The organism is Mycobacterium gallinarum (genome assembly GCF_010726765.1).
GTDB classification, from domain to species: Bacteria; Actinomycetota; Actinomycetes; order Mycobacteriales; family Mycobacteriaceae; genus Mycobacterium; species Mycobacterium gallinarum.
In genome coordinates this window covers 4491650-4547176 of record NZ_AP022601.1, presented here as the reverse complement: position 1 = coordinate 4547176, position 55527 = coordinate 4491650, and the positions used below count along the sequence as shown (strand labels likewise).

The window sequence follows — 55527 nt, the reverse complement described above, 5'->3', positions numbered from 1 at the left end:
GGAAACCATTCGAACTCGGTCAACGGAACCAGGTGAGCCCCGACCATGCCGCGCAAGGCCGCCTCGGTGAAGGTCCCTTCGGGTCCGAGATACGCGATACGGGTCACGGTCCAACCCTATCGGTTCCCCTCGGTAATCCCGTTCCGCTGCACGTAAGCCTTGCGCGACCAGGCGAGGCTTAGTTAAGTTAGGCTCACCTTATCTACGAGAGGTTGGCCATGACAGAGCTGGAGACCAAAGCCACACCGACGACGGCCGAGCGCATCCGCAGCGCGTTCGCACGGGCCGGCGGGGCGATGCTGGCGGTCGAAGGGCTGGAACCCGCCGAATCTCCGGTGCACCACCTGCTCGACGACGGTTCGTTCGCCATCACCGTTCCGGTCGACGGCGCCGTCGCTCACATGGTGGTTTCGGCGGGTGCGGCCGGTGTTCAGGCGGTGCTGGAGATGACCGACTACGCCCCGCTACCGCTACGCGAACCGGTGCGGTCGCTGGTGTGGATCCGCGGCCGCCTGCACGACGTCCCCTCCGACGAGGTCTCCGCGCTGCTCGACCTCATCGCCGCCGAGGATCCGAATCCCGCCTTGCTCCAGGTGAACTCGGGAACCGCCGACTCCGAGAAGGACACCCGCTACGCGTTGATGAGGCTCGAGATCGACTCCGTTGTCGTCGCCGACTCCACCGGGGCCGAATCCGTCGGGTTGAGCGCGCTGCTGGGTGCACGTCCCGACCCGTTCTGCGCGATGGAGTCGTGCTGGCTGCAGCACATGGAGTCCGCGCACCGCGAGGTGGTCGACCGGTTGGCCAGCCGACTGCCCAGCTCGCTGCGCCGCGGACGCGTCCGTCCCCTCGGCCTGGATCGCTACGGTGTCCAGCTGCGCATCGAGGGCGATGACGGCGACCACGACGTTCGGCTGCCCTTCGCGAAGCCGGTCGACGACGTCAGCGGTCTGTCCCAGGCGCTCCGCGTTCTGATGGGCTGCCCGTTCCTCAACGGCTTGCGCGCGCGCCGGCTCTGAGCCGCAGCCGGGCCGCTAGCCTGACCCGGTGACCGCCGGCGCCCCCGACGACCTGACAGACCCGCAGCGCCGTGGGTTGCGCATCGAGATCGTCGTCGTATTGGCGGTCACCTTCGGACTGTCGGCGTACACCGCCCTGCTCAACCTGATCGAGGCGGTCCTGCTCGGGCTGTCCGGACAGGTCGTGGCGCTCAATCCGCGCCGGTCGCCTTTCGACCTGATCGACCTGGGACTGAACCTCTCGTGGGTTTTCCAGTTGCTGGCGTGGGGCGCTCTGGGCCTATACCTGTTGTGGCGCAGCGGTATTGGTCCTGCCCAGATCGGGCTGGGCAGAATCCAGTGGCGTCCCGACCTCCTTGGCGGCATCGGCCTGGCACTGCTGATCGGGCTGCCCGGACTGGGGTTCTACTTGCTGTCACGAGTGCTGGGCATGAACGCCTCGGTGGAACCCGCGGAGCTGTACGACACCTGGTGGCGCATCCCCGTGCTACTGCTCGTCGCGTTCGCGAACGGCTGGGCCGAGGAAGTGATCGTCGTCGGGTTCCTGCTCACCCGACTGCGCCAGCTGCAAATCAGCCCGCTGGCCGCGGTGATCATCACGAGCCTGTTGCGCGGTCTGTACCACCTGTATCAGGGTTTCGGCGCCGGGCTCGGCAACGTGGCGATGGGCCTGGTGTTCGGCTACGTGTACCTGCGCACCGGACGGTTGTGGCCGCTGATCGTCGCGCACGCGCTGATCGACGCGGTCGCATTCGTCGGATACGCATTGGCGGCAGGCCATCTGAACTGGCTGCAGTAGGGTTCGGCCGACGTACATTTCTTGCTGTGGACGACAACCGGCAGCAGCCCCCGGGTTTCGACCCGTACCAATACCGGGAGCCGCCGCAGGTGATCCGGCGCGATCCCAACTACCGGCCGCCGCCGCCACCGAAGCCACCGACCCCGCCGGACCCTCGACATCGACGCCCGCCGCCACCGCCGCCTCCTCTGCAACGGAGGCCTCCGCCGCACCGGCCGCCACCACCACCACCGCCACGGGCGCGTCGGCCGGCACCGCAGGCCCGCCCACCTGCGCCGCCGTCGCCGCCGGCACCGAAAAAGCCTCGGCGCAAACGTCATTGGGGCCGGATGCTGCTTGTTCTTCTGCTGCTGTTCGTCGTCGCGGTCGTGGGCGGTGGGGTCTGGATCGACTCGTCGCTGCACCGCACCCCGGCACTGGCCGACTACCCGGACCGACCCACGGCGGGATCAGGTACGACATGGCTACTCGTGGGGTCGGACAGTCGACAGGCGCTGACACCCGAACAACAGGCAGAGTTGGCCACCGGCGGCGATCTCGGCGGCGGCCGCACCGACACGATTCTGCTGGTCCACATCCCCGGTCTCGGATCGAGCACGCCGACCACGATGGTTTCGATCCCGCGCGACTCGTACGTGGACATCCCCGGCTACGGCAGCGACAAGATCAACGCGGCATTCCTGGAAGGCGGGGCGCCCCTGCTGGCGCAGACCGTGGAACAGGCCACCGGGCTCCGCTTGGACCACTACGCCGAGATCGGTTTCGACGGGTTCGCCGTCATGGTCGACGCGGTGGGCGGGGTGACCATGTGTCCCGCCGAGCCGATCGACGATCCGCTGGCGGGGATCAACCTGCCCGCGGGCTGTCAGGAGCTCGACGGCCGCACCGCGCTCGGCTATGTCCGTACGCGCGCCACGCCGCGCGCAGATCTGGACCGCATGGTGAATCAGCGCGAGTTCATGTCCGCCCTGCTGCACCGCGCCGCCAGTCCCGCGGTGTGGCTGAACCCGCTGCGCTGGTATCCGATGGCCCACGCCGCATCGGGGGCGGTCACCGTCGGCCAGGAGGACCACATCTGGGACCTGGCGCGGCTCGGTTGGGCGCTGCGGGGGGACGTCACCACGACGACGGTGCCGATCGGCGAGTTCACCGAGGGCGATTCGGGATCGATCGTGGTGTGGAACAGCGAGGTCGCCGATCAATTGTTCGCCGCGCTGAAAACCGACGCGCCGGTACCACCGGAGGTCATCGACGCGCAGCCCTGACGGGCGGCCTTCTTGGCGGTTGTAACGTCATGGCGCGATTCAGGCTGATTCCTCGCCGTGCGGTTACGCGCGACAACGCCCACGCGGCGCGCTCTAGTCGCTCTGCACCCCGGTCAGTCCGTTCTGCAGCCAGTCCTTGGTGCGACCCGGGTGGTTCGTCGCCACCCACGCGACGCCGACGTCTCGGCAGTAGCGCACGTCCTCGTAGTGGTCGACGGTCCAGCAGTACAACGCTCGGCCCTGTGCGGCGGCGCGATCCACCAGTTCGGGGTGCTCACGCAGCGTCGATATCGACGGGCCCACCGCGGTCGCGCCGACGGTCGTCGCGGCGCTGCCGCCGAGAAAACGCGACGTATCGCCGAGTAGTACGGTCGGCAGCATCGGCGCCGCGCGCCGGATGCGCCACACCGCTGCCGCCGAGAACGACATCACCACGGCGCGGGACAGATCGGCCGAGGCCGGCGCTGCGACGCCGTAGCGATGCAGCAGTGCGAGGACCTTGCTTTCGACCAACGCGCCGTAGCGCACGGGATGTTTGGTCTCGATGAAGAGCTTCACCGGGCGGTTCCAGTCCAGCACAAGCTTGACGAGGTCGTCGAGCGTCAGCAGTCCCGTGTCACCGGTCGCACCGTCGTCTTCCCGACTGGGATGCCAAGCGCCGTAATCCAATTCGCGCAGCTGAGCCAGCGTCATCTCGCTGACCAGTCCGCTTCCGTTGGACGTCCGGTCCACCCTGCGGTCGTGCACGCAGACCAGGTGACCGTCGCGGGTCAGCCGCACATCGCATTCGACGCCGTCGGCCCCTTCCTTCAGCGCCAACTCGTAGGCAGCCAGGGTGTGCTCGGGGAGTTCACCGGACGCACCGCGGTGCGCCACGACGAACGGATGGCCGGCGAGCGTGCCGTCGCCCGAGTTCATAGGTACCTATGCTGCCGGGTTTTGGCCTTCGGACTCAACCGCAGCGGCATTCTCGCGTTCGGTGTCGCGTCGCACCTCGGTGTTCACGGCGGCGTCGGGCACGATCACCCAGCGCTTGGACGGCTTCTCGACGGGTTGGCGCTCGAACCCGTCGAACACTTTCATGGCGAGCAAAACGGCCGCCAGGGCCAGCAGATACGCCACGGTGGTCGTCACCGTGTTGTTGGCGATGGCCTGGGCCTCGGTGGCGAAGCTCGTCGCGATGGAGAACACCGACACCGTGGTGCTGGCGACCCACACCAGCCACCACACCGCGATGGGTCTGCGCAGCCAGGTGAACCGCTCCTCGACGCCCGCCAGCTCGATGACGAACACCGGCGCCCAGGCCAGGTTGACGACGGGCACCAAGCAACCCGCACGGAGCGACCACAGCGACCGCGGGTCCGGCTGCCCCCGGTAGGCGTAGGCGGCGGCTCTGCGGCCGATGAGCCAATTCGTCAGCACTACCGCGCTGGCGACCACCATGAACATCGCGATGACACTGAGCACGACGCCGATCCACGTCACGCCACCCGCCACCCACGGGTTCAGCAACCTGCTGCGGTTGACGATGAGCAATGCGTAGCGCACCAGATGCGCGAGCGCCGCCGCACCGAGCACGGCCATGGTCACGACCAGAGTGGTTCGCACCATCCCGGCGGAGGGGCCCGGGCGCTGCGGGGCCTGCTGCTGGTCGATCGAATCGAAACGGTCGACGAGGCCCCAACGCGGGATGAACGCGTAGCGCGGCGTCGGACCGAGGGGGCGACGAGTCCGGCGCGGTGGGGGCGCCGATCCTGGACGGACCGCGATCCAGCGATAGCCCTGCGGCAGTCTCCTAGCTGACGGCGGGGTACCGAGGCCGGCAGTCGGCCCCCACCCCCTACCTGCCGGTGGGGTCGTCCCCAGCGCAGCGGAGTCTGGACCCGTCGGCGCGAGCAGCGTGCCGTTGCAGCGCGGGCACCAGTCCCGTCGGCGGTCACGCACGTTCCAGCGCGTTCCGCACGTGGAACAGACCTGGATCATCCGACCAGCCTAGCCAGCGATTGTCGACGGCTGCTCAGACGGCGCCCGCACCACCGTCGTCGGTGACCACCGGTCGTCCGGCGTCGGCCCAAGCGTGCATGCCACCGCTGACATTGATGGGCGCGTACCCGTTCTGCGCCAGGTATTCGGCGACCCGCTGCGAGCGGCCCCCGACCCCACACACGACGTACAACGTGGCCGAGGGGTCGATCTCGGCGACGCGGGCCGGAATCTGCCCCATCGGGATGTGCCGGGCGCCTGGCGCGTGGCCGCGCTGCCATTCGTCGTCTTCGCGAACGTCGAGCAAGATCACCGATTCGTCGAAGGTCGCCGGAACGGTGGCGATGTCGGCCTGCGGGACCGCGTCGGAGTCCATCCGCCAATGCTCGCATACGACGGCGGGTCCACCCAGGCCAGCAATTCCCGGCTATCCACAGTTTCCACAGGTTCATCCACAGGCCCAAGATCAGGGCAATAGGAGTCTGAGCCGGTGAATCTGTGCGGTTGCTCAAGATCAGTGTGGATAAACTGGGATGTGATCAAGACGACAATCAACAGCCGGAGCGGGCCTGAGCGAAATACCTCGCCAGACTAACCATTCGCTTCTTGACGGCTGTCGATTATTTTGTACCCCCCACCTGCAGTTCTAAACGCCTCTCCGCGCCGATTTCTTCCGAGGAACAGCAGGGGTTATGATCGCGGTCACAACATGGGTATTGTGACCGATCTCACCGGGGAGGGTATCGATCGTGCAGGTCAGGAGCTGTTAATGACGTCGTCGCATCCGATGGGTCCGGGGTCCGCGGTACCGCCTTCTGAGTGGCATTCCTCGGCGAACACGTACACCCGCGGCCAGTTGATGGCCTGCATGCGGGCCGGTGTGATCGCGCTGGTCCTGTTGGGCGTGCTCGCCCTGATCGTCCTGTACTGATCGACGTCTCCCGGGACGCAACTCACTAGGCACGAAAAAACGGGCCTGCTCGCGATGAGCAGGCCCGTCCTCGTGTCCATTTACTAGGCGGGCGGGTAGACGCCCATCTGCTTGCCCTTGTCGGTCTGCCAGAAGATGTCGGCGATCTCGTCGATCGTCTTGAGCAGCTTCTCGGCGACGGCGGCGTCGAGAGACTTCTTGACGTCACCAGCGCCGTGCACGCCGTCCCAGAACAGCTGGTGCAGGTTGGGGAACTGCTCGAAGTGGTCCTTGGTGAAGAAGTCGGCCCACAGCACCATCAGGTGATGCTTGACCTCTTCGGCCTGGCGCTCCTTGATGATGATCGCGCGGGCCTTGAAATGGTCATCGTCCGAGTCGTGGTACTTCTGGATCGTCTTCAGGCACGAAAGCGCCTCGATCCTGGCCTGGGCCGGATCGTAAACACCGCAGTACAGGTCGCAGTGGGCGTGGGCAGGGGTGGCGTTGTTCATGAGTCGATGCAGCATGGCCCTAACCTACCCTTCGAGGGTGCCGCGAAACCATCCTCCACCCCGTTGGCCATTGCGTTTGTTCAGGGTGGTCGAGGACTCGATGCGCCCGGCATTGCGACCGGGCGACGGTTTGGTGGCATGGCGCGGCGGCGTACCCCGCGCCGGCCAGCTGCGCTTGTTCCGCGACCCTCGCCGGTCCACCCGTTGGCTCGTCAAACGAGTCGGCGAGGTGTACGGCACCGGCCCGAACGCGATATTCCAAGCCCGGTCGGACAATCCCACAGCGCCGGGCGCCGTCGACTCCCACGAACTGGGATGGGTGTCCGCGGCAGGCACCTATCGCGTCGTCTACACGGTCCGGGGATCAGGCCGCCGCGACCAATGATGCGTGTCCGCTTGCGCGCCAGTGAGAACCTGCGCATTCTGGTCTGATCGACCCACAGTCGTGTCGGGCTTTACCGAACAACGATGGTGCGGAGGCGAGATGGAGATGGAATCCGGTCGGGCGATAGAGATCGCCCCGTTTCATTCGCGCGGATCACTCAAGGGCTTCGTGATCTCGGGCCGCTGGCCGGATTCCACCAAGGAGTGGGCACAGCTACTCATGGTCGCTGTCCGCGTGGCATCGCTTCCTGGATTACTCTCCACCACAACGATTTTCGGTGCACGCGAAGAGCTACCCGATGAACCGGAGCCCAACACCGTCGGCCTCGTTGTCGCCGAGGGTACGGTCGTCGGCGAATCGGCGGTTCCGCCAGGGTATTTCGCAGAGCATCAGCCACCGGCCCTGTTGATGCTGCATCCACCGTCCGAGACCATGCCGTCGCTGCCGGAGTGCTCGGGTGCGGCATCGGGCTGCGTACTGCTGCCCGGTCTTCCCCATCTGGGTCTCGAACATCGCGCGGCCTGGGTCGAGGCGGAAGCCGACGGCACCGTCACGTCGATGGTGAGCAGGGTCGGTGTCGACCCGATCAGCCACCCCGACACCGCGATCCTTGCCATGCTCCTTGCCGCGTAAGGGTTTTCGAAGGCAGCCGAACCCGCAAACCTGAACGGTCGATTCGGCTACCCGAAATCATTGCGCGGACTGGCGTGCCGCCACAACCGTCGCTACAGTCGAATCATCAGCGAAGGGGAGTAGCCCCCAATCGTCGTGTCGACATACTGGCGAAAGCCCGGCCGACGAACCGCACCTCAGCACGAGGGGTGGTGGGCGAGACCTTCGACCGTTTTTTGGTCGAAAGGTCTCACCCAACCCATGGTTACCGCAATTCTCATCAGCCTCGCGGTCGTGTTCGTGGCCGAACTCGGCGACAAGTCGCAGCTGATCACCATGACCTACGCACTGCGCCATCGATGGTGGGTGGTGTTGTCGGGCGTCGCGGTCGCCGCCACGCTCGTGCACGGACTGTCGGTGGCGATCGGCCATTTTCTCGGCCTGACACTTCCCGAACGACCGATCGCCTTCGCCGGGGCCATCGCGTTCCTGTTGTTCGCGATCTGGACGTGGCGCGAGGGCCGCACCGGTGACGACGACGATGAGGTCCGCATCGCCGAGCCACGTTTTGTCATCTTCGCCATCGTCTCCTCATTCGTCCTCGCCGAGCTCGGCGACAAGACGATGCTGGCCACCGTCACCCTCGCCAGCGATCACAACTGGCTGGGCGTCTGGATCGGGGCCACCGTCGGAATGGTGCTCGCCGACGGCGTCGCGATCGCGGCGGGCGTCCTGCTGCACAAGCGCCTGCCCGAGGGCTTCCTGCACCGGCTCGCCAGCGTGCTGTTCCTGGTTTTCGGCCTCTGGCTGCTGTTCGACGGCGCGCTCGGGCTGCGCTGGGTCGCGGTGGCGGTCACCGGGTCGGTGGTCGTCGTCGTCGGCACCGTGGCGCTCATTCGCTTCGCCCGGAGGCAGGATTCGGCACCAGCGGCCGCATCGACGGCGACGTCCTCACGCAATTCCCCCTAGCGCAGGTTCGCGCCGCCGGCAACTATTGCCCGTACGGATGCGAACCCGCTATTTGCATACAAACAGCAAATCTTCGATCCACCATTGCGAGTGGCTGTGGACGTTGCCGGTGGTGAAGATCGGGATTACTGTGGCAATCGGGGCAATACCCCGAGTGCGGCAATTCAGACGATGTCGAACTTATTTGCCCGACCGCACCATGTGGGCGCCGTTCTTGCGTACTCTGACAATGTCGCCACTGGTGAGAGAGCCCTGAGATCGCGGAAGGTGGGTTAACTTTCCTAGTTTGCACTTGGGTTTGGGCACAACACTCGCTACGATGATCAGCAAATACGCCGCCAAATAGTCCGCTCGTCTACGCATGTGGAGGTCAATACCGATGAGCAAGACGTTCGCCGCCCGTCTAAACAGACTTTTCGACACGGTCTACCCGCCCGGGCGCGGTCCGCATACTTCCGCCGAGGTGATCGCTGCGCTCAAGTCCGAGGGCGTGACGATGTCGGCTCCATACCTGTCCCAGCTGCGCTCTGGCAACCGAACCAACCCCTCTGCAGCGACCATGGCTGCCCTTGCCAACTTCTTCCGTATCAAGCCGGCATACTTCACCGACGACGAGTACTACGAGAAGCTCGACAAGGAGCTCACCTGGCTGGCGAACATGCGGGATGAAGGTGTCCGTCGCATTGCGGCGCGCACTGTCGGCCTGTCGGTTGAGGCCCAGCAGGACATCGTCCAAAAGGTCGATGAGCTGCGTCGCCAGGAGCATCTGGACGATTAGCCCGCCATCACCGGCATTGCGGTCGCCGGCGAAGTCATTACGTAGCGGTCTTCTCTGACCTCACGAGCGTGCGGTACTGCGTGGCAATCTCGAGGATCCACTCGCGATCCGAGTAGACGCTGGGCTGCCGCAACCATCTCAGACCGGGGAACTTCAGGTCCCCGTTCTTCCGTGCACCCTCGCGGCCGGCGTAGATCCACAGCGCGACGGCGTGCGCCTGCTCTTCTGGTGGCACGGGTGGCGGCTCCATCTCGGCGTCCTCCCCGTCGATGTCGCCGTCGCCCTCCTCGGCGTCACGATCGACGAGCGCACCGGTCGCGCCGACCCGCTTTCGCGTGACATCCGCAGCCGTCGCCTCCAGAAACAACGCATCCGAGATCAACGACATCCGTTCAGCCACCCGGAACGCGAGCGGACCGCGGGGACGCACGCCGATACCGACGTCCGGATGCCGGCGTCCCAGCTCGTCCAGCAGCGGCTGGATCGCCCGGAGTTCGCGGCGCGCACCGAACCAGTCCTCGATGCTCGGCAGCAGCGAGCCCGCGGCGACCACCAACATCGCGCATCCGAGCAGGGTCGCCGCGGCGCCCACCCCCACGGGTCCGGTCCGGTGCACGGCCCGGAAGAAGAAGAAGCCCGACGCGAAGACGATCAGCACGATGCCGATCGTGAACACGAACAACGCCCTGCCGCGACGGCTGCGGTTCGAGTATCGCAGTCCGGCCCACGACACCAGCGTCAGCGCCAGCAGTACGTACAGCAGCGGCAACAGCCAGGGCAGCGAGTTGCCGTCCGCGGCCAGGGTCCGCTGCAGGTACTCCTCGGGCGCCATCTCCGGCTGCTGCCCCGCCGAGAAGAACGCCACCAGGCTCACCACCGCGATGACGACCGCGACGCCGTACTGCGCGATCGCGATCCTGCGGATCGTGGCCGGCTTACGCCCGGACGCCACCGTGGTGATCATCACGCAGCTGCCCGCCGCGCACATCACGAGCGCCACCTGCGACAGACCCATCGAGATGTTCGGCCACCGCAGCACGGTGTCGACGAGGAGCGTCAGGGGCTGCCAGTTCAGCGCGGCGACCAACCCGAGGCTTCCCAGCGCGAGGATCATCGCGGTGCTCACCAGTGATTGCTTGTTGACCAGCGCCCATCCGATACGTAAACCGGTGGCCAATCCGAGCAGACCGGCGATCACCCAGACGATCAACCAAACGCCTCTCCGAGCCGGACCTGGACGATGGAAGCGCGATCGGAGGGCAACCGCCCCAACCGATACAGCAGCAGCGCCGCGAAGTCCTCGGCTTCCTGCTCCGCGTCCTCGCCATTGGGTCCCATACATCCGGTGCGCTGGTTCAGCATGTAGCCGATCAACTCCGAGCTGGCAATTTCAGTGTTCTCCAGGGCGGCCTCGACGACCGGCATGCCGTCGTGCCCGAGGACCAGGTGGCCGAGCTCATGTGCGAGGGTGCGGTCCCACGCCGGCAGACCCTTTTGAATCAGAAACACGTCGCGATCGGCGTATTGACGCCATTGCCCGCACACACCCGGCGGCAAATCGGCTGTTTTCAGCTCGATCGGACGCCCCCTGTCCTTGCTGACCGCATCGACTAGTCGGGTGAGCGACACCTCCCCGTGGCGCGGAGCGAGGTCCAGAACCGCACTCACTGCGCGGGTGACGTTGCGGCTGGCAGGCATACGTTCCCCCTTTCGACGAATCCACTATGCGCTGTTCGGGTCGCCGAAGCAGCGGTTCCCCGTCAGTTCAGTCCACAAATCTTGCGGCGCCTCCGGCGCGTACCGCGTGCCCCGCCTTTGCCTGTCGGTAACCGACGAGGCCACCGACACCGGTGAGAAGCACCATGCCGACGAGACCGGGTGCCGCCACGAGGGCAACCTGTGAAATCCCTGCATTGCGTAGGTACTCGGTGTACCCGGCTCGGTATGACGCGGGTGGGGCTGCGACGTTGCTGGCCGTCTCGGCCGGCGGCGCCTGCCGCCCGGCGGGCGGCTCGGCCGCGGGTCCGCGCGGCGAGGCCGGGACCGGCTCCGTAGGTAACCCGCGCGGAGCTGCGCCACGAGGGATTCCCATCGGGGGCGCCACGACGATCGGCAGGGCGATCGGCGCGACCGGAAGTTGCGGCACGGCAATGCCGATGCCGGGTTCGGCGTCGACCACGCCCGGCTGCGACGGCGTGTGCTCGGGCAGCAGATGCGGCGGCAGTTGCATCGGCGGCGCATGCGGCCGGCCCGCCGGCGGCCGGATGGGTGGGCCCGCGCCGCCACCGTCAACGGGGGGCTGCGGGTCGGGTGGCCAGGGCCAGCAGTCGTCTGGATCTTCCTCGCCCGGCGGTTCTTCCCAGGGGGGCTCTTTGGGTGGCGTTTCGACGCCTCCGCCGTCCTCGCCGTCGACGGGTTCGCCTTCGTTTCGCTTTTCGTCGTCCTCGGTCTGCGGCGTCTGATGGGGCACGCGTCCGCTGCCGAATCTGCGTTCACGCGGCTTACGACCGTCTGGCTCGTCGCCGCGAGATCCGGTGCCCGGCGACGCGTGGTCTCGGCGGCCCGGCCGCACCGCCGACGGCGCTCCCCCGTGTTGCCCGGATTCGGTCCTGGCGCCATCTCCGTCGTCGGCCGCGACCGAGCCGGGCGCCGGGGTCGCATTCGCGGGAGTATTGCCGGCACCGACGACCAACAGCCCGTAAGCCACGAGGAAGCCGGCCGCGGCGATGCCCACACGCGAACCCACTTCTGCACCACCCATCACACGCATCGCCGCTGCGGATTTGCTGTCAAGCGATTGTCGCACAGGTACGTTGGCCGGTTTGCCCTCGACCGAATCGGCATTCCCTCGGGCCAGGGCCACGGGTGACACGCACCGGGAGATAGTGTTGTGCGGCATCGACAACGCGACCGGGAGACTGCTGGGATGAGCCTGTTCAAGCGCAAAACCCGCGCCACCCGAAAGGCCGAGGCCCGCGCCATCAAGGCGAAGGCGAAACTCGAGGCCAGACTGGCGGCCAAGAACGAAGCTCGCCGCATCAAGGCCGAGCACCGGTCGGAAACGCGCGCCCTCAAGGCTCAGCTCAGGGCCCAGCGCGACACCGACCGGGCCGCGCTCAAGGTCGCGGACATGCAGCTGAAGGCCGCGCGCGAAGGTAAGTTGTTCTCGCCCACCAGAATTCGCCGCTTCCTCACGATCACCCGGCTGCTCGCACCGGTGGCGGTTCCATTGGTGTACCGGGCCTCTATCGCTGCGCGTGGTTACGCCGACGAGCGTCGCGCTGCCCGCCTAGGTGTTCCGCTGAGCCAGCTCGGTCAGTTCTCCGGCCACGGCGGTGAACTCTCGGCGCGGATCGCCGGCGCCGAGCAGTCGCTGCGGATGGTCGCCGAGAAGAAGCCCAAGGACGCCGAAACGAAACAGTTCGTCGCGGCGATCACCGATCGCCTCGGTGATCTGTCGGCCGCCGTCGCTGCGGCGGAGAACATGCCACTCGCGCAGCGGCGTTCAGCCCATGCCGCCATCGCCAAGCAACTCGACGGCATCGACGCCGACTTGATGGCCCGGCTCGGCCTGGTCTGACATGCGCGCTGCCAAGCAGCTTGCCGCCGTCATAGTTCTCGTACTCGGCTTGGCGGCGGGAACACTGGGCAGTGCCGGTGTCGCTGCCGCGCACGCCGCCCGAATCGCGTCCGACCCCGTCGAAAATGCCTCACTGCCACACGCACCGGCCCGGGTCAGCGCGACATTCAACGAGGAGATGCAACCCCGGTTCGCGGCGATGACGGTGGTCGGTCCCGACGGCAACGTGTGGTCCACCGGCGAGCCGGCGGTCGACGGCACCGTCATCAGCGTCGGGGTCCGTCCGCTCGGCCCCTCGGGCAGATACACGGTGAACTATCGCGCCACATCGGCCGATGGCCATGTCGTGTCGGGCTCGTGGTCGTTTCAGCTGACCGCGGCGGGTAGCGGTGTCGCCGGACCGCCTGCCGGTGCCGCGCCACCGGCCGCTGATTTGTCCGGTACATCCGAGGACGACGGCGGAGTTCCGGTGTGGCCCTTCTACGTCGGCGCCGTACTGATCGTCGGTGCCGGTGTTCTGTGGGCGGCGCGGCGCCGGACGTGAGACGTTCCGCGGCGCTCGCGGGCGGGACACTGGTGGTGGTCGCCGCGTCGGTGGTGGCATGGGCGTTGGCGTACCCGCAGACCTCACTGCCGGTGACGCTCGTGCGTGCGGTTGCCGACTGCGCGGTGGTCGTCTGTCTCGGACTCGCGGTCGTGCCGACAGTCGACGACGAGCGCCACCGCCGCGAACTCGTCGGTCGCGCCACCGTGCCGTTGTCCGCCGCGGGCGCGGTGTGGCTGGTGGCCGAACTCGGCCTGCTGATCGCCGCGGCCGCCCAAGCCACCGCGGTCCCGGTCTGGCGACTGGGCGCACCGACGACGGTCAGCTTCGCGGTGGACACCGCGGCGGGGCGCGCAGGGACGCTCGCTGTTGCGGCCGCCGCAGCGCTGTGCGTGGCAACCGTCGCGGCGCCGCGTACCGCGGCGGTCAATGCCGTGGTGGCCGGTCTTTCCGCGGTCGGCCTGACGAGCCGCCTGATCACCGGTCACTTCTTCGAAAGCGCGCTCGGCGGGCTGGCGCTGACCGTTCACACGCTGGCGGCCGCGCTGTGGTGCGGTTTGCTGGCGGGCCTGGTGCTGACGGTCGACCATCGAGGTCAGTGGGCACGTGTCCTGCCGCGGTTCTCCCAGTTGTCCCTGTGGTGTGTGCTAGCGCTGCTGCTCGGCGGCGCGGTGGCGGCGGTCGACCGGCTCGGGTCGCCCGCCGAGGTGTACTCCACCGGCTACGGCCGGCTGCTGACGGCCAAGGTGGCGGTGGCGGCGGTGCTGATGCTGATGGGCTGGCGTAACCGCACGATCTGGGTGCCCGCGGCACGGACGCACCGAAGCACCGCCGTCCTGTCGCGATCCCGCGCGCTGGTCGAATTGGCGGTGATGGCCGTGGCGCTCGCTCTCGCGGCCGGTCTGGCCGCCACCGGTTAGCGCTATAGCCGACCTGGCATGATGGGGGCCACTGCCGGTACCCGCGCTGACGCCGGACGTGCGCAGACAAGACACTGCAAAGGAGCAGCCGATGGCCGACGAGCAGGACCGACCAGACGAAGGGGCCCAGTCCACGCCGCCTGCGGCCACACCGCCACCCGCAGCGCAGCCACCCGCAGCACCGCCCCCACCGGCAACACCGGCGCCGGCCAAAAAGGCTCCCGCCAAGGCCGCGAAGAAGGCACCTGCCAAGAAGGCCCCGGCGAAGGCTGCGAAGAAAGCCGCCCCGGCGAAGAAGGCTGTCCCGGCCAAGAAAGCCGCGAAGAAGGCCCCGGACACGAAGGCTCCCGCTACGCCGGTGCCACCGAAGCTGGCGGATACCAACGGCGACCTCACCGCGGCCGCGCGTGAAGCCGCGGCCAAGGCCAAGGCCACTGTCGCCACCGCGAGCAACCCGGTGGCCGGACCCGCGCCGGTGCCGTTCATCGGACCCGAGCCCTCCCGGCTGCCGATCGCTGCGGCCATCGCTGCCGGTGTGCTGGCCATCCTCGTGGTGCTGATCGTGCGTCGCGGCTCTGACGAGGGCTGAACCGAATTCACTTGACCCTCACGCGACGTCAGGGCCGATAGTGGCGTCATGGACGCGAAGACCGTTGGAGCGGTAGCCGCACTCACCGGCGTCTCGGTACGCACCCTGCACCATTACGACCACATCGGTCTGGTGGTGCCGAGCGTCCGCACCCCGGCGGGGTACCGCGGTTACACCAATGCCGATATCGAACGGCTGCACCTGGTGTTGGTGTACCGCTCCGTCGGGCTGCAACTCGAGGACATCCGCACACTCCTGCTGGACGACGGCGATGCCGATGTGCTCGAACACCTCCGGCGGCAGCACCGGCTGCTGCTGGAACAGGCCGACCGGCTGCAACACACGATCAAGGCAGTGGAGGAACTGATGGACGCGCACCGCAGCGGTATTCAGCTGACCGCGGAGGAACAGATCGAGATCTTCGGCACCACCGCGTTCGGGGAGGAGTACGCCGTCGAGGCTGAACAGCGTTGGCGGCAGACCGACGCGTGGAAACAGTCGCAGCAGCGGGCCGCGGCGTTCACCAAGCAGGACTGGATCGACATCAAGGCAGAAGGTGACGCGTTGTTGCAGGCGCTGGCCGAGGCCAAGCGCGACGGCGTCCAACCGGGGTCCCCGGTGGCCCACGAACTGGTCGCCCGGCATCGTGCCGCGATCGAGAGGTTCTACGACTTCGGCGGCGAGATGCACCGCAACCTTGTCGAGATGTATGTGGCCGACGAACGGTTCACCCGCTACTACGACGACGTCGAGCCGGGTTTGGCGCAATTCGTCCGCGACATCGTGATCGCTAGCATCGACGAGTGAGCATCGATTTCCGTCCCACCGCAGACCTCGTCGACGATATCGGCCCGGATGTCCGCAGCTGTGATCTGCAGTTCCGCCAGTTCGGCGGACGATCCGAGTTCGCCGGACCGATCACCACGGTGCAGTGCTTCGAGGACAACGCCTTGTTGAAATCCGTACTGTCCCAACCGGGTAACGGCGGTGTGCTCGTCATCGACGGCGGGGGTTCGCTGCACGCCGCGCTCGTCGGTGACGTCATCGCCGGCCTGGCCCTCGACAACGGCTGGGCCGGAATCATCATCAACGGTTCGGTCCGCGATGCCGCGACGCTGCGCACGCTCGACATCGGCGTCAAGGCACTGGGTACCAACCCTCGCAAGAGCAGCAAGGACGGCGCCGGTCAGCGCGATGTCACCGTTGAGTTCGGTGGCGTGGCGTTCACCCCGGGCCACATCGTCTACAGCGACGACGACGGGATCGTCGTCGTCGCCGGCTAGCGCTGGATGACTAGGCCGAGGCCGTCACCCGCGCACGGTGTTTGGAGAACTTCAGCGCCTCGTCGTCGACCTTGCCGCGACGGATCAGCCGCAGATCCAGCAAGTAGTTCTGCTTGAGACGCCACGGCGCGATGTGTCCGGACTTGGGCAGGTAATCCAACGCGCGCAACACGTAGCCGGGAGTGAAGTCCATCAGCGGAGCCTCGTCGACACGGTCTCCGGGATGCTGAGGTTCGACGGTGTCAAAACCCTTGGCATCCATGTAATTGATGACCCGGCAGAAGAACTCGGACACCAGGTCGGCCTTCAATGTCCATGACGCGTTCGTGTAGCCGATGGTGAACGCCATGTTGGGCATGTGCGTCAACATCGTGCCCTTGTAGGCCATGGTCTCGTTCAGCTCGATCGGCACCCCGTTGCGACTGATCTCTGCGCCTCCGAAGAGCTGCAGGTTCAAACCCGTTGCGGTGACGATGATGTCGGCTTCCAGCTCGTCCCCCGACGTCAGCCTGATGCCGGTCTTGGTGAAACGCTCGATCGTGTCGGTGACGACGTCGGCCTTGCCCTTCTTGATCGTCTTGAACAGATCGCCGTTGGGCGCCAGGCACAGTCGCTCGTCCCACGGGTTGTACCGCGGACCGAAGTGCTTCTGGACGTCGTAACCCTCGGGGAGTCGCCGCTGCGCCATCGTCATCAGTTGCTTGCGCATGAAGTTCGGGAATCGCCTGCTGATTCGGTACTGCGCGAACTGGAACAGAATGCTCTTCCAACGATTGAGGACGTACGCCACCTTGGTCGGCAGCATCTTGTTCGTCTGGACGGTGAACGGATCCACGTCGGGCAGCGCACCGATGTATGTCGGCGAGCGCTGCAGCATCGTGACATGCCCTGCGCCTGAATTGGCAAGGGCCGGAATCAGAGTCACCGCGGTCGCGCCACTGCCGATGACGACGATCTTCTTGCCCGTGTAGTCGAGGTCCTCGGGCCAGTGCTGCGGGTGGATGATCGTGCCCTCGAAGTCGTCGCCCCCCGCGAACTCCGGCGAGTAACCCTGGTCGTAGTTGTAATAGCCACTGGCCGCGAACAGGAAGGAGGCGGTGATCTCACGCTCCTGGCCGTCGGTCTCGACGCGGACGGTCCAGCAGTTGTCGGCGTCCGACCAGTCCGCGCCGAGGACCCGGTGGCCGTAACGGATGTGCTTGTCGATGCCGTACTCGGCGACCGTCTCCTTCAGATACGACATGATCGACGGCCCGTCGGCGATGGCCTTGTCCGACGTCCACGGCTTGAACCGGAAGCCGAGGGTGAACATGTCGGAGTCCGAGCGGATGCCGGGGTACTTGAACAGGTCCCAGGTGCCGCCGAGGTTGTCGCGACGCTCCAGGATCGCGTAGCTCTTGGTCGGGCAGCGGTCCTGCAGGTGCCAGGCGGCGCTGATGCCGGAGATGCCGGCTCCCACGATGACGACGTCGAGGTGTTCGCTCATGGTACCGGAGCGTATCAACGGTGTGTCGAGATAGTCAACAGTGTGTTGAGAATATCGACACTGTGTAGACTCAGGCCTTGTGACCACCGCCAGCCGACCGCGCGCCACACGCGCCCGTCGTTCGACCCGACCGTCCGGGGACGACCGTGAGCTGGCGATTCTTACAACACTGGAGAGTCTGCTCGAGGATCGCCCGTTGGCCGACATCTCGGTCGACGACCTCGCCAAGGGAGCGGGTCTGTCCCGGCCGACGTTCTACTTCTACTTCCCGTCCAAGGACGCGGTACTGCTGACGCTGTTCGAAAGGATTCTCGCCGAGGCCGACGCCACCTTCGAGGGTCGGGCCGACGACTACGCCGGCAACCCGGCGCGCGCTTGGCACGACAGCATTTACGCCTTCTTCGAGCCTCTGCGCACTCACCTGGCCGTGGTGCTCGCCGGCGTCGGGGCCACCGCGACCAATGCGGAATTGCGCGAACTCTGGTCGACCTTCATGCAGAAATGGGTCGACCGCACCGCTGCTGTCATCAACGCCGAACGTGCCCGCGGCGCAGCCCCGGACACCGTGCCTGCCCAGGACCTCGCCGCCGCCCTCAACTTGATGAACGAGCGGACCATGTTCGCCTCGTACACGGGCCAACGCCCGTCGATCGCCGAAGACTCCGCGCTCGACACCGTTGTCCACGTCTGGATCACCAGCATCTACGGCAAGACCCCCCAATAGTCGTACCGCGATGCGAACATATGTTCGTGTCCCGAGTCGGATCGACGGCTCAGCCGTCGGCGACGATCCTGCACGCTGATCTCGACTCCTTCTACGCATCGGTCGAGCAGCGTGACGACCCCGCGCTGCGCGGCAGGCCGGTGATCGTCGGTGGCGGCGTTGTGCTCGCCGCCAGCTACGAGGCCAAGGCCTACGGAGTTCGCACTGCGATGGGCGGGCGGCAGGCGCGCGGCCTGTGCCCGCACGCGATCGTCGTGCCGCCGCGGATGTCGGCGTATTCCGAAGCCAGTCACGCGGTATTCGAGGTGTTCCACGACACCTCGCCCATCGTCGAGCCGCTGAGTGTGGACGAGGCGTTCCTCGATGTCTCCGGCCTACTTCGGGTCTCCGGCACCCCGGTGGAGATCGGCGCGCAACTACGCACGGCGGTGCGCGAGCGGGTGGGGCTGCCGATCACCGTCGGCATCGCCCGCACCAAGTTCCTGGCCAAGGTCGCCAGCCAGGAGGCCAAACCCGACGGCCTGCTACTCGTTCCGCCGGACCGTGAGCTCGCCTTCCTGCATCCGCTGCCGGTGCGACGGCTCTGGGGGGTCGGCGCCAAGACCGCTGAAAAGTTGCACGCACACGGCATCGAGACCGTCGCTGACGTCGCCGAGTTGTCGGAGTCGACGCTGTCGTCGTTGTTGGGCGGGGCGATGGGCTATCGGCTGTTCGCGTTGTCCCGCAACATCGACCGCCGGCGGGTCGTGACGGGTGTGCGACGCCGTTCGGTGGGTGCGCAGCGCGCCCTGGGCAGGCGTGGCAACACGATGTCGGACGCGGAGGTCGATGCCGTCGTCGTCAACCTCGTCGACCGGATCACCCGCCGCATGCGCAAGGCCGGCCGCACCGGACGAACTGTGGTGCTGCGCCTGCGTTTCGACGACTTCAGTCGCGCGACCCGGTCCCACACCATGCCGCGGGCAACCGCGTCGACCGACATGATTCTCGACGCCGCACGCACGCTCGTCACGTCGGCCGCCCCGCTGATCGCCGAACGCGGCCTGACCCTCGTGGGTTTCGCCGTGTCCAACATCGACCGCGACGGCGCACAGCAACTGGAGCTGCCGTTCCCGCCCGCACCCGCCCACGACGTCATCGCGTTGGACGACGCCGTCGACCAGGTGCGGAAGCGCTACGGCAACGCCGCCGTGATGCGCGGCGTCCTGCTCGGGCGCGATCCGGGGCTCGAGATGCCGCACCTGCCGGACTGACCGGGACTTACGAATTGAGTAATCTCACTCAGCCGCCGGTGCCGCCGTCACGCCAGGCTGAAACCCATGAACACTTTGAATGCTCCGTCGAATAACACCGCCGCGTTCTTTCTGCAGGCCGCCATCGCGTTCGGCGTCAGCCTCCTTGGCGTACTCGGCGGGATCGTCTTCCTGCCCCTGGACATGTGGCAACGGATGTTCCTCGCCATGACGGTCCTGTTCCTGGTCACCAGCGCGTTCACCCTGGCGAAGGTCATTCGAGATCAGGAAGAAGCCGCCACCATTCGAGTTCGGCTGGACGAGGCGCGAATGGAAAAGCTACTGGCAGAACACAATCCGTTCACCACGTCCACCTGAGGAAGGCCTACGAGCTGGTCCAGTCCAACAGCTTGTCGGCCGGCCACGTATTGACGATCCGCTCGGCCGGCACCCCCGCGTCCAGCGCACGCTGTGCACCGTAGCCCAGAAACTCAAGCTGTCCCGGCGCGTGCGAGTCGGTGTCGATGGAGAAGACGCAGCCGATCTCGAGCGCGAGGTTCAGCAGGCGGGTCGGCGGATCCCGACGCTCGGGCCGCGAGTTGATCTCGACGGCCGTGCCGTTGTCGTAACACGCGGTGAAGACCTTCTCGGCGTCGAACTTCGATTCGGGCCGCACACCTCGACCGCCGGTCACCAACCGTCCGGTGCAGTGGCCCAGAACATCGGTATGCGGATTGGCCACGGCCTTGAGCATGCGACGGGTCATCGCGGTCGAATCCATGGACAGCTTGGAATGCACGCTGGCCACCACGACGTCGAGGCGCTCGAGCAGTTCGTCCTCCTGGTCGAGCGACCCGTCGTCGAGGATGTCGACCTCGATTCCGGTCAGAATGCGCATCGGCGCGACCAACTCGCGGATCTCGTCGATCACGTCCAGTTGTTCGCGTAGTCGCTCGGGTGAGAGCCCGTTGGCCACGCGCAGCCGCGGCGAGTGATCGGTCAGCGCGCAGTACTCATGGCCCAATTCCATTGCCGCCAGCATCATCTCCTCGATCGGCGCCGAACCGTCGGACCAGTTCGAGTGCACATGCAGATCGCCGCGCAGGGCGGTGCGGAGATCGCCGCCCCCGAGATCGACTGCGTTCGAGCGTAATTCGACAAGCACGTCGGGTTCGCCGCCAGCCCAGGCCTGCGCGATGACCTTCGCGGTCTTGGGCCCGATGCCCGACAGCGACTGCCAGCTGTTGGCCGCGCCGTGACGATCACGCTCGGCATCCGTCAACGCCTCGACGATGTCGGCGGCGTTCCGGTAGGCCATCACCCGGCGGGGGTCCTCCCGCGCCCGGTCCTTGTAGTAGGCAATCTGGCGCAGGGCGATGACCGGATCCATGGTTTCAGTGTGCCCGGTCAGGGCCGGCGTCGAACCCGCGGTTTGCGTCCACGGCGTGGACCTCGATACCATCGATTGCGAATTCGTTCAATCCATCAATTGGCTAGGTTGTAGGAATGCCGCATCCCTTCTCAAGTGGTCCCGAGCTACCGCTCTACGAAATCAAGGCCAACTTGTTCAAGGCGCTCGCCCATCCGGCGCGCATTCGGGTGCTCGAGATCTTGTCGGCCAGCGACCGAGCCACGTCGGTCGGTGAGATCCTCGCCGACACCGAGCTGGAACCGACCCTGTTGTCCCAGCACCTCGCCGTACTCAAGCGGCACCACGTTGTCACCGCGCAGCGCGTCGGCAACGCGGTGTACTACGAGCTCGCGCATCCCAAGATCTCCGAACTGCTCGTCATCGCGAGGAGTTTCCTCACCGATGTCCTCGGTGCGCACCGCGACCAGTGGGAAGCGCTGCAGAGACTCCCGCCCCTTGGTCGTGACCAGTGATCGCCGCAGTCGGCGATCTCGCCCGCCTGTTGCCTAACCGACGCGACTATGCGGAACTGGGGTCGTCGTGGCGCCGTGACATCCTGGCCGGCGTCACCGTCGGTGTCGTCGCGCTGCCGCTGGCGCTGGCATTCGGCATCAGCTCCGGAGTCGGCGCGGCCGCCGGGTTGATCACGGCGGTGGTGGCCGGCCTGGTCGCCGCAGTCTTCGGCGGTTCGCACGTGCAGGTTTCGGGGCCGACGGGTGCGATGGCTGTGGTCTTGGCACCCGTCGTCGCCCAATTTGGCCTGGCCAGCGTCGCGCTGGTGACGGTGCTCGCCGGCATACTCGTCCTCGCCGCCGGCCTGACCGGCCTCGGCCGGGCGGTCACCTTCATCCCGTGGCCCGTCATCGAGGGATTCACGCTCGGCATCGCGGCGATCATTTTCCTGCAACAGATACCCGCCGCGCTCGGGCAAGGCATTCCGGCCGGTAGCCGCACACTGAGCGCCGCGTGGGCCGCCGTCAGTCACATCGAATGGGCATCCGCGGCGAAAACCCTTGGTGTCGTTGGGGTTGTCGCCGTTTCGATGGTGATACTGCCCCGCCTGCACCGCGGTATTCCGGAATCGCTCACAGCCGTGGTTGTCGTGACGTTGGCCGTCGCGGCGTTCGGCATCTCGGTGGCCAGCATCGGCGAACTGCCTTCGCGCCTGCCCACACCCGTACTGCCACATGCTGACGGGGCCGCCATGCGCACGCTGGTGGGTGCCGCATTGGCGATCGCTGCGCTGGCGGCAATCGAATCACTCTTGTCCGCACGGGTCGCCGCGACCATGGCACCCACGGGTCCCTACGATCCCGACCGCGAGTTGGTCGGCCAGGGCTTGGCTTCGGTCGCCTCGGGTGCGTTCGGCGGTATGCCCGCGACCGGTGCCATCGCGCGTACCGCCGTCAACGTCCGCTCCGGCGCGCGCACGCGAGTCTCGGCGATCGTGCATTCGCTCGTATTGCTCGCTGTCGTATATCTCGCGACGGGACCGGTGTCGGCAATCCCGTTGTCCGCGTTGGCAGGTGTACTCATGGTGACCTCGTTCCGGATGATCTCGGCGGGCACTGTCCGCAAGATCCTGCGATCCACCCGGTCGGACGCATTGACGTTCATCCTCACCGCCGCAATCACGGTGTGCTTCGATCTGGTGGAGGCCGTCGAGATCGGCATCGTCGTCGCGGCATTCTTCGCGTTACGTGCCGTGGCGCGGCGCAGCAGCGTCGTCCGCGAGGACCTTCCGGATGTCTACCGCCCCGGCGATGAACAGATCGCTCTTCTGCGACTTGATGGCGCAATGTTTTTCGGCGTGGCTGAACGTATCTCGAGCGCGATCGTCGACGCCGATCATCCCCATACATCCGTGGTGATCATCCGGATGTCTCAGCTGGGCATGCTGGATGCCACCGGCGCGCACACGCTCGCGCAGATCTGCACCGAGCTGGAAGCTCGCGGCATCACGGTGATCATCAAGGGCGTTCGGGACGAGCACATGGACTTGCTGACCAACGTCGGTGTCTTCGAGACCCTTCGTCACGAGAACCATCTGCTGGACTCGCTCGATGAAGCGATCCGCCACGCTCGCACCCATGTGGCCCGTCAGCCGCACTGACACCGAGCGTGCTCAGCGCCCACTCCACGCAGGGTCACGACCCGTCAGCCCGACGATCCGGTCCAGCACCGGAGCATCGTCGGGAACGGCCACTGCACGGTCGAACAGCCCCTCGACGGGCTCTTCCGCCGCGAACTGTGCGACGTGCGGCACCACCGCGTCGGCCGTGGCGGCGTCGATGTCATATGGCTGACCGGTGGCCTTGGCCAGATCCCAACCGTGTACCACCACCTCCGTCAGAGCGACCATCCCCGCCACGTCACCGGGAAAGTCGACGCCGCCGGCCCGGCTCATGCCCTGCCAGGCATCGGGTTCACCGAATGCCGTGGCCAGCTCCGACAGGCGCTGTGGGTATACGGTGCGCCAGTCATCCTCGAGCGCTCCGTCGAAGGTCGGCGGTGTGTCGGTCAGTGGTCCGAAGTCCTTGCGCGCGGCCGCGGTGAACGCCAGCGCCAGGCCCCCGATGTGCGCGACCAGTTCCTCGACGGGCAGCTTCTCGCACGGGGTGGATGCGCCCAGCTGATCGTCGGTCACGTTCGCCAACACCTGGGCTGTGCGTCGGCAGGCTGAAGTCATATCGATCATGTCCGTACAGACCGCCGGCACGGCCGGAACTCATCGCCCGCCGCGCCGCTCCGTTGCGCCCTGGACCAACGCGGACACCTGATTCTGGGCGCCGCCCGCGAAGAACAGCATCTCGTCACCGGCCTCGAGCACGTCGTCCGGCTTCGGGAACACGATCCCGCTCTCCCGGATCACGATCGCCAGCGCGGCGTTCTCCAGCAGCGGCAGATCGCGCATCCGCTGACCGACCAGTGGATCGCCGTCGGGCAGCGTCAGTTTCGCCAGGCTCACCTGTCCCTGGCGCAGTTCCATCAGCCGCACGACATGGCCGATGTCGATGGCGCCCTCGATCGCGGCGACCAGGGCCGCGGGTGCCGAGACGGCGACGTCCACACCCCATGACTCGGTGAACAGCCACGCATTACGCATGTCGTTGACGCGCGCCACCACTCGGTCGACACCGAACTCGGTCTTGGCCAGCAGCGAGGCCGTCAGGTTCACCTTGTCGTCGCCGGTCGCGGCGATCACCACGTCGCAGGTCTGGATCCCCGCGTCCTCGAGTGAGGTCAGCTCGCACGCGTCGGCCAGCAGCCAGTCCGCGTCCGGCACAGTGTGCGGTTCGTAGTGGCGAACGTTGTGCTCGATCAGCAACACCTTGTGGCCGTAGCCGAGCAGTTCCTGGGCGACGGAGCGACCGATCGCCCCGGCACCCGCGATGCCGATGCGCATCTTCGGTCGTTCATCGACGCGGCCCGACTCCTCGGATTTTCGCCGCGTCAATCGGAACATCGGTTCATCGTCGCACCTGACCACGGCGCTTCGCGGCCGTGGTAGGTGTTTACTGCACGTCAAAGCTCATTGGCACCTTTCCGAAAGCGATTCGAATGACCTTGGAGCAGCTGTATCTGATGCTGCTCGCCGGTGGGCTGGTGCTGTTGGCCAGCATCGTCGCCACCCGGGCGGCGAGCCGGGTCGGGCTGCCCAGCCTGCTGCTGTTCCTCGGCGTCGGGGTGATCGTCGGCGAGGACGGGCTCGGTCTGCAGTTCGACAACTACCTGCTCGCCGACCACCTCGGCACCGTCGCGCTGGCGATCATCCTCGTCGAAGGCGGTCTCACGACCCGGTTCTCCGACGTGCGCAAGGTGTTGGCGCCCGCCGGCGCATTGGCGACCGTCGGCGTCGGCGTCAGTATGGCGGTCACCGCCGCGGGAGCCCATCTGCTGCTCGGCATCGACTGGCAGTTGGCCCTGCTGCTGGGCGCCGTCGTGTCGGTCACCGACGCGGCCGCCGTGTTCTCGGTGTTGCGGGTAGTCCCGCTGCCCCGCCGCGTGGCGGGGCTCCTCGAGGCCGAGTCCGGTTTCAACGACGCCCCGGCCGTCATTCTCGTCCTGATGTTCAGCGTGACGCCGCTGGAACTGTCCGCCGGGCACGCGCTGATTGACATCGTCTACGAGTTGGTGGCGGGTGCGGCGATTGGGTTGGGCTGCGGATTTCTGGGCTCAATCGCGCTGCGCCACATCGCACTTCCCGCATCCGGGCTGTATCCGTTGGCGACCTTCGGTTTCGGCATGGTCGCGTTCGCCGCCGCCGGAAGCGCCCATGCCAGCGGATTCCTGGCCGCGTATCTGGCGGCTGTCGTGCTTGCCAACACCGGGCTGCCCCACCGCGCGGCTACGCGGTCGTTCGCCGAAGGGCTCGGCTGGCTGGCGCAGATCGGCCTGTTCGTCCTGCTCGGACTGCTCGTCGATCCCAGCGATCTGGGTGCCGAGTTGGCGGCGGGGATCGTCATCGGTCTCGTCCTGCTCCTGATCGCCAGGCCCGTGTCGGTGTTTGTCTCTTTGATCTGGTTCCGGATTCCGTGGCGCGAGCAGGTGTTCATCTCGTGGGCGGGTCTGCGCGGTGCGGTGCCGATCGTGCTCGCGACGTTCCCGATCGTCGGAGGCGTGCCGGACAGCATCCGCATCCTCAACATCGTGTTCATCCTGGTGGTGGTCTACACCCTGGTGCAGGGGCCGAGCCTGCACTTCCTCGCGCACCGTTTGGGTCTCATCCCGAAGGAAGCCACCCGTGAGCTCCAGGTCGAGGCGGCACCGCTGGATGTGCTCGACGCGGAGCTGCTGACGATGACCGTGCAGGATCCGTCCCGGCTGCACAACGTGACGGTCCTGGAGCTGCGGTTGCCCGACCCGAGCGTGATCACCTTGATCATCCGCGACGGCCACACGTTCGTCCCGCAGCCCGATACCCGCATCGCGATCGGCGACGAACTGCTGATCGTCACCACCACCAAGACCAGGGCCGCGGCCGAACGCCGGCTGCGCGCGGTGAGCCGACGGGGCAAGCTGGCGCACTGGTTCGGCGAATTCGGTGAAACCGAATAGACGGCCGATTCGGCGAAGTCGAATAAAAGGCCGGAGCCGGCGAAGTCGAATAAAAGGCCGGAGCCGGCGAATCGGACTGACGGTTGACCCCCAGGAATCCGGACTACGCTGGGTCTACGTGAGATTCGCATTCAAGACTTCCCCGCAGAACACCACGTGGTCCGACATGCTTGCCGTCTGGAAGGCCGCCGACGACATCGAGGTCTACGAGTCCGGCTGGACCTTCGACCACTTCTATCCGATCTTCTCCGACTCGACGGGGCCGTGCCTGGAGGGCTGGGTCACGTTGACCGCGCTGGCCCAGGCAACACAGCGGCTGCGCGTGGGTGTGCTCGTCACCGGCATCCACTACCGTCACCCCGCCGTGCTCGCGAATATGGCTGCGGCACTGGACATCGTCTCCGACGGCCGCCTGGAACTCGGCATCGGCGCCGGGTGGAACGAAGAGGAGTCCGGGGCCTACGGGATCGAACTCGGCTCGATCAAGGAACGCTTCGATCGGTTCGAGGAGGCGTGCGAGGTGCTGACGAGCCTGCTGTCCAAGGAGACGACGACGTTCGACGGAACGTTCTATCAGCTCAAGGATGCTCGCAACGAGCCCAAGGGCCCCCAGCAACCGCACCCGCCGATCTGCATCGGCGGCAGCGGCGAGAAGCGCACCCTGAAGATCACCGCCCGCTACGCGCAGCACTGGAACTTCGTCGGCGGTCCGCCGCAGGAATTCGCCCGCAAGCGCGATGTGCTCGCCGGGCACTGCGCGGATATCGGCCGGGATCCCACGGAGATCATGCTGTCGGCTCATGTCCGATTGGGCGAGGACCGTGATTACGGCAGGGTCGTCGAGGAAGCCGCGGCGCTGGGCGCGGAGGGTCTGGACTTGGCGATCATCTACCTACCACCGCCGTATGACCCCGCCGTTCTCGAGCCGCTCGCCAACGAGATCAGGGCGTCGGGACTGCTGAGTAGCAAAGATTAGCGGCGATAACGGAAAGATAACGATTCGGCAAAGGGTGAATCACGACACCGGGGGCGCGGCCGCCGGGCGGTAACGGAATTCGCTAGACGCCGAAGCGGACCAGTTCGTCGGCGGTGATCAGGCGCTCGGCCTTGGCCGGGAACTCGCGGCTCTTCAGGGGATGACGGAACAGTGACCAGGCGATTCGATTCACCCGTGACCGAGATAGCGGGTTGAGGTACACAGTCATAACTCCTGCGTCGATACCGATAGCTGCTCGGGGCCTTACCCTAGCGCAATGCCCTCATGAAGTCATTAGATACCGGCGAGTTGGCAAACGGTGCGAGGCGCGCCGAAAAATCATCTGATGTTTCTGATGTGGCTGATGTTGTTTTTGTGACTCGATTTCTAGGCCTAAACGGACCGCAGAAAGACGTCATCGAGGGTCACCGTACGAAGCCTTCGCGCACGGATGATGTCGACGAGTTGGCCGTAGACATTCGTCACCGGCAGGTGGTTGAGATGGCCGATGACGATCGCCTGCGGCGTGAAGTAGGCCTGTGCCATCTTCACGATCTCGGCCTCGGGGATCACGTTCTGGTCCTCGAGAGTCCCCGACCACAGCGTGTCGGTCGTGTAGCCGAGATCGCCGGCCACCTTGTCGACGTGTGCGTTGCGCGCACCGTAGGGCGAACGGAAGTAGGGCCGGACGTCGACACCGTAGGTCTTCCACAGGAAGTCGTGATTGTGCCGTAACTCCTCTGCCACAGCGACTAACGGAAGTCTCGTCATGTTCGGATGTGACCACGTGTGGTTGGCCAGTTGTATCTGGCCGTCGTCGACCATCGGCCGCAACAGGTCGACGTGGTCCATCCACGCCGGATAGATGCCGTTGACGAAGTACGTCAGCCGCACGCCGGTGTCCTTGGCGAACTGGGTGTACGCCCGCACCACGTCGCTGTTCACCCCATCGTCGACCGTCAGGGCCAACAGATCTCCCGCACCGGGCAGGCTGCTCAGGACACCGCCGGGCAGCTGAATGCGCGCCGCGCGCGGCGGCGGCGGCAACAGCTCCGGTGAGGTCGCGGCGACCTGTTCAGATGCGGCGACAACCTCTCGTTGTGCGCCGAAGCTGCACCGGCTGAGGCCGACTCCCGACAGCGTGGCGACGGACAGGGCCGCGATGAAGTGCCGCCGGGTCAGTTCGGTGCCGGCGTAAGGGAGGCGGTACCGCCCTGGCATCGGAACAACTGTCCCGCGAGCCGGGCCCAGAACACGCGTATTGCAGGGCGTGTCGTCGGACTAGCGCTGCGGAACCGCCGTCGGCTTGATCGGCGCGGGCAGCGCGGTGTCGCCCATCAGGTAGCGGTCCACACCGGCGGCCGCGGCCCGCCCCTCGGCGATCGCCCACACGATGAGCGACTGGCCGCGGCCCATGTCGCCGGCAACGAAGACGCCGGGCACCGTTGTCGCAAAATCCTTGTCACGCGCGACGTTGCCCCGTTCGGTGAACTCGACACCGAGCTCGGTCAGCAGCCCCTCACGCTCGGGACCGACGAAGCCCATAGCCAGCAGCACCAGATCGGCCTCGAGCTCGAAGTCGCTGCCGTCGACCTTCTCGAACTTGCCGGCCTTCATCTCGACCTCGTGACCGCGCAGATGCGTGACCCGGCCGTCGGCGCCGAGGAACTCTTCGGTGTTGACCGAGTAGACGCGCTCGCCGCCCTCCTCGTGCGCCGAGCTCACGCGGAACATCAGCGGGTACACGGGCCACGGCGTGCTGTCGGCACGCTGCTCCGGCGGGCGCGGCATGATCTCGAACTGGTGCACGCTCTCCGCACCTTGGCGGTGCGAGGTGCCCAGGCAGTCGGCACCGGTGTCGCCGCCGCCGATGATGATCACCTTTTTGCCCTTGGCGGTGATCGGCGGCTCGCCGTCCTCGCCCAGGACGTCATCGCCCTGCTGGACACGGTTGGCCCACGGTAGGAACTCCATCGCCTGATGGATGCCGTCGAGTTCCCGACCCGGGATCGGCAGGTCACGCCAGGCCGTCGCGCCGCCGGCGAGCACCACGGCGTCGTAGTTCAGCCGCAGCTGTGCGACGGTGATGTCGACGCCGACGTTGACGCCGGGCCGGAAATGCGTGCCCTCGGCCGACATCTGTTCCAAACGACGGTCGATGTGGCGCTTCTCCATCTTGAATTCGGGGATGCCGTAGCGCAGCAGGCCGCCGATGCGGTCCTCGCGCTCGAATACCGTCACCGAATGACCCGCGCGGGTGAGCTGCTGCGCAGCGGCCAGCCCGGCCGGGCCGGAGCCGACGACGGCGACCTTCTTGCCGGTGAGCTTGTCCGGTGGCAGCGGAACAACCCAGCCGTTGTCGAAGGCGTTGTCGATGATTTCGACCTCGACCTGCTTGATGGTCACCGGATCCTGGTTGATGCCGAGCACGCAGGAGCCTTCACACGGCGCCGGGCACAGCCGCCCGGTGAACTCGGGGAAGTTGTTGGTTGCGTGCAGCCGTTCGATCGCGTCACGCCAACGGTCGTTGCGGACCAGGTCGTTCCATTCCGGGATCAGGTTTCCCAGGGGGCATCCGTTGTGGCAGAAGGGGATACCGCAATCCATGCAGCGCGTCGCCTGCTCGCGCAGGGTGTCGTGGGAGAAGTCCTCGTAGACCTCTTTCCAGTCGCGAAGCCGCAGCGGGACCGGCCGCCGCTGCGGGGTCTCGCGCGTCGTGTACTTCAGAAAACCACGGGGATCAGGCACCGGCGGCCGCCATGATCGCTTCATCGACGTTCTCGCCGGTTCGCTCGGCCTCGGCGATCGCCTCGAGCACCCGCTTGAAGTCGCGGGGCATGACCTTGGTGAAGTGCTTCACGGTGTTGTCCCAGTCGCTCAAAATACGCTGTCCGACAGCGGAATCAGTGGCATCGACATGCGCTTGGAGCATGTCGCGCAGCCACTCGAGGTCCTCGTCGTCGAGGCATTCCAGTTCCACCATCTCGGAGTTGAGGTTGTCCGGCAGGTTGCCGTCCGGGTCGTAGACATAGGTGATGCCGCCCGACATACCCGCCGCGAAGTTGCGGCCAGTGGGACCGAGAATCGCGATTCTGCCGCCGGTCATGTACTCGCATCCGTGGTCACCGACACCCTCCACGACCGCGTGGGCGCCGGAGTTGCGCACGGCGAACCGTTCGCCCACCTGTCCGCGGATGAATGCCTGACCGCTGGTGGCGCCGAACAGGATCACGTTGCCCGCGATGATGTTGTCCTCGGCGACATACTCGGCGGGTGCCTTGTCGGACGGACGCACCACGATCCTGCCGCCGGAAAGGCCCTTGCCGACGTAGTCGTTGGCATCGCCGTACACGCGCAGTGTGATGCCCTTGGGCACGAAGGCGCCGAAGCTGTTACCCGCCGAGCCCTCGAACGTGATGTCGATGGTGCCGTCCGGGAGTCCCTGGCCACCATAAGCTTTCGTCACCTCGTGGCCCAACATCGTACCGACGGTGCGGTTGACGTTCGCGATCGTTGTCGAGAACCGGACCGGTGAACCCGAATCGAGTGCCTCACGGCACATCACGATGAGCTGCTGATCCAGTGCCTTGTCCAGTCCGTGGTCCTGGCGTGAGCTGCAGTACAGATCCTGGTTCATGAACGCCGACTCGGGCTCGTGCAGCACCGGTGTCAGGTCCAGCTTGTAGGCCTTCCAGTGCTCGGCGGCCTTGGTGGTGTCCAAGGCGCCTACCTGGCCGACCATCTCGTTGACGGTACGGAAGCCCAACTGGGCCATCATCTCCCGCACCTCTTCGGCGATGAACATGAAGAAGTTCTCGACGAACTCCGGCTTGCCGTTGAACCGTTGGCGCAGCACCGGATTCTGAGTCGCCACACCGACAGGGCAGGTGTCGAGGTGGCAGACCCGCATCATGATGCAGCCTGACACCACCAGAGGTGCGGTGGCGAAACCGAATTCCTCGGCGCCGAGCAGCGCGGCGATGACGACGTCGCGGCCGGTCTTCAGCTGGCCGTCGACCTGCACGACGATGCGGTCACGAAGTCCGTTGAGCAGCAACGTCTGCTGGGTCTCGGCCAGGCCGAGCTCCCATGGCGCACCCGCGTGCTTCATGGACGTCAGCGGCGTCGCGCCGGTGCCGCCGTCGTGGCCAGAGATCAACACGACGTCGGCGTGCGCCTTCGACACACCCGCCGCGACGGTGCCGACACCGTTCTCGCTCACCAGCTTCACGTGCACGCGTGCCTGCGGGTTGGAGTTCTTCAGGTCGTGGATCAGCTGCGCCAGATCCTCGATCGAGTAGATGTCGTGGTGCGGGGGCGGCGAGATCAGCCCCACGCCCGGTGTCGAGTGCCGCACCTCGGCCACCCACGGATAGACCTTGTTGCCCGGAAGCTGGCCACCCTCACCGGGTTTCGCCCCCTGGGCCATCTTGATCTGGATGTCCGTGCAGTTACTCAGGTAGTGGCTGGTGACCCCGAAGCGGCCGGATGCCACCTGCTTGATGGCGCTGCGGCGCCAGTCTCCGTTCTCGTCGGGCTCGAAGCGCTGAACGGCCTCGCCGCCCTCGCCCGAATTCGACCGTCCGCCAAGGCGGTTCATCGCGATCGCCAGCGTCTCGTGAGCCTCGGCGGAAATCGACCCGTAGCTCATCGCACCGGTGGAGAACCGCTTGACGATCTCGCTGGCCGGCTCGACCTCGTCGAGCGGCACGGCCGGACGCTGCCCGTCCTTGAACTTCAGCAGGCCACGCAGCGACGCCATCCGCTCGCTCTGATCGTCGATCAGCTGCGTGTACTCCTTGAAAATCGAGTACTGGCCGGTGCGGGTGGAGTGCTGCAGCTTGAACACCGTGTCCGGGTTGAACAGGTGGTACTCGCCCTCGCGGCGCCATTGGTACTCGCCGCCGACCTCGAGCTCGCGGTGTGCCCACTCGTCGGGGCGGTCCAGATACGCGAGCGCATGCCGGGTGGCGACGTCGTCGGCGATGTCGTCGAGGTCAATGCCACCGACGGGGCACGTCAGCCCGGTGAAGTACTCGTCGAGCAGCTGCTGGCTGATGCCAATGGCCTGGAACAGCTGCGCGCCGGTGTAGGACGCCAGCGTGGAGATGCCCATCTTGGACATCACCTTCAGCACGCCCTTGCCCGCCGCCTTGACGTAGTTGGCTTTGGCCTGGTCGCTGGAGATGCCGGAGATCACGCCGCGGTCGACCATGTCTTCGATCGACTCGAACGCCATGTACGGGTTGATCGCGGCCGCGCCGAAGCCGACCAGGCAGGCCATGTGGTGCACCTCGCGGGCGTCGCCCGCCTCGACGACGAGCCCGACCTGGGTGCGGGTGCGGTCGCGGACGAGGTGGTGGTGCACGGCGGACACGCTGAGCAGTGACGGGATGGGCGCCATCTGCTCGTTGGACTCGCGGTCGGACAGCACGATGATGCGCGCACCGTCACGGATGGCCGCCGATACCTTGGCCCGGACGTTGTCGAGCGCCTCCTTGAGCCCCTGTCCGCCACGGTTCACCGGATAGAGACATCGAATGACGGCCGCGCGCATGCCGTGCTTGTGGCCGCGGATCTCGTGGTCGGGGTCGACGCACATCAGCTTGGACAGTTCGGCGTTGCGCAGGATCGGCTGCGTCAACACGATCTGGCGGCAGGAGTCGGCATTGGGGTTGAGCACGTCGCCCTCGGGGCCGACCGTGCCCTGCAGGCTGGTCACCACCTCTTCGCGGATGGCGTCCAGCGGTGGGTTGGTGACCTGGGCGAACAGCTGCTGGAAGTAGTCGTAGAGCATTCGGGGTCGCTGGGACAACACGGCGACGGGCGTGTCGGTGCCCATCGAGCCCAGCGGCTCGGCTCCGGTGCGCGCCATCGGGGCGACCAGCAGGTTCAGCTCTTCGTACGTGTAGCCGAAGGCCTGCTGCCGCAACACGACCCGGTGGTGAGGCATCCGCACGTAGTCGCCGGCGGGCAGGTCTTCGATCTTGAAGAGGCCGGCGTCCAGCCACTCCTGGTACGGGTGCTCGGCGGCGAGTTCGGCCTTGATCTCCTCGTCGTCGACGATGCGGCCCTGCGCGGTGTCGACGAGGAACATTCGGCCGGGCTGCAAGCGCATCTTCTTCACGACGGTCGACGGGTCGAGGTTCAGCACGCCGGTTTCCGACGCCATCACCACGAGGCCGTCCTTGGTGACCTCGATGCGCGACGGCCGCAGGCCGTTGCGATCCAGCACGGCGCCGATCACGGTGCCGTCGGTAAAGGTCATCGACGCGGGGCCGTCCCACGGCTCCATCAGGGAGGCGTGGTACTCGTAAAACGCCCGCCGGGCAGGATCCATCGACTCGTTGCGCTCCCACGCCTCGGGAATCATCATCAGCACCGCGTGCGGCAGGCTGCGGCCGCCGAGATGCAGCAGCTCGAGAACCTCGTCGAAGCGCGCGGTGTCCGAAGCGCCTGGCGTGCAGACCGGGACGATCTTGTCGAGCCCGTTCTCGCCGAACACGTCGGTGTTGATCAGGGCCTCGCGGGCCCGCATCCAGTTCTCGTTGCCGGTGACGGTGTTGATCTCGCCGTTGTGGGCGATCCGCCGGAACGGGTGGGCCAGCGGCCACGAGGGGAACGTGTTGGTCGAGAACCGCGAGTGCACGATGCCGAGCGCGCTGGTGAGCCGGTCGTCCTGCAGGTCGAGGTAGAACGCCTTGAGCTGCGGGGTCGTCAGCATGCCCTTGTAGACGAAGGTCTGACCGGAAAGGCTTGGGAAATAAACGGTTTCGCGTCCCGGTCCGTCCTGTCCCGGGCCTTTGGTGCCGAGTTCGTGCTCAGCGCGTTTGCGCACGACGTAGGCGCGGCGCTCCAGGTCCATGCCCGAGGCGCCGGCCATGAAGACCTGCCGGAACGTCGGCATGGCGTCGCGGGCCAGGGCCCCCAGAGACGAGTCGTCGGTGGGCAGGTCGCGCCACCCCAATACCTCGAGACCCTCGGCCTCGGCGATCTTCTCCACGGCTTCGCAGGCGGCGGCGGCGTCCTTGGACGACTGAGGCAGGAAGGCGATGCCGGTGGCATAGCTGCCGTACTCGGGCAGCTCGAAGGAGGCTCCCTGGTCCTTCAGCACTGCACGCAGAAACTCGTCGGGGACCTGCAGCAGGATGCCCGCACCGTCACCGGTGTGGGGTTCGGCGCCCTGGGCGCCGCGGTGCTCGAGGTTCACCAGGGCGGTGATCGCGGCGTCGACGATGGTTCGGCTGCGGCGGCCGTGCATGTCCGCGACCATGGCCACGCCACACGCGTCATGCTCGAACGCGGGGTTGTACAGCCCTTGACTGCTGGGCGCCATTCCCACCTACCCTTTTCCGAACGCCGAGCGAGGATTCCGCCGGCCAACCAATTCGAGGACGGCCGCTGGCCGTTTCAGCGAGGGCGGTTCCTTCGTGCAGCACTGAACGACGGCCCAATTCCCACTCGCCACAAGTGGACAAAACGATATGACAAACTCGGGTTGACATGCCAACTTAGGCGGGCCTAAGTAGAGTGATCCGGCCATTTCGTCGCACGGGCGAATCCGGCGCTGAATCTTGGCGAGAGACATTGCCGCCCTTTCTATTTCGAGATCAAGCGGGCGCGCCAGCCAGAATGCGAAGTGCCGCGTCGCGTGCGGACCCTTCCGTCTGGAGTTTGCTGTAACCATAGTACGCGGAGTTTATCTGGCATTATCCTGCCGAACTGGTTTGCAGAAAGCCTAGCCAGATTCTTAGAGAACAGACCGCACGCTGGCCTGCGGCCGGAGGTCCAGTCGGCGCAGCAGTTGGGCGTTGGCGGCCACCACCACGGTCGACGCAGACATCAAGATCGCACCCACCGACATCGGCAGCACAATCCCGATAGGCGCCAAAATGCCCGCCGCGAGCGGCACCGAAAGCAGGTTGTATCCCGCTGCCCACCAAAGGTTTTGCTTCATCTTGCGATAGGTCGCCTTGGACAGCACGATCACCGAGAGCACCGACCGCGGGTCAGAGCTCGCGAGGATGACCCCCGCCGATGCGATCGCCACGTCGGTGCCCGCGCCGATCGCGATGCCGACGTCGGCCTGTGCCAGCGCCGGGGCGTCGTTGACACCGTCGCCGACGAACGCGACGCTTAGCCCCTCGTCCTGCAACTCCGCGACCTTGGCCGCCTTATCCCCAGGTCGGACGCCCGCGAAGACCCTGTCGATGCCCAGTTCGTCGGCCACCGAGCGCGCCACCGACTCGGCGTCGCCTGTGATCATCACCACCTCGATGCCCAGCTTGTGCAGCGCGTCGACAGCCTCGCGGGACTCCGTACGCACTTCGTCGGCGAGCTTGAGTGCCCCGACAACGTCGTCGTCGACCAGCACGTGCAGCACGATCGCACCGTCGTCGCGCCACGGCACCACCGCGGACAACTCATCACGACCGGCCTCGGCCAGTAGCCGCGGCCCGCCGACGCGGACCCGGTGCCCATCCACCATCGCCGCCACTCCGACCGCGGGCGACGAGCTGAAATCCGACGACCGCGGAACCGTCAAACCGCGCCTGCGGGCGGCCTCGACGATCGCGCGGGCCAGCGGGTGCTCGGAGTCGGCCTCCGCGGCGGCGGCCAATGCCAGCACCTCATCGTCGCCGCGGCCGGTCGTCGCGATCGCGGTGACGGTCGGCTCTCCCTTGGTCAGCGTCCCGGTCTTGTCGAACAGCACCGCGCCGACGGTGCGCATGCTCTCCAGTGCCAGCCGGTCCTTGATCAGGACACCGCCGCGGGCCGCGCGCTCGGTCGCGATCGACACCACCAGCGGGATCGCCAGGCCCAGCGCGTGCGGGCAGGCGATCACCAGCACCGTGATGGTGCGCACCACCGCCTCGTCCGGCAGGCCGATCAGGCTCCAGACGACCGCGGTGACGACGGCGGCGCCCAGCGCGAACCAGAACAGCCAGCCGGCCGCCTTGTCCGCCAGCCGCTGCGCGCGCGACGACGAGTTCTGCGCCTCGGTGACCAGGCGCTGAATTCCGGCCAGCGCCGTGTCGTCGCCGACCGCACTGACCGTGACGCGCAGTCCGGAATCGGTGGCGACCGTCCCCGCGATCACGTGGTCGCCGACGCCGCGCCGCACCGGACGCGATTCGCCGGTCACCATCGACTCGTCGACGTCCGCGGATCCGTCGACGATGTCGCCGTCGGCGGGAACACTGCCACCGGGCCGGACCAGCACGACATCACCCACGCGTAGCTCGGACGGCGCGACCGTCTCTGTTGTCCCACCCACCACGCGTTCCGCCTCGTCCGGCAGCAATGCCGCCAGTGAGTCCAACGCCGAAGTGGTCTGCGCCAGCGATCGCATCTCGATCCAATGGCCCAGCAGCATGATCACGATCAGCAGCGCCAGCTCCCACCAGAAGTCGAGCTGGTGATGCAACACACCGAGGCTGGCACCCCACGACGACACGAACGCCACCGTGATGGCGAGGCCGATCAACAGCATCATTCCCGGTGCGCGCGAACGGATCTCGCTGACCGCACCCGTCAGGAACGGCTTGCCGCCCCACACGTACATCACCGTGCCCAGCACCGGGGACACCCACTGGGCTCCGGGGAACGTCGGCACGGCGTAGCCCAGGATCATCGCGAACATCGGTGACAGCGCGACCGTCGGGACGGCGATCACGAGCATCACCCAGAACAGCCGCCGGAACGCCGCGACGTGCCCGCCGTGCCCGGCATGCGCGTCGTGGCCTTCGTGACCCGCGTGGGCCTGATGTTGCGTGTGGTCTACCTCGGTCATGACGGCAGTCTATACCCCTAGGGGGTATATAGCCACCCCCTAGCCGTCACGCTGGACAGCGATGTCTCACCCGTTGAACACCCCACTGGGCCGCTTCGGCATCGTCACGTCCGAAGATGGTCCCGACGGCTGCGTGGCGTCGATACCGGCAGGCGAGATGGTCAACCCGCTCACCGGCACCCTCACGATCGCGCCGCTGGCCATGCTGGTCGACCACGTCGGCGGTCTGGTCAACCACCGCCGCCGAGGCCCAGGCGAGTGGACGGTGTCCAGTGAGCTGTCGTTCGACGTCCGCCCCGACGCGGTCGACGTCATCGCCGAAGACCCAGGCGAGCCGGTCACGGCGACGTCGAAGCCGTTCGCCGCCAAGAGCGACGTCGGGCTTGGCCTGTGCGAGTTGTCCCATCGCGGCATCACGCTGGCCACCGCCACGGTGCGGTCCTTCTTCATCAGCGCGCCGGCGCACATCGGCGAATTTCCCGACGGACCAACGGGTCCCCTGCCGCCCGGTTCCCTGGCCGACCGGATGGCGGTTCGAGTCGCCGAGAGTGGTGGTTCGGCCAAAGCCCTCCAGCAGTTGCCTGATCCGGTACTCAACAACAGCCTCGGCATCGTGCACGGCGGGGTGTCGGCGATGGCACTCGAACTGGTGGCGTCGGCGGCAGTCAACGCAGGCCGCGACTATCGGCCACTGCGTACCGCATCGCTGCGGGTGAATTTCATCCGACAGTTCTTCAGCACTCGGGAAGGCGGCCCCGAATCACGTTATGTCGGAACGGCTTTACGAGTAGGCCGGCGTAGCGGCATCGGCGAGGCGAAAGCCATCGGGCCCGACGGCGAGGTGGCGATCGTCGCGCGCCTCACCGCCTACGCCTAGCCACGAAATCCGCGGTTTGTAGCGAAAGTTCGAGAAGACCTCCACAAAACTCCGATTTCGACGCAAGCATGTGGATATGTCTTCCACACCCCAGAGCTCGAGCCTTCACGCCACCTCATTGACCGCCGGCGAAGTCGTCGAGCAGAACGACCTCGGGTCCATCACGCGAGTCACCGCCGACACGTTTCCGATCCTGTCCGGCATGTCGATCAAACGGATCGTCGTCAATCCCGGCGCAATGCGCACACCACACTGGCATGCCAATTGCAACGAGCTCACTTACTGCATATCCGGCACCTCGCTGGTGTCGGTGCTCGACAGCTACAGCAAGTTCTCCAGCTTCACCGTCGGGGCAGGCGAGATGTTCCACATCGACTCCGGGTCACTGCATCACATCGAGAACATCGGAGAGGAGCCTGCCGAGTTCATTCTCGCGTTTCGCAGCGAGCGGCCCGAAGACTTCGGTCTGGCAGCGTCTTTCGGTGCGATGACGGACGCCGTACTCGGCAACACCTATGACCTGCCCGCCGCTGACTTCACGAAGATGCGCCGGGACACCACCGATCGTAAATTCGCCGCGCGCGCAGGCGATCCGGACGTTCCGTCAACTGCTCGGTTCGACGATCCGCACAAGTTCGCCGTCGAGGCGCAGAGTCCGGCCATCGGTGTCGCAGTCGGTTCTGCCCGGCTGGCGCGGTCCCAGTACTGGCCGGCGCTGAAGGATTTGTCGATGTACTCGCTGCGCATCCGCGAGGACGGTATGCGTGAACCGCACTGGCATCCCATCACCGCCGAAATGGGCTACGTCCACAAGGGAAACGGTCGGATGACCGTGATGGACCCCGACGGCTCGGTCGACACCTACTACCTCAAGGAGGGCGACGTCTACTTCATCCCGCGCGCCTACCCGCACCACATCGAGGTGGTGGACGCCCCCGACATTCATTTCGCGATCTTCTTCGACCAGCCCATGCCCGGTGACATCGGGTACCGCGCATCGGCGAGCGCGTACTCGCGCGAAGTGCTGGCCGCGACATTCAACATGCACATCGACGATCTCCCGGCATTCCCGTTCACCAAGACCGACCCGCTGATCGTCAATCGCTGCAATCCCGTCGACGCGTGAACGGCGAAGCTCAGATCACGGTGCGGTGCCGTTGACGTCCGTCGCGGCACGATTTGGCCACGACGGCCACTGGCAACATGGCCGCCAACGGTTTCGGCGAGCACTCACCGGGCGGCTACTCCCTGGCCGCGGTCCTGATCATCGAGGTGGTCCTGGCACCGATGCAGCTCTGGGCGTTCTGGTTGGCGCCGCTGGTCGGTGCCGCCATCGCAGGCATCGCCTACCCGTTCCTGTTCGGCAGGAATGAGGAACTGGCCGACCGCCCGGTGCGCGACGACGCCCTCGAGGAGTCAGCCACCACGTAGCCGCAGGTCACCCGAATTCCCCCCTGTTCAGGGGCCCTTGGAAGTCTTTAGAAACCTCCAAGTGCGTGTTCGTTAACTCTCCCCATCAACGGTCAGGCAGATCGTTCGGCCAACCGACGAGAAGGAGAGGAGATACCCGATGAACACGCTTCGCGCACTCAACCCCTGGTACATGCCCGGCCTGGGCGATTACCTGCACCGTTCGGCAATGCAGGGCCACACCCCCGAGCTGTTCAACAACCTCGCCATCTTGTTGAACGCCGCGCCGGCCACCGTGCCCTGGATCGAGGCCGCGTGCGTCGTCGGACTGCTCCTCGTCGCCATCCACCGGTTGATGCGCACGGGCCGAATCGCCGCCGCGTTCCGGCACTACCTGTGGCGGACCGTTGTCGGCTGCTCCGGCGGACTGACGGTGATCGGCCGCTGGCGTCACGAAGGTGGCTGCATCCTCGTCGCCAACCACAGCTCTCACGCCGACACGGCTGTTCTCCTCGCCGCGCTGCCGCCCAAGGCGAAGCCGGTGTTCGTCGCGGCCGCCGACTACTGGTTCGACGTTCCGGTGCGCCGGTTCGTGCTGACCAACCTCGCAGGTGGCCTTCCGGTGCGACGTTCGGGCGGCTCGTCGTATGCCGCGCTGGTCGCAGCGGTCAAACCCGCGCTCGCGGCGGGTCGAACTGTCGTGATCTATCCGGAGGGCACCCGCAGCACCGACGGCAACATCGGCGAGTTCCGTTCCGGCGCCATCCATTTGGCAAAGGAATGCGGTGTGCCGGTCATCCCGGTTGCGCTGCTGGGCACCGCCGACGTGCTGCCCAAGGGTGGGCGCCTGACACCCAGCCCGATGGAGGTTCGGATCGGTGAGCCGATGGACCCGGCCGCTATCGCCGCGCAGGATTTGCGGCGCGAGGTCTTGGCATTGCGCAACGGGCGTCGCACGCGGACCAATACAGGCACGCTGCGACTCGTGCAGGACCGCCTCGCGGTCGCTCAGCGGGAACCGCAGCGTGCATCCATGGCGAGCGCGGCGTAGCGATGGACGGACTCTACGCACTGAAGCCCTGGTACACCCAACGGCTTCGGATCTTCCTGCAGCGCGCCGAGATTCAGGGCACCTCACCGGATTTCTTCACCGCGGTCGGCATTTTCGGCGCAGCAGCGGCGGCAGTCAGCATCGCGGCCGGCTGGTGGCCACTGGCGGTGTTGTGGCTCGGTGTCCGGCTGGCCGGGGCGAACCTCGACGGCGCGGTCGCGCGGGCCAGGAAGGTCTGCCGTCCGTGGGGGTTCGCACTGAATGAAATCGGCGACCGTGCCTCGGATCTGCTGATGTTCGCCGGACTCGCGGTCTGGGCGGCATCTCAGGGCGGCCCCGGCATGAACTGGCTGTCCTGGCCGGTGATCTGGGTCCTTGCCGCCGCGCTGGCGGCGACGCTGCCGACCTTCGCCTCACTCGCCGCCGCAGGGGCGGGCGCGACACGGCGCAACGGCGGGCCCTTCGGCAAGACCGAACGCTGCCTCGCCGCCATCGTGGCCGCTGCGGCACCGGCCGCCATCCCGGTGGTCGGCGCGGTGATCGTCGTCGGGTCGATGATCACCGCCGCCCTACGGCTGGCAGCAGCACACCGCGAACTCACCACAGCCGCAACGTAGACCGACTACACGCCCAGGGCCGGTCCGATGGTGGTGTTCCAGGACTCCTGCATCTCGGACTCGAACAGACCCCACGTGTGGGAGCCTTCAGGCCGAACGATGTAGGTGATCGGAATGCCTGCTGCGGCAGCGGCATCGGCGAACACGCGCGTACTGTCGGCGACAATGCGTTCGATCAGTCCACCGGTGAAGTTGGGCCCAAAGCCCTCGGGCAGCCGGTCGACGGCACCGACCCCGCCGCTGGCCGAGGCCGCTGCATACACCGCGACGCCCTGCAGCTTGGCGACGTTCTTGGAGGGGTCATGGGCAATCCACAGCGGTCCGCCCGGCGGGCCCCACATCGCGTCTGCGCTGGCGCCACCGCCCAACAGTGACATGCTGACCTGCTGCGGTTGATCGGCCGGGTTCAGCAGACCGCTATAGGAGCCGACCGCCCGATAGACGCCCGGCGCCTGGATTGCGTAGTCGACCGCGGTGCCCCCGGTGCTCGACAGGCCACCGACCGCGTTCACGCCGTTGGTGTTGTACTCGGCGTTGATCAACGGTGGCAGTTCGGAGGTCATGTAGGTCTGGTACTGCTTGCCGGCGTCGGCGACCCAGTTGGTGTACCAGCTGAACGCGCCACCGAGCGGGGAGACGACGTTGACGTTCTTCTCGGCGAAAAAGCCTTGGACATCGGTCATTCCGAACCAGCTCTTGGTGCCCGGGGCCCAGTTGCCGCCCGGATCCAGATTGTCGCCCCCGTCGATACCGGGCAACAGGTAGAAGGTCGGCGAGTTCGACGTCGGCGACTTGAACACGTCGTTGACGATCACCTTGTTCATCGAGGGCGAGTACACCGAGACCTTGTCCCAGCGTTCGTTCACATGCTCGATACCGGTGATATGCGCACCTTGTCCCGGCGAGCCGGCGGGCTGGGCAACAGCCACCGGAGCCGAAACCAACGACAGAACGGAGAAGAGTGCCGCGGCCATCCCGCGAACACGACTCATCAAGATCACCGGCTGATTATGGGTGCGACGCAAACGTTCGGCAAGAATTGGCCGCAATCGCCGCGTGTCGTCGTGGAACTCGTTACTTTTGCTAATCACCTGTCCGCGTTGAGGTTTCGGACCCGTCAACGCCAACTCGCCGCCGCACAGCACCGTGCGGCGGCGAGTTTGGAACAGGCCGCTACTTGGCTGCGGCCTTCTTCTTGGCGCGGCTGGCGGCCGCCTTCTCGGTCTTGGCGCCCGCGTTGGACAGCTGACCGCCCGAGTTCTCCAAGTGCGCCCGAACGAACCACTGGAACTTCTCCAGCTCGCCCGCCTGGCTGATGAACAGGTCCTGGGACACCAGGTCGAGGTCGTCGAGGCGGTCGATGCCCTTACGCAAGTCCTCGATCACGCCGGTGTAGACGAGGTCCAAGGCGGCCAGGTGCGCCTGCACCGTGTCGCGGCCTACCGAGTAGTCGTCCCACGTGCGGTCCTTGATGATGGCGCCCGGCGTACCTTGGGGCGACTTGCCGAGTGCGGCGATGCGCTCGGCGACGTCGTCGGCGTACCCGCGAACGAGTTCGACCTGTGGGTCGATCATCTCGTGCACGCCGATGAAGTTCGGCCCGACGACGTTCCAGTGGATGTGCTTCAAGGTCAGATGCAGATCGTTGTACGCGCTGAGCGCCTTCTGCAGAATTTCGGCCACCTCGGCGCCCTGCTTCTCGGAGAGGCCGGGAATGGTGAACGTAGTCATCAGTAGCTCCTTCGCATGATTGACCGTCTCGCGACGTGTACCCGCGGGCTACCGGACAAAACCGTGCGTGGAACACACGTCACATATCGGCAAGCTTTGGAATCGGCATCCTCGGGCCGAACCGCGGATTTGACGCCAGACCACTGACTTGCAGCAGGCGAACCGCCCGGTGGCGGTGCGGGCGCAGCGGCTCGAGCAGCTCGACCATCGCGGGGTCGTCGATGGGATGGCCGAGCAGACTCCAGCCGACCATCTTGGCCAGGTGGTAGTCGCCGACCGACAACGCGTCGGCATCGCCGAAGGCGCGCTGCGCCGTCTCGGCCGCGGTCCACTCGCCGACGCCGGGTAGCGACATGAGCGCGATACGGGCCTGCTCCGTCGGGCGGGCCGCCAGGCGCTCCAGCGAGTCGGCCCGCTGCGCGCACCCGACGATCGTGCGGGCACGGCCGGGGTCGACGTTGGCGAGGTGAAACTCCCAGGAGGGGATGCGCCGCCACACCTCGGCCGGTGGTGACACCCGCATGTGTGCGGGGGCCGGCCCGGGTGCGGGTGCGCCGTATTTCGTGACGAGTTTTCTCCACGCCGCACGGGCGTCCTTGCCGTAAACCCGTTGTTCGAGCACCGCCGGGATGAGCGCTTCCAGTACGCGGTCGGTGCGGCCCAGCCGCAGATGCGGAACCCGCCGATGCGCGGCGGCGATGGTCGGCTCGACCGGTTGGAAGCCCGACGAGTCGTCGTCGCGTCCGAGTTGGGTAGGTAGCGATTCGGCGAATTCCCGTGCGCCGCCGCCCCATGCCTCGCAGTCAACGGTGTCGCGCGCTGATTTGGTGAGACGCGCGGTGACCGGTCCGCTGCGCATGAGGCTGGTGCGCCAGATCGCCCCGTCGCGGGCGTCGTGATAGCACGGGTCGGCGCGGCCGCGGCGCAGCGGTGACAGCGTCAACCCCGGCCCGGCCGGGCCCGCGAGAACGACACTGCACTCGACGCTTCGCACCGCCTCAGACTAGGTGACGGAGACGACAGCCTTGTCCGGGTAGAAAGCCACATGTCCGGCGATCGCGCCCACCGCGGGGTAGGGCTCGAGGTACGTCCAGATCGCGTCCTCGACGGTGTCGCCGGATCCGGTGACGACGTGGTGATAGCTCGCCACGCCCTTGAACGGGCAGTACGTCTCGGTGTCGCTGTCGCGCAGCGCGGACTGCACGACGTCGGCCTTCGGGATGTACTGCACGGCGGGATACGTCGACTCCTGCAGGGTCAGCGCATGGTCGGTGTCGGCGACGACCTCGCCGTTGATGCGAACGGTGACGTGCTTGCCCGTCGGTTCGACGGTGATCGGATGGGCAGCGGTTGGCTGGAGTACGGGGCGATCGCTCATGACAGGACCAACGTGGCAGTACCGCTCAGGATTCCGGTATCGCTGGCTACGATTCGCGACATGAGTGCACACGGTCCCGCCTCCGCTGAGGCCTCAACAGACATCGCGGCCGAGCCGGCGACGGTATACGCGCTGATCACCGACCTTCCCACGCTGGCGACGCTGGCTGAGGAGGCCACCGAGATGGTTTGGCACAGGGGCGACCGCGTCGCACCGGGGGCCGTCTTCAAGGGCCGCAACCAGCAGGGCAGCAAGAAATGGACGACGACCTGCACCGTGACCGACGCCGAGCCGGGGCGCGCGTTCGCGTTCGACGTGAAGAGTCTTGTCATCCCCGTCGCGCACTGGCGCTATGACATCACCGCGACCGACAGCGGCTGCACCGTCACCGAGCGCACCTGGGACAAGCGGCCCGGTTGGTTTCGCACACCGGCGGGCATCGCGACGGGCGTACGTGACCGCGACACGGCCAACGCCAAGCACATCAAGTTGACCCTGCAGCGGCTGAAGGAGCGCGCCGAACGTTAGTGGGGCCTGCCGGCGATCTTGTCAGCCACGACGGCGATCGGTGACGTCGTCTTGCGCCCGTGAGACTCGTGCCAGTCGGCGGCCTTGTAGGCCGTGTACATGCCGCGCACGCCCAGCCATCGCAACGGCTCGGGTTCCCAGTCACGCGATCGGTGCCCGACCCACGGCAGGTCGGTGAGCGCCGTCTGCCGTCCGAGCACCAGGTCGGCCAGGGTGCGTCCGGCCAGGTTGGTGGCGGTGACGCCGTGGCCGACGTAACCCCCCGCCGCGCCCAATCCCGTTGCCTTGTCGAACGTCACGGAGGCCTCCCAGTCCCGCGGCACGGCAAGCACACCGCACCAGGCGTGTGCGACGGGGACACCGCGGGTCTGCGGTAGCGCCGAATGCAGTACCGAGGTGAGATGGTCGATGGTGCGCTCGGGGACACTACCGTCGATGTCGGTGCGCGAACCGAAGCGATACGGCACGCTGCGGCCGCCGATGGCGATGCGGTCGTCCACGGTGCGCTGGGCGTAGAAGAAGCCGTGCGCGGTGTCGCCGAGCGTCTCGCGGCCCTCCCAGCCGATGGTCTCCCAAATATCCTGCGGGAGCGGCTCGGTCGCGATCATCGAACTGTTCATCGGCAACCAGCGCCGCTTCAGCCCCGGCAGCGACGCTGTGAAGCCTTCGGTCGCGCGCAGCACGACGGGTGCGCGCACCTTGCCCAGCACGGTCCCCACCCGTCCCGCGCGCAGCTCGTTGACCGGCGACCGCTCGTAGAGATCGACCCCAAGCCGCTCGACGGTGTCGGCCAGCCCTCGCACAAGCTGGGCCGGCTGGACGCGTGCGCAGTGCGGGTTGTGGTAGGCCGACACGACGCCGTCGATCTGAATACGTTGTGCCAATTCATCTTTCGTCAACTCTGCGATGCCGTCGACCTTCCAGCTGAGTTCCTCGGAGACTTCGGCCGCCAACCTCGACGCCTGCGCGCGGTTGCGCGCGACGTGCAGCGTTCCGCCCTTGACGATGCCGGCCTCGATACCTTCGCGGCCCGCGACGTCGATGACTTCGTCGACCGACTCGTTGAGGGCCTGCTGCCAGGCCAGCACACGGTCGCGTCCGTAGAGCTTCGCCATCCGGTGTCGGTCACCGGGCACCAGGCCGGACAGCCAACCGCCGTTGCGGCCCGACGCGCCGAACCCGGCGAACCGTGCCTCGAGCACCACGATGCGCAGCGACGGATCGGCCCGCTTCAGGTAGTACGCCGTCCACAGCCCGGTGTAGCCGGCACCGACGATGCACACATCGGCGTCGCGATTGCCCGGCAGCGCGGCACGCACGGCCGGAAGTTGCGGGTACCAATTGGAGATCCGGCCGTTGATCGTTTGGGTCACCTCTTGATTCTGGCAGGACGTGCCAGCGGGGTTCTGTGTCGCGGCTGCGAAATTGGTGTCCGGACCACGTCCTTCGCCATGCGATGCTGGAAGACCGGTCATGGAACAGAAAGGGCGACTTGATGCGTCAGCACCAGTGGGCGAGTTCGGGGAGTGTGCGCGGACGGACGCGAGTCGCGCTCGCGTTGTCGTCGGCAGCTGTCCTCGCAATCGGGACGGCCTGCGGCGGCGAGTCAGCGGCCCCCACCGAGGAGTCCACTGCCGAGGCGTCGGCCACGTCGACGTCGAGCACCCCGCCGCCACCGCCGACGCCGGCGCCCGTCGCCGCCGCCAAGCTCCCGGAGTTGCTGCCGAGCCTCGAGGAGCTCAAGACCATCATGGACAATCCGCAGTTGATCGAGGGGCCGAACTCCACGGGTGTGGCGGTACCGGATCCCAGCCAGCAGGTGTACGAGCCGGAGAACTGCGCCAGCTCCTTCAGCGGCGGCGCGCCGCCCGCCTACGAAGGCACCGGCTACCGGAAGTTCCACGGCGCCAGCCAAGTCCAGTCGCCGACCCCATCGCTGATGCTCGGCGAGTCGGTGGTCACCTTCGACAGCGCGGCGGCCGCGCAGCGCGCCCTGGCCAACTACGTCGAGCAGTGGCGCCGCTGCGCGAACAAGCAGTTCGTGTGGAAGATGATTGTGCAGGGCCAGCAGGCGGCGTTCACGCTGGGCGAGCCGGTCGACGCCGGAGGTGGCGTCACGTCATTGCGCAACGTCAACGACAATTCGCCGGTCGCCGTCACCCGTGCCATCGCGGCGAAGAACAACGTACTGGTCGATGTGCAGATCATGGGCAGCAACCTGGCCGAGCAGAACGTGACGATCGCCAACCGGATCTTGGAGAAGATCCCGAACTGAGCGCTGGCTATCCGCCCAGCATCAGATACTGGGCCGCGATCTGCTGATGGGCGTTGTTCAGGTCGCGGGCAACCGCTTTGAACGTGTACCGGTCGTTGGTGCCCACGCACCAGTGCCTCGCTAGCAGTGATTCCGCGTCTTCCGTGCGCAGACAACGGCTGCCCGCGAGGCCCGGCACCTCGGCGGCGGCTTGGCCCGCCTGGCGCGCCACGACGTCGTCACCCAGTACCTGCGCGAGCTGCTGCGAGGCGGCGGCGTCGCGCGCCTGGTATACCGTCGTCTGGCTGATCGCCACGGTGTCGACCCCGGCGTCCTGCATCGCCGTGCCCGCCTCAATCGGGTTGTCCTCCAACTGTATTGCCCCTGCCGGGTCATAGTCGGCGTCCGACATCGTGTCACCCTGCCCGGGCTTGATCGATACGGTGCGGGCCAGCAGACCCGTCGGGTCCTGCGGCAGCGCCGCCAGCGGCGCCGGCTCGGTGCGCACGAATGTGTCGATCAGGGGGCCCTGCAGATCGAGGACGCGGCCCGCCAGTTCGGCGGCCCGTTCCGGCGTGGCGAACTGGACCACCTGGATCAGTGCGTACGGCCCACGGGAACTGACGACAGTCAGCTCGTCCACGGTGGCCGTGCCCTCGAGACGCTTCATCAGCGCGCCGGTCGCCTCGGGGTGACCCGGAATCGGCACCGGGCGGATCGGTTCCGTCATGGCCGCGCTGGCGCCACCGTCGACGATGTTCAACGCCCCAGAGGCCAACCCTTCGGCCGCCTCCGTTGCGGTCTGCGGAAACGGATACTGCAGAACCGCATTGCGCAGCAGCGTCGCGTCGCCCGGATTGGCTGACGTCCGTTCACTGACGAAGCCGGCGACCAGCGGCAGCGAGGGGAACCTGGCCAGCATCGCCGGCCAAACCACCTGCACGACTTCGTTGCGGCGCTGCAGGACCTTTGCCGGTGACGCCCCGATCTGGGTGAGCGCGGGGTCGACCTGCCACGGCCCGACCACGAAGCCGGCCATCCGCCTGCCCTCGACAAGCTGTCCCGCCTCATCGGTGCCAGCCTGTCCCAGGGGCGGCCGCGGTGTAGTCGGATAGGAGCCGGGGTCGAGCGCCGACGGATCGACCGTTGGTGCCGTCGACTGCACCGCGGTGCCGTCGACGGTGCTAGCACACGCGCCCAGCAGCAGCGCGACCGTCAACGCCGCCAACGCGATTCGCACTACCGCACACCGCTGGGCATGCAGACGCGCCATCCGTCCTCGCGGACCAGCTTCAAGTCGAGGGTCTTGCGGCCCAGCAGTTCGTTCTGGGCATCGACGTTCGCCGTCGCTTCGTCCCCGAGGATCTGCACGCTGTTCACGGTCATGGTCGTCAAACCTTGATCGATACGGGTTTTCTTCGTCATGTCCATGACCGGGCCGGTGTACTGGGCCCGCCACGACGGGCACATCAGCTCAAGATAGGCGTCCCAGTTCTGCGTGTTGTACGCCTGCTGAAAGGCCATGACCGTCTCGCGCACCTGGTCGTCGTCGGACGGTGCGGTGGTCGTGGTCGTGGTGGTGGCCGCAACCGACGTCTGCGTCGACTCCGTGGTGCTCTCCTGGGCGACGGGAGCCTCGCCGCGTGAGCACGCTGCGCCCATGAGAACCGTGACAAGCATCGCTCCGATGACCGCGGATACTTTACGTGACGCCATTGACGGCAAACCTCCTCGCTGAGAACAGTTTTCGATAGGTTCCGGTAGTCACTGTTGCCGGGGCACCTTGTTGGCGGTGGCGGTGATCAAGGCCCCGACATCGCCGGTGCCCGGCGGTCGGCATTGACGGATGTCGATCAGCACGTTGCCACGGGTCGATATGCCGTGCTGGCAGACCGCGTCGCCGGCACTGGAGGTCGCGTCCAACACGAATGCGCCTGCGTTGTTGGTGGGCTGCCCGAACGTCCACTGCAGCGGCGGCTCGCCCGCCGGGGTGATGGTGACCGTCTTGCCCGCGCAGGCCTCCCAGTCCTGCCGCTGCAACTGCAGCGAGATGCCGGCGCCGCTCGGATCGGGGAACGACACCACCGCCTGGATGACGCTTTCCTGGGTGATCTTTCGGTACAGCGCACGTAGCGTTTGCACCGCGACCCCGGCGATGCGCGTCTGGCTGTAGACCGGCTGTTGTGCCGGCGCCCATGCACCCAGGCACTGCTGATTGTCGATGGTTGCCGAGTCGTTGAGGAGTTCGGTGCCGTCTGATTCGAGGACCACCGCGGTCTCGCCGGTGTTGCCCGGAATCTCATTGCCGGTCAACAAGATCGAGCGTAGTCCCGAAACCGGCACGTCGGTGGCCGGCGGCCCTCCGACGGTGGTCGGGACATCCCCCGATGGCAATCCGGCCTGCGGGTTGCTGGTGGACGTCGCCTCGTCGGACGGCCACGCCACCACCGTCACGGTGGCGGCGACCAACATCGCCACCGCGGCTGCCGCACCGATGACCACCGCGCGCCGACGGCGCCGCGGTGCGACAGGCACCGGAGTGGACGGCCCAAAGCCCGGTCCCGACTGACCCGGTGGCGGTCCGCCGGGCATCCAGGGCGTGCCGGAGTCTGCGCGCGGGTACGAGCTGACCTCTGCGCCAGATACCGGCGCCAGCAACGTCGGGTTCTGTTGTGCACGTGGGTCATACAGCGCCGCCCCGGCGGCGGCCGCCAACGCACTGGCCGAACCGAACCGCTGCCTCGGATCCTTGGCCATCGCGACGGCGATCACCTGGTCGAGCGCCGGCGGCAGCGACGGCACCACATCGGTGACCCGCGGTGGCGGTTGCTGCAAGTGGGCCATCATCGTGGCCGCCGGCCCATTGGCTCCCGAATACGGTGTCTTGCCGGTCAGCAGCCGATACAGGGTGCAGCCAAGTGAGTAGATGTCAGCACGGCCGTCGAACTGCATGCCCGACAACACCTCTGGGGCGGCGTAGGCGATGGTGGCCATGACCGACCCGGTGGCGGTCAACCCGACGTCGTCCAGCGCGCGGGCGATGCCGAAATCGCCGAGTAGCACCCGCTCGTTGGCGTCGGCAGGTCCCGACAGCAGAAAGTTGGCCGGTTTGATATCGCGGTGCACGACGTTACGGCTGTGCGCGAAATCCAGTGCCTTGGCGACCTCGGAGACGATGTGCACAGCACGAGGCGGGGTCATCTTGCCGTCACGCAGTGCGGCGTCGGCGTCGGTACCGTCGACGAACTGCATCGCGATCCACAGCTGTCCGTCGTCGGTCTGGCCCCGGTCGTACACCGACACGATCTGCGGGTGATCCAGCGATGCGGCCACGTCGGCTTCGCGCGTGAAGCGCGTCCGGAAGTCGGGGTCACGCGAGAGTTCTCGGGACAACACCTTGAGCGCGTCGCGCCGGGGCAAGGTCGGATGTGCGGCCAGGTAGACCGAGCCCATTCCGCCGGCGCCCAGTTCCCGCTCGATGCGGTAGCCGCCCACCATCGAGCCGTTGGTCAGCACTGGCGGGCCCCTCGATGCTCATCTATACGGATTCCCCCAGCCGCATTCACGCTCAGCAGTATCACGTACGGCCGCGGATGGCGTCCTCGCACCCGGTGGCGACGAAGTGGCATCTGGGTCCGTTCGCTCAGCGGTTGGTGATGCGGACGAGGACACTTTCCAGCGCCGCGGACACCTCGGCCGACACCGCCCGTTCTGCCTCGACCGCGTTCACGGCATCGACGTCGACGGCGCAGGCAGCTGCGGTTTCCTCCACGCTGAGCAGGGCTCGGTGCCGCGCGGCATACAGGCGCTGACCCAGCGTGGCGGCGGGGGCGGTCGCGGCGTGGCACATCAGGTCGCTGTAGGTGCGGCGCACGTCGGACAGCGCCAGCAGGATCTCGAGCGCTGGCGCGCTGCGCGCGGCGTTGGCCGTGGTGGCGTGCAGCCGGCGCAGCTGCGCGAGCAGCTCAGCGACCTGGACGCCGAACTCCGGGTCGTCGACCGGCGGCAGGGCCGCCATGCGCGCGGCCATCCCGTCGAGGGCGATCTTGGCGTAGTCGAGCATCACCTCCAGCTGCACGGAGTCCGACAGCGTTCCGGTGTCGTCGTCGTCGGGGATCTCGCCCCCGCGGGCCACGAGGGGAATCGTTCCCGACGGCCAGCGCAGGGCCCGTTCGATCTTCTCGCGGGTGCCCTGGGGCGGCCAGGTGTGCCCGCGTTCGAAATCCGCCAGCTCGCCCACGCTGACGCCGCTCTCGTCGCTCAGGCGGCGTGCCGAGTAACCGAGCTCTTCGCGGCGCGCGGTCACCGCCGCACCGGCCCGGGCGATGTCCGGGCCGTCCTGCGCTTCGGCCGCGGACCCGGCGGCGGCCTTCTCCGGCTGCGCGACGGTGTCGTCAGTGGTGCGTGCCGGCATCACGCCGGTGGCCATCATCGTGCCCGCGTCGGGGTCGATGAACGAGAACCGCACCGCGATGCCCTCGGGGTGACCCAGGTGCAGCGTCATACCGTCCGTCACGGGCACGTCGGAGACCCGTTCGCCGTTGAGGAACACGCCGTTGGTGCTGGCTTCGTCGACGACCACCCACTGCGCGCCCGTCGACTCGATCCGCGCGTGCGTTCGGGAGATGCGCGTGTCGTCGATGCGCAGCTGCGCGGGGAGCTCCCTGCCGATGAACACCGGGCCCTCACCGGGGCGCAGCACCTCGTCCACCCTGCCGAACCGCACGATCACGATGGGCAGGCCCGGCTCATCGCGGGGGGACTGCGGCGCAGGCATCGTCTAATTCCTTCCAGGCGTCGGGTCGGCCACCGTCCGATTCTGACAGCAAGCGCGAGTGGTGTAATCGGCAGATGACCGGCCTCGACCGCAACGGTGCGGTTTTCGTGCTCACGCTTGGCGACGACGAGAACCGCTTTCACCCCGATCGACTCGCCGCGATCAACACAGCGCTCGACGAGGTCGAAGCCGCCGAGGGCGCCAAAGCCGTCGTGACGACCGGCCTCGGCAAGTTCTACTCCAACGGGCTGGATCTGGATTTCATGGCGGCCAACCCGGACGCCTCCGAAACGATCCTGGTGGACGTTCACCTGATGCTCGCCCGGGTCCTGGCCTTTTCCGCGCCGATCGTCGCCGCCGTACAGGGCCACGCGTTCGCAGGCGGCGCAATGCTCGCACTGGCCCACGACCACATCGTCATGCGGGCCGACCGGGGGTTCTTCTGCCTTCCAGAGGTCGACCTCGGCATCCCGTTCACCCCCGGCATGAACGCCCTGATCCGCTCGCGACTACCCGTCGCGACCGCTCACGAGGCGATGACGACCGCGCGACGCTATGGCGGGGAGGACGCCCGGTCGGCCGGCATCGTCGCCGCTACCGCGGGTGAAGGCGAAGTGCTCGAGGTCGCGATCGCGCGGGCCGAGGAGCTCGCTCCGAAAGCCGGCGCGGTATTCGGGGCGATCAAGGCCCGGCTCTATGGCGAGGTCATCGCCGAACTCAAGTCGGTCTGATTCCACCGATCGGGGGACACCGGGTTCATCCGGTAGGCGGTCCGATCACCGGACAGACGCGTGGACCGGTGCGAGGCATCGTTATGCGCAACAGGTCAAGGACATCGGGAGAAACCACATGCACGTCTTCACGCGCTACATCGCCACCTACATCGTCGTCCCCGCCGGACTGATCGGCGCGTTCGCGCTGGGAACGGCGGCCAACGCCGACGCCGCACCGGTGCACAACAATTGGCAGCCGAGCATCGTGGCCACCCCGACCGTCAAGGCGCCGACCGCTGCCGGTCCGGGCACCAGCCACAACACGCGCCGCCACATGTACGGGTACTGAGCAGCTCAGAACGCGTAGCGGTGATACTGCGCCATGTAGCGCAGCGCCGGCACCATCGACATCACACGCGCCATCACGAGGTACGGCCACGCGACGTCCTGGAACGACGCGGAGTCGAACGGTGACTCCCACGCCAGTAACCGCACGCCGGGGACCGCGTCGACGATGTCCTCGGGCCGGTTGATCCCCCAGTACAGCGTCGAACCGGACCGTCGGACCACCGCGTTCATCCACTGCGATTTGATGCCGAGCCGGTTGAACGCGTCGAACTGCAACTCCCCGTTGGGGAAGGTGTCGACGACGCGGCGCAACAATGCGACACCGTCGGACTCGGTGAGATACATGGTCAGTCCCTCGGCGATCATCAGTGTCGGCCGGTCCGAGCGCACCTCGGAAAACCACGTCGGGTCGGTCACCGAGGCGGCGATGACGTGGTAGTTGTCCCGGCGCGGGAAGAGTTGACGACGCAGATCGGCGACCTCGGGATAGTCGACGTCGTACCACTCGACGCCGGGACCTGAATCGAGCCGGAACGCGCGCGCATCCAATCCGCAGCCCAGGTGCACGACGGTGGCGTCGGAATGGACCGCGAGAAATTGCCTGGCCCAATTGTCGAAATGGGCACTGCGGGTGGTCACCGACGGCGAATTGGCTTTCGTGATCGAGGTCTCCGACCAGTCGTAGTCGATGCGGTCGACGATCTCCTTGGCCAACCGATCGCCGAGTATCGGCTTGGCCAGGTCGGCGTCCAGTGCTTTGGCATACAGGGTGGCCAGCATGGTCTGCGGTGCACCGGAAAGGTCGACGTGCAGTTTCTCGCTCACGCTTGCGAGGCTAACCGCGGCGCAATCCAACTCGCTAGCCGCTGAACACTGTACGGCGTGGCGTTCAACGAATAACGTTGACATACATGCGGATCGACGTTCACGCCCACTACTGGACCGACCAATATCTCGACCGGGTCGCCGCTCTCGGTAAGACCGACACCGCGACCCAGCGAGGTATCGGCGCAGGCGATGGCGCCGAGCTCGATGCGCGGCTGCGGTTGATGGATCGCGCGGGGATCGACGTTCAGGTGCTGTCGGCCGCCCCGCAGTTGCCCTACGGCCTCGACACCGAGCGGGCCGTCGCGGCGGCCCGCTACGTCAACGACGAGTACGCCGCAGTCGTCACCGCACATCCCGACCGCTTCCGCGCCTTTGCAGCCTTACCTATGCCGGACGTCGATGCCGCGATCGCCGAAATAGGTCGTGCCACAGATGAATTGGGCATGGTCGGCGTCACGATGAACACCAGCGTGCTGGACCGCGCGATCACCGATCCGGACTTCGAGCCGATTTTCGCCGAACTCGATGCCCGCGGTGCCGTGCTGTACCTGCATCCGGCGGGCAACGGCGCCTGCTCCCCGCTGGTGACCGAACACCACATCACGTGGATGGCAGGCGCGCCCTTCGAGGACACCATCGCCGCGCTGCAGCTGATCACTTCCGGCCACCTGCAACGGTATCCCGGCGTGAAGATCATCTGCTCACACCTGGGAGGCGCGCTGCCGATGCTCACCCGCAGGGCCGACGATCACCTAGCGTGGGAGGCGCCCGACACTCCGGAGCCACCCAGCCAGGCGGTACACCGGCTGTGGTTCGACACGGTGAGCCACTGCCACGAACCCGCATTGCGTTGTGCCATAGACACTTTCGGTGCCGACCGGATAATGCTGGGCACCGATTTCCCGTACGAGGACGGTGCTACGTTCGTGCGCGCGGTCGAGTACGTGATGGAGGTCGCCGATCCCGGCGAAGCGCACGCCATCCTCGACGCCAACGCCATGGCGTTGTTCCACCTCGCCTAGGCGGCCATCGCGAGGTCCTCGGTGAACACCGTCTCCAGTGTCGCCAGGTCACCCGTTTGCGCGGCCGCCGTCAGCGCCACCACCATCCGCTTCCGCTCGGCACCCGTGGGCTCCTCACGGCGTTCTGCGACAAGGCGTTTGCGCGCACGGCTGACGAGTTGGCGCGCGTTCGCCTGCGTCACCTCCACGATCCCGGCGATCTCGGCGTACGAATAGTCGAACGCCTCGCGCAGCACGTAGGCCGCGCGCTCGGGCGGCGACAGCCGTTCGAGCAGGGTCAGCGCGGCGAGTTCCAGTGCCTCGCACTGCTCGATACGGCGTTGCGGGTCCGCGAGGGGATCCGCCGGATCGGGCAGCCACGAGCCCGCGTGGGTTTCGTGACGCGCACGTGCCGACTGCACGGCGTTGATGCAGAGCCGCTTCGTGGTGGTGGCCAGGAACGCCGGCGGGTCGAGAACGACGCTGCGATCGCAGGTCTGCCACCGCACCCACGCGTCCTGGACGATGTCTTCCGCTGCGGCGCTGTCGTTCAGGATCCGAAACGCGATGCCGAACAGGCGATCCCGGCACGACAAGAATGTCACTGCGGCGTCTTCGAGGCTTTGGTGCGACATGCTCATTCCTTCCGCGGACAGGGCGGTCAAACCGCCGCGCCGCCGCCGTCGGCGTGCAGCGTCGAACCGGTGATGAAGCTGGCCCGCGGCGAGGCCAGGAACAGCACTGCCTCGGCGATTTCGGCGGCATGCGCAGTACGGCCCAGCGGGAGCACCCGGCCGAGTTCCTCGTTGGTCTCGCCCCATTCGGCGGCCACCCCTTCGGTGCGGGTCGGCCCGGGCGCGACACTGTTGACGCGCACCCCGTGCTTGCCGAACTCGGCGGCCCAGGTGCGGGTCAACGACTCGAGCGCCGCTTTGGAGGCGCTGTACGCGGACGCCCCTGGAACGCCTTTGGACGCGACCATGGAGGTGACGTTGACGATGCTGCCGCTGCCGCGTTCGAGCATTGCCGGGACCAGGCCTGCGATCAGGAAGTACGCACCGCGAACGTTGGTGTCGAAAATCGATTCGAACGCGGCGAGGTCCTGGTCGACGGTGGCGGCGCCGGTGAAGTTCGCGGCGTTGTTCACGACGATGTCGACGGGGCCCACCTGATCGATGAGTGTGTG

General features: G+C 66.8%; 59 protein-coding genes and 1 pseudogene (2 of these 60 only partly in view). 31 read left to right on the top strand and 29 right to left on the bottom strand.

The annotated features are described in order from the left end of the window. Nucleotides 1-107 carry the start of a prephenate dehydratase gene (gene pheA / locus G6N42_RS22465; RefSeq protein ID WP_163733054.1) on the bottom strand. 778 nt of this gene lie to the left of the window's left edge, so only the first 107 of its 885 coding nucleotides appear in the window; its start codon is at nt 105-107; its stop codon lies off the left edge, out of view. Nucleotides 108-218: 111 nt separating this feature from the next. Between pheA and G6N42_RS22460 the strand changes: the two genes are divergently transcribed. From G6N42_RS22460 to G6N42_RS22450, 3 genes are all read left to right on the top strand, one after another. Beyond that, the gene (locus G6N42_RS22460; RefSeq protein WP_163733051.1) at nt 219-1019 is read left to right on the top strand and encodes a DUF2470 domain-containing protein; all 801 of its coding nucleotides are present in this window, start codon (nt 219-221) and stop codon (nt 1017-1019) included. A 28-nt stretch (nt 1020-1047) separates the two neighbouring features. Beyond that, nucleotides 1048-1818, top strand: coding sequence for a CPBP family intramembrane glutamic endopeptidase (locus G6N42_RS22455; RefSeq protein WP_163733049.1), 771 nt, complete (start codon nt 1048-1050; stop codon nt 1816-1818). 92 nt (nt 1819-1910) lie between these two features. Beyond that, complete coding sequence (locus G6N42_RS22450) at nt 1911-3083, top strand: LCP family protein (RefSeq protein ID WP_410506629.1); 1173 nt, start codon at nt 1911-1913, stop codon at nt 3081-3083. A 93-nt stretch (nt 3084-3176) separates the two neighbouring features. On the opposite strand, the gene G6N42_RS22445 is transcribed toward G6N42_RS22450, so the two are convergent. The 3 genes from G6N42_RS22445 to G6N42_RS22435 are packed head-to-tail and all read right to left on the bottom strand — an operon-like array spanning nt 3177 to nt 5442. Beyond that, entirely contained in the window at nt 3177-4001 is an 825-nt protein-coding gene (locus G6N42_RS22445; RefSeq protein WP_163733046.1) for a glycerophosphodiester phosphodiesterase, read from the bottom strand. A gap of 6 nt (nt 4002-4007) precedes the next feature. Then, nucleotides 4008-5066 (bottom strand): DUF4328 domain-containing protein, encoded by a 1059-nt coding sequence (locus G6N42_RS22440; RefSeq protein ID WP_163733043.1) that lies wholly within the window; start codon nt 5064-5066, stop codon nt 4008-4010. 34 nt (nt 5067-5100) lie between these two features. Then, nucleotides 5101-5442 (bottom strand): rhodanese-like domain-containing protein, encoded by a 342-nt coding sequence (locus tag G6N42_RS22435; RefSeq protein ID WP_163733041.1) that lies wholly within the window; start codon nt 5440-5442, stop codon nt 5101-5103. Between the two features lie 342 nt (nt 5443-5784). Here G6N42_RS22435 and G6N42_RS22430 point away from each other — a divergent pair, with 342 nt between their 5' ends. After that, complete coding sequence (locus G6N42_RS22430; RefSeq protein WP_163724422.1) at nt 5785-5997, top strand: hypothetical protein; 213 nt, start codon at nt 5785-5787, stop codon at nt 5995-5997. A gap of 83 nt (nt 5998-6080) precedes the next feature. Here the strand turns inward: G6N42_RS22430 and sodN are convergent, their stop codons facing one another. Then, nucleotides 6081-6503: a superoxide dismutase, Ni gene (gene sodN, locus G6N42_RS22425; RefSeq protein ID WP_163733038.1), complete on the bottom strand. Its 423-nt coding sequence runs from the start codon at nt 6501-6503 to the stop codon at nt 6081-6083. Nucleotides 6504-6558: 55 nt separating this feature from the next. Between sodN and G6N42_RS22420 the strand changes: the two genes are divergently transcribed. The 4 genes from G6N42_RS22420 to G6N42_RS22405 all read left to right on the top strand — a co-directional run bounded on the left by G6N42_RS22420 (nt 6559) and on the right by G6N42_RS22405 (nt 9232). Continuing rightward, entirely contained in the window at nt 6559-6873 is a 315-nt protein-coding gene (locus tag G6N42_RS22420) for a S24/S26 family peptidase (RefSeq protein WP_163733035.1), read from the top strand. Between the two features lie 99 nt (nt 6874-6972). Continuing rightward, nucleotides 6973-7506 (top strand): peptidase, encoded by a 534-nt coding sequence (locus tag G6N42_RS22415; RefSeq protein WP_083127798.1) that lies wholly within the window; start codon nt 6973-6975, stop codon nt 7504-7506. 240 nt (nt 7507-7746) lie between these two features. Continuing rightward, a complete protein-coding gene (locus tag G6N42_RS22410) occupies nt 7747-8454 on the top strand; it encodes a TMEM165/GDT1 family protein (RefSeq protein ID WP_163733033.1) in 708 nt (235 codons plus the stop codon). Nucleotides 8455-8833: 379 nt separating this feature from the next. Next, nucleotides 8834-9232: a transcriptional regulator gene (locus tag G6N42_RS22405; protein ID WP_083127744.1), complete on the top strand. Its 399-nt coding sequence runs from the start codon at nt 8834-8836 to the stop codon at nt 9230-9232. Nucleotides 9233-9269: 37 nt separating this feature from the next. On the opposite strand, the gene G6N42_RS22400 is transcribed toward G6N42_RS22405, so the two are convergent. The 3 genes from G6N42_RS22400 to G6N42_RS22390 all read right to left on the bottom strand — a co-directional run bounded on the left by G6N42_RS22400 (nt 9270) and on the right by G6N42_RS22390 (nt 11978). Next, entirely contained in the window at nt 9270-10442 is a 1173-nt protein-coding gene (locus G6N42_RS22400; protein WP_163733030.1) for a hypothetical protein, read from the bottom strand. Beyond that, entirely contained in the window at nt 10439-10930 is a 492-nt protein-coding gene (locus G6N42_RS22395; protein WP_163733027.1) for an ImmA/IrrE family metallo-endopeptidase, read from the bottom strand. Before G6N42_RS22395 ends, G6N42_RS22400 begins: the two co-directional genes overlap by 4 nt. Nucleotides 10931-10997: 67 nt before the next feature. Further along, entirely contained in the window at nt 10998-11978 is a 981-nt protein-coding gene (locus G6N42_RS22390) for a hypothetical protein (protein WP_163733024.1), read from the bottom strand. 180 nt (nt 11979-12158) lie between these two features. Here G6N42_RS22390 and G6N42_RS22385 point away from each other — a divergent pair, with 180 nt between their 5' ends. The 6 genes from G6N42_RS22385 (at nt 12159) to rraA (ending at nt 16148) form a co-directional block, all read left to right on the top strand. After that, nucleotides 12159-12812 carry a DUF6474 family protein gene (locus G6N42_RS22385; protein WP_163733021.1) on the top strand — a complete coding sequence of 218 codons (654 nt, stop codon included), beginning with the start codon at nt 12159-12161 and terminating at the stop codon, nt 12810-12812. 1 nt (nt 12813) lies between these two features. Then, entirely contained in the window at nt 12814-13356 is a 543-nt protein-coding gene (locus G6N42_RS22380) for a copper resistance CopC family protein (RefSeq protein WP_163733017.1), read from the top strand. Continuing rightward, nucleotides 13332-14276 (top strand): copper resistance D family protein, encoded by a 945-nt coding sequence (locus tag G6N42_RS22375; protein ID WP_163733014.1) that lies wholly within the window; start codon nt 13332-13334, stop codon nt 14274-14276. Before G6N42_RS22380 ends, G6N42_RS22375 begins: the two co-directional genes overlap by 25 nt. Nucleotides 14277-14367: 91 nt before the next feature. Continuing rightward, nucleotides 14368-14865, top strand: coding sequence for a hypothetical protein (locus G6N42_RS22370; RefSeq protein ID WP_163733010.1), 498 nt, complete (start codon nt 14368-14370; stop codon nt 14863-14865). 48 nt (nt 14866-14913) lie between these two features. Then, nucleotides 14914-15672: a MerR family transcriptional regulator gene (locus G6N42_RS22365; RefSeq protein ID WP_163733007.1), complete on the top strand. Its 759-nt coding sequence runs from the start codon at nt 14914-14916 to the stop codon at nt 15670-15672. After that, nucleotides 15669-16148, top strand: coding sequence for a ribonuclease E activity regulator RraA (gene rraA / locus G6N42_RS22360; RefSeq protein WP_163733004.1), 480 nt, complete (start codon nt 15669-15671; stop codon nt 16146-16148). The genes G6N42_RS22365 and rraA overlap by 4 nt, the downstream gene beginning before the upstream one ends. Nucleotides 16149-16158: 10 nt before the next feature. Here rraA and G6N42_RS22355 read toward each other — a convergent pair whose 3' ends face one another. After that, the gene (locus tag G6N42_RS22355; protein ID WP_163733000.1) at nt 16159-17634 is read right to left on the bottom strand and encodes a flavin-containing monooxygenase; all 1476 of its coding nucleotides are present in this window, start codon (nt 17632-17634) and stop codon (nt 16159-16161) included. 79 nt (nt 17635-17713) lie between these two features. On the opposite strand from G6N42_RS22355, the gene G6N42_RS22350 reads away from it, so the two are divergent. The 3 genes from G6N42_RS22350 to G6N42_RS22340 all read left to right on the top strand — a co-directional run bounded on the left by G6N42_RS22350 (nt 17714) and on the right by G6N42_RS22340 (nt 19968). After that, the gene (locus tag G6N42_RS22350; protein ID WP_163732997.1) at nt 17714-18358 is read left to right on the top strand and encodes a TetR/AcrR family transcriptional regulator; all 645 of its coding nucleotides are present in this window, start codon (nt 17714-17716) and stop codon (nt 18356-18358) included. A 20-nt stretch (nt 18359-18378) separates the two neighbouring features. Next, complete coding sequence (dinB, locus tag G6N42_RS22345) at nt 18379-19611, top strand: DNA polymerase IV (RefSeq protein WP_163732994.1); 1233 nt, start codon at nt 18379-18381, stop codon at nt 19609-19611. Nucleotides 19612-19677: 66 nt separating this feature from the next. Further along, on the top strand, nt 19678-19968 hold the full coding sequence (locus tag G6N42_RS22340) for a YiaA/YiaB family inner membrane protein (protein WP_163732991.1): 291 nt from the start codon (nt 19678-19680) through the stop codon (nt 19966-19968). A gap of 7 nt (nt 19969-19975) precedes the next feature. Here G6N42_RS22340 and G6N42_RS22335 read toward each other — a convergent pair whose 3' ends face one another. After that, nucleotides 19976-20980 carry a PHP domain-containing protein gene (locus G6N42_RS22335; protein WP_163732988.1) on the bottom strand — a complete coding sequence of 335 codons (1005 nt, stop codon included), beginning with the start codon at nt 20978-20980 and terminating at the stop codon, nt 19976-19978. 116 nt (nt 20981-21096) lie between these two features. Between G6N42_RS22335 and G6N42_RS22330 the strand changes: the two genes are divergently transcribed. Both G6N42_RS22330 and G6N42_RS22325 read left to right on the top strand, forming a co-directional pair. Continuing rightward, entirely contained in the window at nt 21097-21474 is a 378-nt protein-coding gene (locus G6N42_RS22330; RefSeq protein WP_163732983.1) for an ArsR/SmtB family transcription factor, read from the top strand. Further along, on the top strand, nt 21471-23114 hold the full coding sequence (locus G6N42_RS22325; protein WP_410506621.1) for a SulP family inorganic anion transporter: 1644 nt from the start codon (nt 21471-21473) through the stop codon (nt 23112-23114). Before G6N42_RS22330 ends, G6N42_RS22325 begins: the two co-directional genes overlap by 4 nt. A gap of 12 nt (nt 23115-23126) precedes the next feature. On the opposite strand, the gene G6N42_RS22320 is transcribed toward G6N42_RS22325, so the two are convergent. Both G6N42_RS22320 and G6N42_RS22315 read right to left on the bottom strand, forming a co-directional pair. Next, complete coding sequence (locus G6N42_RS22320; protein WP_163732980.1) at nt 23127-23699, bottom strand: TIGR03086 family metal-binding protein; 573 nt, start codon at nt 23697-23699, stop codon at nt 23127-23129. Nucleotides 23700-23729: 30 nt separating this feature from the next. Further along, entirely contained in the window at nt 23730-24407 is a 678-nt protein-coding gene (locus tag G6N42_RS22315) for a potassium channel family protein (RefSeq protein ID WP_163737995.1), read from the bottom strand. Between the two features lie 155 nt (nt 24408-24562). Between G6N42_RS22315 and G6N42_RS22310 the strand changes: the two genes are divergently transcribed. After that, nucleotides 24563-26059, top strand: coding sequence for a potassium/proton antiporter (locus tag G6N42_RS22310; protein WP_163732978.1), 1497 nt, complete (start codon nt 24563-24565; stop codon nt 26057-26059). A 118-nt stretch (nt 26060-26177) separates the two neighbouring features. Beyond that, the gene (locus tag G6N42_RS22305; protein WP_163732974.1) at nt 26178-27035 is read left to right on the top strand and encodes an LLM class F420-dependent oxidoreductase; all 858 of its coding nucleotides are present in this window, start codon (nt 26178-26180) and stop codon (nt 27033-27035) included. Nucleotides 27036-27117: 82 nt separating this feature from the next. Here G6N42_RS22305 and G6N42_RS22300 read toward each other — a convergent pair whose 3' ends face one another. The 5 genes from G6N42_RS22300 to G6N42_RS22280 all read right to left on the bottom strand — a co-directional run bounded on the left by G6N42_RS22300 (nt 27118) and on the right by G6N42_RS22280 (nt 36828). Continuing rightward, nucleotides 27118-27264 (bottom strand): hypothetical protein, encoded by a 147-nt coding sequence (locus tag G6N42_RS22300; RefSeq protein WP_163724419.1) that lies wholly within the window; start codon nt 27262-27264, stop codon nt 27118-27120. A 164-nt stretch (nt 27265-27428) separates the two neighbouring features. Then, entirely contained in the window at nt 27429-28217 is a 789-nt protein-coding gene (locus G6N42_RS22295; RefSeq protein ID WP_163737994.1) for a polysaccharide deacetylase family protein, read from the bottom strand. A gap of 99 nt (nt 28218-28316) precedes the next feature. Further along, complete coding sequence (locus G6N42_RS22290; protein ID WP_163732971.1) at nt 28317-29783, bottom strand: glutamate synthase subunit beta; 1467 nt, start codon at nt 29781-29783, stop codon at nt 28317-28319. Continuing rightward, entirely contained in the window at nt 29776-34371 is a 4596-nt protein-coding gene (gene gltB / locus G6N42_RS22285) for a glutamate synthase large subunit (RefSeq protein ID WP_163732969.1), read from the bottom strand. Before gltB ends, G6N42_RS22290 begins: the two co-directional genes overlap by 8 nt. 414 nt (nt 34372-34785) lie before the next feature. After that, nucleotides 34786-36828, bottom strand: coding sequence for a heavy metal translocating P-type ATPase (locus G6N42_RS22280; protein WP_163732965.1), 2043 nt, complete (start codon nt 36826-36828; stop codon nt 34786-34788). Between the two features lie 61 nt (nt 36829-36889). Here G6N42_RS22280 and G6N42_RS22275 point away from each other — a divergent pair, with 61 nt between their 5' ends. The 5 genes and pseudogenes from G6N42_RS22275 (at nt 36890) to G6N42_RS22255 (ending at nt 40783) form a co-directional block, all read left to right on the top strand. After that, complete coding sequence (locus G6N42_RS22275; RefSeq protein ID WP_163732963.1) at nt 36890-37705, top strand: PaaI family thioesterase; 816 nt, start codon at nt 36890-36892, stop codon at nt 37703-37705. A gap of 76 nt (nt 37706-37781) precedes the next feature. Then, nucleotides 37782-38831, top strand: a complete 1050-nt coding sequence (locus G6N42_RS22270) for a cupin domain-containing protein (RefSeq protein ID WP_163732960.1) — start codon at nt 37782-37784, stop codon at nt 38829-38831. 62 nt (nt 38832-38893) lie between these two features. Next, nucleotides 38894-39136, top strand: a pseudogene (locus G6N42_RS22265) (aquaporin Z); the annotation flags it as partial. Nucleotides 39137-39275: 139 nt separating this feature from the next. Then, a complete protein-coding gene (locus G6N42_RS22260; RefSeq protein ID WP_232076256.1) occupies nt 39276-40166 on the top strand; it encodes a lysophospholipid acyltransferase family protein in 891 nt (296 codons plus the stop codon). Between the two features lie 2 nt (nt 40167-40168). Then, nucleotides 40169-40783 (top strand): CDP-alcohol phosphatidyltransferase family protein, encoded by a 615-nt coding sequence (locus tag G6N42_RS22255; protein ID WP_163732957.1) that lies wholly within the window; start codon nt 40169-40171, stop codon nt 40781-40783. 5 nt (nt 40784-40788) lie between these two features. Here the strand turns inward: G6N42_RS22255 and G6N42_RS22250 are convergent, their stop codons facing one another. From G6N42_RS22250 to G6N42_RS22235, 4 genes are all read right to left on the bottom strand, one after another. Further along, entirely contained in the window at nt 40789-41775 is a 987-nt protein-coding gene (locus G6N42_RS22250) for an alpha/beta hydrolase (RefSeq protein ID WP_232076665.1), read from the bottom strand. Nucleotides 41776-41956: 181 nt separating this feature from the next. After that, nucleotides 41957-42514, bottom strand: a complete 558-nt coding sequence (locus G6N42_RS22245) for a Dps family protein (protein WP_163732950.1) — start codon at nt 42512-42514, stop codon at nt 41957-41959. A gap of 79 nt (nt 42515-42593) precedes the next feature. Continuing rightward, the gene (locus G6N42_RS22240) at nt 42594-43508 is read right to left on the bottom strand and encodes a DNA-3-methyladenine glycosylase family protein (RefSeq protein ID WP_163732947.1); all 915 of its coding nucleotides are present in this window, start codon (nt 43506-43508) and stop codon (nt 42594-42596) included. 9 nt (nt 43509-43517) lie between these two features. After that, nucleotides 43518-43892 (bottom strand): DUF427 domain-containing protein, encoded by a 375-nt coding sequence (locus G6N42_RS22235; RefSeq protein ID WP_163732943.1) that lies wholly within the window; start codon nt 43890-43892, stop codon nt 43518-43520. Between the two features lie 60 nt (nt 43893-43952). Between G6N42_RS22235 and G6N42_RS22230 the strand changes: the two genes are divergently transcribed. Further along, on the top strand, nt 43953-44420 hold the full coding sequence (locus G6N42_RS22230; RefSeq protein WP_163732940.1) for an SRPBCC family protein: 468 nt from the start codon (nt 43953-43955) through the stop codon (nt 44418-44420). Here the strand turns inward: G6N42_RS22230 and G6N42_RS22225 are convergent. Beyond that, a complete protein-coding gene (locus tag G6N42_RS22225) occupies nt 44417-45793 on the bottom strand; it encodes an NAD(P)/FAD-dependent oxidoreductase (protein ID WP_163732937.1) in 1377 nt (458 codons plus the stop codon). The genes G6N42_RS22230 and G6N42_RS22225 overlap by 4 nt on opposite strands. Before the next feature lie 122 nt (nt 45794-45915). Here G6N42_RS22225 and G6N42_RS22220 point away from each other — a divergent pair, with 122 nt between their 5' ends. Continuing rightward, nucleotides 45916-46695 (top strand): sensor domain-containing protein, encoded by a 780-nt coding sequence (locus G6N42_RS22220; protein WP_163732935.1) that lies wholly within the window; start codon nt 45916-45918, stop codon nt 46693-46695. Nucleotides 46696-46702: 7 nt separating this feature from the next. On the opposite strand, the gene G6N42_RS22215 is transcribed toward G6N42_RS22220, so the two are convergent. The 4 genes from G6N42_RS22215 to G6N42_RS22200 form a co-directional block, all read right to left on the bottom strand. Next, nucleotides 46703-47914, bottom strand: a complete 1212-nt coding sequence (locus tag G6N42_RS22215) for a DUF7373 family lipoprotein (protein WP_163732932.1) — start codon at nt 47912-47914, stop codon at nt 46703-46705. Then, entirely contained in the window at nt 47914-48390 is a 477-nt protein-coding gene (locus G6N42_RS22210; RefSeq protein WP_163732929.1) for an Rv0361 family membrane protein, read from the bottom strand. The genes G6N42_RS22215 and G6N42_RS22210 overlap by 1 nt, the downstream gene beginning before the upstream one ends. A gap of 48 nt (nt 48391-48438) precedes the next feature. Then, complete coding sequence (locus G6N42_RS22205) at nt 48439-50172, bottom strand: serine/threonine-protein kinase PknH/PknJ (RefSeq protein ID WP_174262282.1); 1734 nt, start codon at nt 50170-50172, stop codon at nt 48439-48441. A 145-nt stretch (nt 50173-50317) separates the two neighbouring features. Beyond that, nucleotides 50318-51451, bottom strand: a complete 1134-nt coding sequence (locus G6N42_RS22200) for an FHA domain-containing protein (protein WP_163732924.1) — start codon at nt 51449-51451, stop codon at nt 50318-50320. A 74-nt stretch (nt 51452-51525) separates the two neighbouring features. Between G6N42_RS22200 and G6N42_RS22195 the strand changes: the two genes are divergently transcribed. Both G6N42_RS22195 and G6N42_RS22190 read left to right on the top strand, forming a co-directional pair. After that, nucleotides 51526-52182, top strand: coding sequence for an enoyl-CoA hydratase-related protein (locus tag G6N42_RS22195; protein ID WP_163732921.1), 657 nt, complete (start codon nt 51526-51528; stop codon nt 52180-52182). Nucleotides 52183-52300: 118 nt separating this feature from the next. Beyond that, complete coding sequence (locus G6N42_RS22190) at nt 52301-52513, top strand: hypothetical protein (RefSeq protein ID WP_163732918.1); 213 nt, start codon at nt 52301-52303, stop codon at nt 52511-52513. Between the two features lie 5 nt (nt 52514-52518). Here the strand turns inward: G6N42_RS22190 and G6N42_RS22185 are convergent, their stop codons facing one another. Further along, complete coding sequence (locus G6N42_RS22185; protein WP_232076663.1) at nt 52519-53292, bottom strand: class I SAM-dependent methyltransferase; 774 nt, start codon at nt 53290-53292, stop codon at nt 52519-52521. Nucleotides 53293-53423: 131 nt separating this feature from the next. Between G6N42_RS22185 and G6N42_RS22180 the strand changes: the two genes are divergently transcribed. Next, nucleotides 53424-54362, top strand: coding sequence for an amidohydrolase family protein (locus G6N42_RS22180; RefSeq protein WP_163732911.1), 939 nt, complete (start codon nt 53424-53426; stop codon nt 54360-54362). Here the strand turns inward: G6N42_RS22180 and G6N42_RS22175 are convergent. Then, nucleotides 54359-54976: a sigma-70 family RNA polymerase sigma factor gene (locus G6N42_RS22175; protein WP_174262133.1), complete on the bottom strand. Its 618-nt coding sequence runs from the start codon at nt 54974-54976 to the stop codon at nt 54359-54361. The two genes, G6N42_RS22180 and G6N42_RS22175, sit on opposite strands and share 4 nt — an antisense overlap. Nucleotides 54977-55002: 26 nt before the next feature. Further along, a protein-coding gene (locus tag G6N42_RS22170) for an SDR family NAD(P)-dependent oxidoreductase (RefSeq protein WP_163732907.1) crosses the window boundary here: on the bottom strand, nt 55003-55527 show its 3' portion. It continues 198 nt past the right edge of the window; the window shows 525 of its 723 coding nt (coding positions 199-723); the start codon falls outside the window, past its right edge; it ends in the stop codon at nt 55003-55005.

Coding starts and splice junctions, on each gene's coding strand:
- G6N42_RS22230 (WP_163732940.1), top strand. CDS start 43,953: ATGAGTGCACACGGTCCCGCCTCCGCTGAGGCCTCAACAGACATCGCG.
- G6N42_RS22200 (WP_163732924.1), bottom strand. CDS start 51,451: ATGCCTGCGCCGCAGTCCCCCCGCGATGAGCCGGGCCTGCCCATCGTG.
- G6N42_RS22330 (WP_163732983.1), top strand. CDS start 21,097: ATGCCGCATCCCTTCTCAAGTGGTCCCGAGCTACCGCTCTACGAAATC.
- G6N42_RS22270 (WP_163732960.1), top strand. CDS start 37,782: ATGTCTTCCACACCCCAGAGCTCGAGCCTTCACGCCACCTCATTGACC.
- G6N42_RS22370 (WP_163733010.1), top strand. CDS start 14,368: ATGGCCGACGAGCAGGACCGACCAGACGAAGGGGCCCAGTCCACGCCG.
- gltB (WP_163732969.1), bottom strand. CDS start 34,371: ATGGCGCCCAGCAGTCAAGGGCTGTACAACCCCGCGTTCGAGCATGAC.
- G6N42_RS22440 (WP_163733043.1), bottom strand. CDS start 5,066: ATGATCCAGGTCTGTTCCACGTGCGGAACGCGCTGGAACGTGCGTGAC.
- G6N42_RS22380 (WP_163733017.1), top strand. CDS start 12,814: ATGCGCGCTGCCAAGCAGCTTGCCGCCGTCATAGTTCTCGTACTCGGC.
- G6N42_RS22410 (WP_163733033.1), top strand. CDS start 7,747: ATGGTTACCGCAATTCTCATCAGCCTCGCGGTCGTGTTCGTGGCCGAA.
- G6N42_RS22180 (WP_163732911.1), top strand. CDS start 53,424: ATGCGGATCGACGTTCACGCCCACTACTGGACCGACCAATATCTCGAC.
- G6N42_RS22310 (WP_163732978.1), top strand. CDS start 24,563: ATGACCTTGGAGCAGCTGTATCTGATGCTGCTCGCCGGTGGGCTGGTG.
- G6N42_RS22405 (WP_083127744.1), top strand. CDS start 8,834: ATGAGCAAGACGTTCGCCGCCCGTCTAAACAGACTTTTCGACACGGTC.
- sodN (WP_163733038.1), bottom strand. CDS start 6,503: ATGCTGCATCGACTCATGAACAACGCCACCCCTGCCCACGCCCACTGC.
- G6N42_RS22460 (WP_163733051.1), top strand. CDS start 219: ATGACAGAGCTGGAGACCAAAGCCACACCGACGACGGCCGAGCGCATC.
- G6N42_RS22280 (WP_163732965.1), bottom strand. CDS start 36,828: ATGACCGAGGTAGACCACACGCAACATCAGGCCCACGCGGGTCACGAA.
- G6N42_RS22255 (WP_163732957.1), top strand. CDS start 40,169: ATGGACGGACTCTACGCACTGAAGCCCTGGTACACCCAACGGCTTCGG.
- G6N42_RS22365 (WP_163733007.1), top strand. CDS start 14,914: ATGGACGCGAAGACCGTTGGAGCGGTAGCCGCACTCACCGGCGTCTCG.
- G6N42_RS22205 (WP_174262282.1), bottom strand. CDS start 50,172: ATGGTGGGCGGCTACCGCATCGAGCGGGAACTGGGCGCCGGCGGAATG.
- G6N42_RS22185 (WP_232076663.1), bottom strand. CDS start 53,292: ATGCTGGCCACCCTGTATGCCAAAGCACTGGACGCCGACCTGGCCAAG.
- G6N42_RS22195 (WP_163732921.1), top strand. CDS start 51,526: ATGACCGGCCTCGACCGCAACGGTGCGGTTTTCGTGCTCACGCTTGGC.
- G6N42_RS22445 (WP_163733046.1), bottom strand. CDS start 4,001: ATGAACTCGGGCGACGGCACGCTCGCCGGCCATCCGTTCGTCGTGGCG.
- G6N42_RS22355 (WP_163733000.1), bottom strand. CDS start 17,634: ATGAGCGAACACCTCGACGTCGTCATCGTGGGAGCCGGCATCTCCGGC.
- G6N42_RS22320 (WP_163732980.1), bottom strand. CDS start 23,699: ATGATCGATATGACTTCAGCCTGCCGACGCACAGCCCAGGTGTTGGCG.
- dinB (WP_163732994.1), top strand. CDS start 18,379: ATGTTCGTGTCCCGAGTCGGATCGACGGCTCAGCCGTCGGCGACGATC.
- G6N42_RS22220 (WP_163732935.1), top strand. CDS start 45,916: ATGCGTCAGCACCAGTGGGCGAGTTCGGGGAGTGTGCGCGGACGGACG.
- G6N42_RS22175 (WP_174262133.1), bottom strand. CDS start 54,976: ATGTCGCACCAAAGCCTCGAAGACGCCGCAGTGACATTCTTGTCGTGC.
- G6N42_RS22395 (WP_163733027.1), bottom strand. CDS start 10,930: ATGCCTGCCAGCCGCAACGTCACCCGCGCAGTGAGTGCGGTTCTGGAC.
- G6N42_RS22190 (WP_163732918.1), top strand. CDS start 52,301: ATGCACGTCTTCACGCGCTACATCGCCACCTACATCGTCGTCCCCGCC.
- G6N42_RS22385 (WP_163733021.1), top strand. CDS start 12,159: ATGAGCCTGTTCAAGCGCAAAACCCGCGCCACCCGAAAGGCCGAGGCC.
- G6N42_RS22300 (WP_163724419.1), bottom strand. CDS start 27,264: ATGACTGTGTACCTCAACCCGCTATCTCGGTCACGGGTGAATCGAATC.
- G6N42_RS22250 (WP_232076665.1), bottom strand. CDS start 41,775: ATGAGTCGTGTTCGCGGGATGGCCGCGGCACTCTTCTCCGTTCTGTCG.
- G6N42_RS22415 (WP_083127798.1), top strand. CDS start 6,973: ATGGAGATGGAATCCGGTCGGGCGATAGAGATCGCCCCGTTTCATTCG.
- G6N42_RS22435 (WP_163733041.1), bottom strand. CDS start 5,442: ATGGACTCCGACGCGGTCCCGCAGGCCGACATCGCCACCGTTCCGGCG.
- G6N42_RS22340 (WP_163732991.1), top strand. CDS start 19,678: ATGAACACTTTGAATGCTCCGTCGAATAACACCGCCGCGTTCTTTCTG.
- G6N42_RS22275 (WP_163732963.1), top strand. CDS start 36,890: ATGTCTCACCCGTTGAACACCCCACTGGGCCGCTTCGGCATCGTCACG.
- G6N42_RS22235 (WP_163732943.1), bottom strand. CDS start 43,892: ATGAGCGATCGCCCCGTACTCCAGCCAACCGCTGCCCATCCGATCACC.
- G6N42_RS22260 (WP_232076256.1), top strand. CDS start 39,276: ATGAACACGCTTCGCGCACTCAACCCCTGGTACATGCCCGGCCTGGGC.
- G6N42_RS22315 (WP_163737995.1), bottom strand. CDS start 24,407: ATGCGCATCGGCATCGCGGGTGCCGGGGCGATCGGTCGCTCCGTCGCC.
- G6N42_RS22335 (WP_163732988.1), bottom strand. CDS start 20,980: ATGGATCCGGTCATCGCCCTGCGCCAGATTGCCTACTACAAGGACCGG.
- G6N42_RS22210 (WP_163732929.1), bottom strand. CDS start 48,390: ATGGCGTCACGTAAAGTATCCGCGGTCATCGGAGCGATGCTTGTCACG.
- G6N42_RS22245 (WP_163732950.1), bottom strand. CDS start 42,514: ATGACTACGTTCACCATTCCCGGCCTCTCCGAGAAGCAGGGCGCCGAG.